At 38.6% G+C, this 57,671-nt stretch carries 51 protein-coding genes, 1 pseudogene and 1 riboswitch (2 of these 53 only partly in view); of the genes and pseudogenes, 27 read left to right on the top strand and 25 right to left on the bottom strand.

Translation table 11 applies throughout. The features are described from left to right. A protein-coding gene (gene radC / locus H4J62_RS02535; RefSeq protein ID WP_070375420.1) for a DNA repair protein RadC crosses the window boundary here: on the bottom strand, positions 1 to 17 show its 5' portion. Its footprint begins 658 nt before the window's first position; the window shows 17 of its 675 coding nt (coding positions 1-17); its start codon is at positions 15 to 17; the stop codon falls past the left edge of the window. 81 nt (positions 18 to 98) lie between these two features. Here radC and coaBC point away from each other — a divergent pair, with 81 nt between their 5' ends. From coaBC to H4J62_RS02515, 4 genes are all read left to right on the top strand, one after another. Next, positions 99 to 1,319 (top strand): bifunctional phosphopantothenoylcysteine decarboxylase/phosphopantothenate--cysteine ligase CoaBC, encoded by a 1,221-nt coding sequence (gene coaBC, locus H4J62_RS02530; RefSeq protein ID WP_182214546.1) that lies wholly within the window; start codon positions 99 to 101, stop codon positions 1,317 to 1,319. 11 nt (positions 1,320 to 1,330) lie between these two features. Beyond that, on the top strand, positions 1,331 to 1,915 hold the full coding sequence (slmA, locus tag H4J62_RS02525) for a nucleoid occlusion factor SlmA (protein ID WP_070375422.1): 585 nt from the start codon (positions 1,331 to 1,333) through the stop codon (positions 1,913 to 1,915). Positions 1,916 to 2,010: 95 nt separating this feature from the next. After that, entirely contained in the window at positions 2,011 to 3,483 is a 1,473-nt protein-coding gene (locus tag H4J62_RS02520; RefSeq protein ID WP_182214544.1) for an aminoacyl-histidine dipeptidase, read from the top strand. A gap of 163 nt (positions 3,484 to 3,646) precedes the next feature. Continuing rightward, positions 3,647 to 4,306: a response regulator gene (locus H4J62_RS02515; RefSeq protein WP_404842394.1), complete on the top strand. Its 660-nt coding sequence runs from the start codon at positions 3,647 to 3,649 to the stop codon at positions 4,304 to 4,306. Positions 4,307 to 4,452: 146 nt separating this feature from the next. Here H4J62_RS02515 and H4J62_RS02510 read toward each other — a convergent pair whose 3' ends face one another. Beyond that, on the bottom strand, positions 4,453 to 7,890 hold the full coding sequence (locus H4J62_RS02510) for a PAS-domain containing protein (protein ID WP_182214542.1): 3,438 nt from the start codon (positions 7,888 to 7,890) through the stop codon (positions 4,453 to 4,455). A 184-nt stretch (positions 7,891 to 8,074) separates the two neighbouring features. On the opposite strand from H4J62_RS02510, the gene H4J62_RS02505 reads away from it, so the two are divergent. Genes H4J62_RS02505 through H4J62_RS02495 form a run of 3 tightly spaced genes read left to right on the top strand, consistent with a single transcriptional unit; the run spans position 8,075 to position 13,037 of the window. Next, on the top strand, positions 8,075 to 8,797 hold the full coding sequence (locus H4J62_RS02505; protein ID WP_182214540.1) for a TetR/AcrR family transcriptional regulator: 723 nt from the start codon (positions 8,075 to 8,077) through the stop codon (positions 8,795 to 8,797). 28 nt (positions 8,798 to 8,825) lie between these two features. Then, positions 8,826 to 9,923 (top strand): efflux RND transporter periplasmic adaptor subunit, encoded by a 1,098-nt coding sequence (locus H4J62_RS02500; RefSeq protein ID WP_182214539.1) that lies wholly within the window; start codon positions 8,826 to 8,828, stop codon positions 9,921 to 9,923. Positions 9,924 to 9,932: 9 nt separating this feature from the next. Further along, the gene (locus tag H4J62_RS02495; RefSeq protein ID WP_182214537.1) at positions 9,933 to 13,037 is read left to right on the top strand and encodes an efflux RND transporter permease subunit; all 3,105 of its coding nucleotides are present in this window, start codon (positions 9,933 to 9,935) and stop codon (positions 13,035 to 13,037) included. A 94-nt stretch (positions 13,038 to 13,131) separates the two neighbouring features. Here H4J62_RS02495 and H4J62_RS02490 read toward each other — a convergent pair whose 3' ends face one another. The 4 genes from H4J62_RS02490 to H4J62_RS02475 all read right to left on the bottom strand — a co-directional run bounded on the left by H4J62_RS02490 (position 13,132) and on the right by H4J62_RS02475 (position 16,618). Further along, positions 13,132 to 13,554 carry a VOC family protein gene (locus tag H4J62_RS02490; protein WP_182214535.1) on the bottom strand — a complete coding sequence of 141 codons (423 nt, stop codon included), beginning with the start codon at positions 13,552 to 13,554 and terminating at the stop codon, positions 13,132 to 13,134. A gap of 333 nt (positions 13,555 to 13,887) precedes the next feature. Next, positions 13,888 to 14,328, bottom strand: coding sequence for a hypothetical protein (locus H4J62_RS02485; RefSeq protein WP_182214533.1), 441 nt, complete (start codon positions 14,326 to 14,328; stop codon positions 13,888 to 13,890). A gap of 299 nt (positions 14,329 to 14,627) precedes the next feature. Beyond that, positions 14,628 to 16,367: a sodium:solute symporter family protein gene (locus H4J62_RS02480; protein WP_070375431.1), complete on the bottom strand. Its 1,740-nt coding sequence runs from the start codon at positions 16,365 to 16,367 to the stop codon at positions 14,628 to 14,630. Further along, on the bottom strand, positions 16,367 to 16,618 hold the full coding sequence (locus H4J62_RS02475; protein WP_070375432.1) for a DUF4212 domain-containing protein: 252 nt from the start codon (positions 16,616 to 16,618) through the stop codon (positions 16,367 to 16,369). Before H4J62_RS02475 ends, H4J62_RS02480 begins: the two co-directional genes overlap by 1 nt. 314 nt (positions 16,619 to 16,932) lie before the next feature. Between H4J62_RS02475 and H4J62_RS02470 the strand changes: the two genes are divergently transcribed. Both H4J62_RS02470 and H4J62_RS02465 read left to right on the top strand, forming a co-directional pair. Then, complete coding sequence (locus H4J62_RS02470) at positions 16,933 to 18,810, top strand: putative nucleotidyltransferase substrate binding domain-containing protein (protein ID WP_182214531.1); 1,878 nt, start codon at positions 16,933 to 16,935, stop codon at positions 18,808 to 18,810. An 8-nt stretch (positions 18,811 to 18,818) separates the two neighbouring features. Next, positions 18,819 to 19,523, top strand: coding sequence for an exonuclease domain-containing protein (locus H4J62_RS02465; protein WP_182214529.1), 705 nt, complete (start codon positions 18,819 to 18,821; stop codon positions 19,521 to 19,523). A 143-nt stretch (positions 19,524 to 19,666) separates the two neighbouring features. On the opposite strand, the gene H4J62_RS02460 is transcribed toward H4J62_RS02465, so the two are convergent. The 4 genes from H4J62_RS02460 to H4J62_RS02445 form a co-directional block, all read right to left on the bottom strand. Beyond that, positions 19,667 to 19,966, bottom strand: coding sequence for a hypothetical protein (locus H4J62_RS02460; protein ID WP_070375435.1), 300 nt, complete (start codon positions 19,964 to 19,966; stop codon positions 19,667 to 19,669). A 209-nt stretch (positions 19,967 to 20,175) separates the two neighbouring features. Further along, the gene (locus H4J62_RS02455) at positions 20,176 to 20,427 is read right to left on the bottom strand and encodes a YdcH family protein (RefSeq protein WP_070375436.1); all 252 of its coding nucleotides are present in this window, start codon (positions 20,425 to 20,427) and stop codon (positions 20,176 to 20,178) included. Between the two features lie 10 nt (positions 20,428 to 20,437). Next, positions 20,438 to 20,752, bottom strand: a complete 315-nt coding sequence (locus tag H4J62_RS02450; RefSeq protein WP_182214528.1) for a TraR/DksA C4-type zinc finger protein — start codon at positions 20,750 to 20,752, stop codon at positions 20,438 to 20,440. 175 nt (positions 20,753 to 20,927) lie between these two features. After that, positions 20,928 to 23,216 carry a DPP IV N-terminal domain-containing protein gene (locus H4J62_RS02445; protein ID WP_182214526.1) on the bottom strand — a complete coding sequence of 763 codons (2,289 nt, stop codon included), beginning with the start codon at positions 23,214 to 23,216 and terminating at the stop codon, positions 20,928 to 20,930. A 306-nt stretch (positions 23,217 to 23,522) separates the two neighbouring features. Between H4J62_RS02445 and H4J62_RS02440 the strand changes: the two genes are divergently transcribed. After that, positions 23,523 to 24,569: a DcaP family trimeric outer membrane transporter gene (locus H4J62_RS02440; protein WP_070375439.1), complete on the top strand. Its 1,047-nt coding sequence runs from the start codon at positions 23,523 to 23,525 to the stop codon at positions 24,567 to 24,569. Positions 24,570 to 25,577: 1,008 nt separating this feature from the next. Here H4J62_RS02440 and H4J62_RS02435 read toward each other — a convergent pair. Next, the gene (locus H4J62_RS02435) at positions 25,578 to 27,926 is read right to left on the bottom strand and encodes a Tex family protein (protein ID WP_182214524.1); all 2,349 of its coding nucleotides are present in this window, start codon (positions 27,924 to 27,926) and stop codon (positions 25,578 to 25,580) included. A gap of 198 nt (positions 27,927 to 28,124) precedes the next feature. Next, positions 28,125 to 28,766, bottom strand: coding sequence for a ribosome biogenesis GTP-binding protein YihA/YsxC (gene yihA / locus H4J62_RS02430; RefSeq protein WP_220465222.1), 642 nt, complete (start codon positions 28,764 to 28,766; stop codon positions 28,125 to 28,127). Positions 28,767 to 28,969: 203 nt separating this feature from the next. Between yihA and H4J62_RS20725 the strand changes: the two are divergent. From H4J62_RS20725 to H4J62_RS02400, 7 genes and pseudogenes are all read left to right on the top strand, one after another. Next, positions 28,970 to 29,596: pseudogene (locus H4J62_RS20725) on the top strand (c-type cytochrome); the annotation flags it as partial. Next, entirely contained in the window at positions 29,591 to 30,202 is a 612-nt protein-coding gene (locus H4J62_RS20720) for a c-type cytochrome (protein WP_197517696.1), read from the top strand. The pseudogene H4J62_RS20725 and the gene H4J62_RS20720, both read left to right, overlap by 6 nt. A gap of 197 nt (positions 30,203 to 30,399) precedes the next feature. Next, the gene (locus H4J62_RS02420) at positions 30,400 to 31,023 is read left to right on the top strand and encodes a cytochrome c (RefSeq protein ID WP_070375442.1); all 624 of its coding nucleotides are present in this window, start codon (positions 30,400 to 30,402) and stop codon (positions 31,021 to 31,023) included. A gap of 161 nt (positions 31,024 to 31,184) precedes the next feature. Then, positions 31,185 to 31,811 carry a paraquat-inducible protein A gene (locus H4J62_RS02415; RefSeq protein ID WP_182214521.1) on the top strand — a complete coding sequence of 209 codons (627 nt, stop codon included), beginning with the start codon at positions 31,185 to 31,187 and terminating at the stop codon, positions 31,809 to 31,811. Next, on the top strand, positions 31,801 to 32,472 hold the full coding sequence (locus H4J62_RS02410; protein ID WP_182214519.1) for a paraquat-inducible protein A: 672 nt from the start codon (positions 31,801 to 31,803) through the stop codon (positions 32,470 to 32,472). The genes H4J62_RS02415 and H4J62_RS02410 overlap by 11 nt, the downstream gene beginning before the upstream one ends. After that, entirely contained in the window at positions 32,462 to 35,482 is a 3,021-nt protein-coding gene (locus H4J62_RS02405; protein ID WP_182214517.1) for a PqiB family protein, read from the top strand. Before H4J62_RS02410 ends, H4J62_RS02405 begins: the two co-directional genes overlap by 11 nt. A gap of 226 nt (positions 35,483 to 35,708) precedes the next feature. Further along, positions 35,709 to 37,256 (top strand): DUF418 domain-containing protein, encoded by a 1,548-nt coding sequence (locus H4J62_RS02400; RefSeq protein ID WP_182214516.1) that lies wholly within the window; start codon positions 35,709 to 35,711, stop codon positions 37,254 to 37,256. A 16-nt stretch (positions 37,257 to 37,272) separates the two neighbouring features. Here H4J62_RS02400 and thiE read toward each other — a convergent pair whose 3' ends face one another. The 5 genes from thiE to thiC form a co-directional block, all read right to left on the bottom strand. Next, entirely contained in the window at positions 37,273 to 38,796 is a 1,524-nt protein-coding gene (gene thiE / locus H4J62_RS02395) for a thiamine phosphate synthase (RefSeq protein ID WP_182214514.1), read from the bottom strand. A 153-nt stretch (positions 38,797 to 38,949) separates the two neighbouring features. After that, positions 38,950 to 39,753: a thiazole synthase gene (locus H4J62_RS02390; RefSeq protein WP_182214620.1), complete on the bottom strand. Its 804-nt coding sequence runs from the start codon at positions 39,751 to 39,753 to the stop codon at positions 38,950 to 38,952. 2 nt (positions 39,754 to 39,755) lie between these two features. After that, positions 39,756 to 39,989, bottom strand: coding sequence for a sulfur carrier protein ThiS (thiS, locus tag H4J62_RS02385; protein WP_182214512.1), 234 nt, complete (start codon positions 39,987 to 39,989; stop codon positions 39,756 to 39,758). Beyond that, on the bottom strand, positions 39,979 to 41,190 hold the full coding sequence (locus tag H4J62_RS02380) for an FAD-dependent oxidoreductase (protein WP_220470066.1): 1,212 nt from the start codon (positions 41,188 to 41,190) through the stop codon (positions 39,979 to 39,981). The genes thiS and H4J62_RS02380 overlap by 11 nt, the downstream gene beginning before the upstream one ends. A gap of 7 nt (positions 41,191 to 41,197) precedes the next feature. After that, on the bottom strand, positions 41,198 to 43,159 hold the full coding sequence (thiC, locus tag H4J62_RS02375; protein WP_182214510.1) for a phosphomethylpyrimidine synthase ThiC: 1,962 nt from the start codon (positions 43,157 to 43,159) through the stop codon (positions 41,198 to 41,200). Positions 43,160 to 43,263: 104 nt separating this feature from the next. Continuing rightward, positions 43,264 to 43,385, bottom strand: a riboswitch (TPP riboswitch). A gap of 174 nt (positions 43,386 to 43,559) precedes the next feature. Here thiC and H4J62_RS02370 point away from each other — a divergent pair. Further along, a complete protein-coding gene (locus H4J62_RS02370; protein WP_220470065.1) occupies positions 43,560 to 45,236 on the top strand; it encodes a M1 family metallopeptidase in 1,677 nt (558 codons plus the stop codon). 95 nt (positions 45,237 to 45,331) lie between these two features. On the opposite strand, the gene H4J62_RS02365 is transcribed toward H4J62_RS02370, so the two are convergent. Beyond that, entirely contained in the window at positions 45,332 to 45,841 is a 510-nt protein-coding gene (locus tag H4J62_RS02365) for an outer membrane beta-barrel protein (protein WP_182214509.1), read from the bottom strand. Between the two features lie 154 nt (positions 45,842 to 45,995). Here H4J62_RS02365 and H4J62_RS02360 point away from each other — a divergent pair, with 154 nt between their 5' ends. The 5 genes from H4J62_RS02360 to H4J62_RS02340 all read left to right on the top strand — a co-directional run bounded on the left by H4J62_RS02360 (position 45,996) and on the right by H4J62_RS02340 (position 51,388). Then, positions 45,996 to 46,937 carry a tetratricopeptide repeat protein gene (locus tag H4J62_RS02360; RefSeq protein WP_182214507.1) on the top strand — a complete coding sequence of 314 codons (942 nt, stop codon included), beginning with the start codon at positions 45,996 to 45,998 and terminating at the stop codon, positions 46,935 to 46,937. Between the two features lie 194 nt (positions 46,938 to 47,131). Beyond that, a complete protein-coding gene (locus tag H4J62_RS02355; RefSeq protein ID WP_220465219.1) occupies positions 47,132 to 48,280 on the top strand; it encodes an S-(hydroxymethyl)glutathione dehydrogenase/class III alcohol dehydrogenase in 1,149 nt (382 codons plus the stop codon). A 21-nt stretch (positions 48,281 to 48,301) separates the two neighbouring features. Then, positions 48,302 to 49,147, top strand: a complete 846-nt coding sequence (fghA, locus tag H4J62_RS02350) for an S-formylglutathione hydrolase (RefSeq protein WP_182214506.1) — start codon at positions 48,302 to 48,304, stop codon at positions 49,145 to 49,147. Next, entirely contained in the window at positions 49,147 to 49,719 is a 573-nt protein-coding gene (locus H4J62_RS02345; RefSeq protein WP_182214504.1) for a HutD family protein, read from the top strand. Before fghA ends, H4J62_RS02345 begins: the two co-directional genes overlap by 1 nt. Positions 49,720 to 49,846: 127 nt before the next feature. Continuing rightward, on the top strand, positions 49,847 to 51,388 hold the full coding sequence (locus H4J62_RS02340) for a S10 family peptidase (RefSeq protein WP_182214503.1): 1,542 nt from the start codon (positions 49,847 to 49,849) through the stop codon (positions 51,386 to 51,388). Positions 51,389 to 51,451: 63 nt separating this feature from the next. On the opposite strand, the gene H4J62_RS02335 is transcribed toward H4J62_RS02340, so the two are convergent. The 4 genes from H4J62_RS02335 to H4J62_RS02320 are packed head-to-tail and all read right to left on the bottom strand — an operon-like array spanning position 51,452 to position 53,630. After that, positions 51,452 to 52,039 (bottom strand): DUF4252 domain-containing protein, encoded by a 588-nt coding sequence (locus H4J62_RS02335; protein WP_182214501.1) that lies wholly within the window; start codon positions 52,037 to 52,039, stop codon positions 51,452 to 51,454. Between the two features lie 10 nt (positions 52,040 to 52,049). Then, a complete protein-coding gene (locus H4J62_RS02330; RefSeq protein ID WP_182214499.1) occupies positions 52,050 to 52,592 on the bottom strand; it encodes a DUF4252 domain-containing protein in 543 nt (180 codons plus the stop codon). Beyond that, entirely contained in the window at positions 52,589 to 53,140 is a 552-nt protein-coding gene (locus H4J62_RS02325) for a hypothetical protein (RefSeq protein WP_182214497.1), read from the bottom strand. Before H4J62_RS02325 ends, H4J62_RS02330 begins: the two co-directional genes overlap by 4 nt. Continuing rightward, the gene (locus H4J62_RS02320; protein ID WP_182214496.1) at positions 53,133 to 53,630 is read right to left on the bottom strand and encodes an RNA polymerase sigma factor; all 498 of its coding nucleotides are present in this window, start codon (positions 53,628 to 53,630) and stop codon (positions 53,133 to 53,135) included. The genes H4J62_RS02325 and H4J62_RS02320 overlap by 8 nt, the downstream gene beginning before the upstream one ends. Before the next feature lie 979 nt (positions 53,631 to 54,609). Between H4J62_RS02320 and H4J62_RS02315 the strand changes: the two genes are divergently transcribed. The 4 genes from H4J62_RS02315 (at position 54,610) to H4J62_RS02300 (ending at position 56,364) form a co-directional block, all read left to right on the top strand. Next, entirely contained in the window at positions 54,610 to 54,840 is a 231-nt protein-coding gene (locus H4J62_RS02315) for a hypothetical protein (protein WP_182214494.1), read from the top strand. 160 nt (positions 54,841 to 55,000) lie between these two features. Beyond that, on the top strand, positions 55,001 to 55,405 hold the full coding sequence (locus tag H4J62_RS02310; RefSeq protein WP_310733507.1) for a helix-turn-helix domain-containing protein: 405 nt from the start codon (positions 55,001 to 55,003) through the stop codon (positions 55,403 to 55,405). Beyond that, positions 55,389 to 56,096 carry an EAL domain-containing protein gene (locus H4J62_RS02305; protein WP_182214493.1) on the top strand — a complete coding sequence of 236 codons (708 nt, stop codon included), beginning with the start codon at positions 55,389 to 55,391 and terminating at the stop codon, positions 56,094 to 56,096. Before H4J62_RS02310 ends, H4J62_RS02305 begins: the two co-directional genes overlap by 17 nt. Continuing rightward, the gene (locus H4J62_RS02300) at positions 56,089 to 56,364 is read left to right on the top strand and encodes a hypothetical protein (RefSeq protein ID WP_182214491.1); all 276 of its coding nucleotides are present in this window, start codon (positions 56,089 to 56,091) and stop codon (positions 56,362 to 56,364) included. Before H4J62_RS02305 ends, H4J62_RS02300 begins: the two co-directional genes overlap by 8 nt. A 23-nt stretch (positions 56,365 to 56,387) precedes the next feature. On the opposite strand, the gene H4J62_RS02295 is transcribed toward H4J62_RS02300, so the two are convergent. The 3 genes from H4J62_RS02295 to H4J62_RS02285 form a co-directional block, all read right to left on the bottom strand. Continuing rightward, entirely contained in the window at positions 56,388 to 57,038 is a 651-nt protein-coding gene (locus H4J62_RS02295; protein WP_182214489.1) for a hypothetical protein, read from the bottom strand. An 80-nt stretch (positions 57,039 to 57,118) separates the two neighbouring features. Further along, a complete protein-coding gene (locus H4J62_RS20610) occupies positions 57,119 to 57,529 on the bottom strand; it encodes a winged helix-turn-helix domain-containing protein (RefSeq protein WP_182214488.1) in 411 nt (136 codons plus the stop codon). Beyond that, positions 57,522 to 57,671 carry the 3' portion of an HD domain-containing phosphohydrolase gene (locus H4J62_RS02285; protein WP_182214486.1) on the bottom strand. It continues 900 nt past the right edge of the window, so only the last 150 of its 1,050 coding nucleotides appear in the window; its start codon lies off the right edge, out of view — the gene reads right to left on this strand; the stop codon is at positions 57,522 to 57,524. Before H4J62_RS02285 ends, H4J62_RS20610 begins: the two co-directional genes overlap by 8 nt.

Below are 57,671 nucleotides of genomic sequence, written 5' to 3'. Positions count from 1 at the left end.
CAATCTTTTAACATCACCGCATCCTTGCAAAGCAAATTTGTAAATGGGCAAATTAATGGTATCTTATCGCCACTTATCGTTATTAAGACTAGCAGTTTATGCAAATTTTACAGGGTAAAAAAATAGTTCTGGGTATTACTGGCGGTATCGCTGCCTATAAAACGCCAGAATTAGTGCGTCGTTTAAAAGATAATGGCGCAGATGTTCGTGTAGTGATGACAACAGCGGCAAAAGCTTTTATCACTCCACTAACATTACAGGCCGTTTCTGCCAATGGCGTTTCAGACAGTTTGCTTGATAGCCAAGCAGAATTAGCTATGGGGCATATAGAATTAGCAAAATGGGCAGACTTTATCCTAATTGCACCAGCGACTGCCGACGCAATTGCTCGTATTACCTGCGGTATGGCGAATGATTTATTAACTACATTATGTTTGGCAACAAGTGCGCCAATTGCTATCGCTCCAGCGATGAATCAACAAATGTGGCATGCGGCAATTACTCAAGAAAATATTGCTAAACTTATTTCACGAAAAGTTGCCGTATTTGGTCCTGGCTCAGGAGCACAAGCTTGTGGTGATGTTGGTTTAGGGCGAATGTTAGATGTTGACCTTTTAGTCAGCCATGTCTGTCAATTTTTTCAACCAGCGTCGAAGATTGCTCAGGTAGATTTATCGGGCCAACGTTGGGTGATCACAGCAGGGCCAACGCGTGAAGCTATAGACCCAGTGCGCTATATTTCGAATCATAGCTCAGGAAAAATGGGTTATGCCATAGCACAAGCAGCACAATTAGCGGGCGCAGAAGTCCAAATAATATCGGGACCCGTCAGTATTGCTGTTCCCCATGGTTGTAAAAAAATAGCGGTGGAAAGTGCATTGCAAATGCACCAGCAAGCGCTTGAACTTGCCAAAAAAGCCGATGTTTTTGTTGCCTGTGCCGCGGTTGCTGATTATCGAGTCAGTGAGGTAGCAACGCAAAAAATTAAAAAATCAGCCGATGAAATGCAACTTATTTTAGTGAAAAACCCTGATATTGTTGCCGATGTTGCTGCTTTATCCGTAAAACCTTTTACCATCGGTTTTGCGGCTGAAACACAAGATGTCGCACATTATGCGCTTGATAAATTAAAAAGAAAAAATCTTGATATGATTGCTGCCAACAATGTTGCGCTGTCAGGGCAAGGCTTTAATAGTGATGATAATGCCTTAACGGTTTTCTCCAATAAAAATAAAACGGAACTACCGTTAGCATCAAAAAAAATACTTGCCGAGCAATTAGTACAACTAATTTCGCAACATTATGTTGAAAAAAAATAAGAGAACGATTTATGACCGTAGCGCAAAAACCTAATCGCAAACAACAAATTTTAGAGTGTTTAGCAAAAATGCTAGAAACTTGTCCTGGCCAGAGAATAACGACCGCCAAACTTGCTGCTGAAGTGGGTGTATCAGAAGCTGCGCTTTATCGCCACTTTCCTTCTAAAGCCCGTATGTTCGAAGGTTTAATTGATTTTATTGAAGAATCAACGTTTTCACGGGTGAATTTAATCCTCAGTGATCACAAAGAAGCCTTGGTGCGTTGTCATCATATTTTGCATGTTTTGTTGGTTTTTTCAGAACGTAATCCTGGCATGTGTCGTATCTTGGCTGGTGATGCGTTAATGGGCGAAAACGAAAGATTACGGACACGTGTCAATCAGTATTTTGAAAAATTAGAAACGCAATTTAAACAAGTCTTACGTGAACGAAAATTGCGTGAAGGTAAGAGCTTTAGCATTTCAGAGCAAGCATTAGCAAATATCTTAGGCGCTTATGTTGAAGGAAAAATTAGCCAGTATGTTCGTTCAGGTTTTACCAAGAAGCCTAGCGAAGATTTTAACGATCAATGGCAATTTTTAATGGCGGGTAAGTAAGTTTTGGGTAAAAATGCGACGACATAACCCTGAGCAATACCGATTTCAGTAAGTTGATAAACTAATAAGTATTAAAATAAAATTAAGGAAAAAATGTGAGTAATTTATCACAGCTTCATCCCATGCATTTATGGCAGTTATTTGAAAAAATATGCAGTATCCCACACCCTTCAAAGCATGAGCAAAAAATATCAGCTTGGATCCAAGCTTGGGCAAAAGAGCAAGGTTTATCGGTAAAAGAAGACGCCGTTGGTAATATCTTTATTAAGAAGCCAGCTACAGCGGGTATGGAAAACTGCCAAGGCGTCATTCTACAAGCGCATATGGACATGGTTCCACAAAAAAATGCTGATACCGTTCATGATTTTTTAACCGATGCTATCAAACCTTACACGGTTGAAGAAGCTGATGGACAATGGGTTACAGCAGAAGGTACCACCTTAGGCGCTGATAATGGTATTGGCTTATGCTCAGCTTTAGCCGTTTTGGCAAGCGATGATATCGCTCATGGTCCTTTAGAAGTTTTAGTAACCATAGATGAAGAAGCTGGTATGACCGGCGCTTTTGGCTTGGAGGCAGGCTGGTTAGAGGGTGATATTCTAATTAATACCGATTCTGAACAAGAAGGTGAAATCTATATGGGGTGCGCCGGTGGTATTGACGCCGAAGCTACCTTTAAATTGATTTTTGAAGATGTTACCCAAGATTTCACTTCATTTACCTTATCTCTTTCAGGTTTAAAAGGTGGACATTCTGGGGTAGACATTGATACGGGTCGTGCCAATGCAAATAAACTTTTAGTGCGATTTTTACTCGACGCAAGCCAAAATTTTGATTTGCGTTTAGTGGATTTAAATGGCGGGAGCTTGCGTAACGCTATTCCTCGTGAAGCTGATGCCAGTTTTGTTATTGCAGCAAAAGATGTGAGCGCTTTTAAACTTAGCCTAGACGATTATTTGGACAGGTTACGCGCAACATTAGGCAGTATTGAAACCGATATTGATATGTTACTTATTTCACCAGAGGTTTTCGACCAGTGTTGGAGTCTTAAAACACAGTCGTTAATTTTAAACGCCCTTAACGCTTGCCCCAATGGTGTTATTCGCATGAGTGACGATATTGAAGGTATTGTAGAAACATCGCTTAACTTAGGGGTTGTTCGCTGTAAAGGGCGTAATTTTGTAGCTATGTCTCTTATTCGTAGTTTACATGACGATGGCCGATTACTGGCCGAGTCTATGGTGAAATCAGTCTTTACATTAGCAGGAGCAAAGGTTGAATTTTCTGGTGCTTATCCCGGCTGGAAGCCTAATACAGATTCAAAAATTATGAAAACTGTCCGTGATACTTACCAGTCACTTTTTAATAAAGTGCCTGAGATTATGGTTATCCATGCCGGTTTAGAATGTGGTTTATTTAAAAACGCTTATCCAAACTGGGATATGGTTTCGTTTGGCCCCACCATTAAATTTCCTCATTCACCTGATGAAAAAGTGAATGTCGAAGCCGTTGGGCTTTATTGGCAGTTACTGGTTGAAGTATTGAAGAATATTCCAGCAAAAGCTTAGTTTTTCTGTTGTTATGCTGAAGATGTTGCCTTACTTTTAATCAAGTAAGGTGCATAATTTCAACATAATGTGATTTAAATCAAAACAAGCGTTGTTAGGCTAAGGTCTAATAAACTTTTTCTGGTAAAACCGTATACTTGAAGAAGAAAGTTTTAAGGATTAAATTATGTTCCAGCCAGAAAAAATAATAGTTGCTGACGATCACCCTTTATTTAGACAAGCGTTATTAGCTGCGCTCGATGTTAAGTTTAATAAAACTCAGTGGTTAGAAGCACAGACAATCGAGCAACTTGAACAACAACTCGCTAATAATACCGACAGTGATTTAGTTTTGTTAGACTTAAATATTCCTGGCGCTCATGGTTTTAACACTTTAATTCATGTGCGTAATCATTTTCCGCAAATACCGGTAGTGATGATCTCGGCTCATGAAGATAACGATACTATTCGTAAAGCGATGGAATATGGCGCAGCGGGTTTTGTACCTAAATCGACGCCCGTTGAAACTATTATTTACGCGATTCAACAAATCTTAGCGGGAGAAGTATGGGTGCCAGAAAGCTTTGCTCAAGCGAGTAAAGGTGATGGAGAAAGTAATATTGCCGAACGTGTGGCGAGTTTAACTCAGCAGCAATACCGCATTTTAATGATGTTTGCCCAAGGCTTATTAAACAAACAAATTGCTTACGACCTTAATGTCTCAGAAGCGACTATTAAGGCGCATGCTACTGCTATCTTTCGTAAACTCAATGTTCGTAACAGAACGCAAGCCGTTATTGCTATTGCGCCACTGAATGTTGCTGAGCCAAATATTAATCACTAACCGCAACTATTAACTATTAACTATTAACAATTACCAGTAATAGCAATGGGCTATTGCTTGCCAATTGCTTGTTAGCGCCCAACCCTCTAATTAATCACTCACAGCGGTTTGTAAAATCAATCATCAACAACCGTTGGTGATAACGATTACTCAGAATAATTATCTTGTAACTTCTTCGCTAGCAGTGCACTCATCATTGCGCGCAGCGCTGCTGGCTTAACCAGTTTTCTCATAAAGCCAACATCGGCTTTATGGGTTTTTTCTTCAATGTCACTATCGGTAGTCGCTGTAATTAATATTGCCGGAATATAATGATTACTGCTTGCACGTAGCGCTTTGATAAGGGTTAAGCCGTCTTGATTGTTATTAAGCTGGTAGTCGACTAATAAAATTTCAACTTCATTTTGATGCTGTGCAAATATTGCCATTGCCTGCTCAAAAGACTCAGCCGATAACACGTTACACTGCCAAGCACTGAGCAGTTCTGTCATGCCATTAAGTACATCAGGGTCGTTATCAATACACATTACCGTGACGTCTTTTAGACCTATTTTAGTGACTGGCTGCTCAATTTTAATATTAAATTGTCGATGTGCTTTGGTGATAGCGAGTGAGAACTTACACCCTTGCTGCTCTTTTGATGTTAACGACAGCGGGTGTCCTAATAATTGTGCAAAGCTTTGGGTAATATTCAGACCCAATCCTAAACCTCTGCTGGCATGACTTGGATTGTTTTCTAGTTGAGTAAATTGCTCGAAAACAATTTTTTGTTTTTCAAGCGGAATGCCTGGACCGTTGTCCAATACTTGCAGAATAACTTGCTGACCAACAGTTCGCGATCCTAATAAAATTTTCCCCGGACTGGCGTAGCGAAAGGCATTGCCAATTAAGTTCTGTAAAATACGGCGTAATAAATTACGGTCTGAAGTAATCCAAGCTTTACAAGAGACCACTTTAAATTCAACTTGATATTCAGCCGCCGTCGCTGAGAATTCTTGCGCCAAATCTTTAAATAAATCATTCACTGAAAATGTGGTGAGGTGGGTGGTGATATTACCGCTTTCAATACGTGCTATTTCAGCTAAGTCGGCCAGTAAGTCGTTAGCAACTTTTAAAGAATGATCGATGTTTTTGACTTGTCTTAATTGGCTTTCGCTTAAACTGCCTTGGCTACTCAAGGCTGAGGTAAATAATCTTGCAGCTTCCAATGGCTGCATTAAATCATGGCTGCAGGCTTTCAGATAGAGGCTTTTTTTAATATGTGCTTGTTCAGCCTTCTCACGAGCAGCATCTAAATCTTCATTGGTTTTTTCTAATTTTTTAGTACGTTCGGTAATAATGGCTTCTAAATCAACATTGGTATCTTTTAATACTCTTTCAGCATTTTTATAGGCGGTAACGTCAGAAAACAACATGACAAAGCCACCACCGGGTAAAGGGTTACCTTGAATTCTGATCACTTGGCCGTCAGGGTTTTCACGTTCAGAGCTGTGAGGGCTTCCGTTTCGTAAATACTCTAAACGTTTTTCAACTTGCCGACTAATTTCACCTTCGCCGCAAAGACCTCGCGTGGCGTTGTAACGAATAAGGTGCTTTATCGGGCAGCCTTTGTAAATTAACTCTTTAGGGTAAGAAAATAAATCAATATATTTATTGTTCCAAGCGACTAGTTTTAGCTCATTATCGACAATAGAAATACCATCACTGGCGTTTTCTATAGCGCTTTGTAATAAATTTTGACTGAATTTACGCTGCTGGCTCGAAGCATCTTCAACTAATACTGCAATTTCGTCTAGGGCAATATCGCGTCCATCTAAAGCCGAAGATAAGACTAAACGTGCTGAAGATGCCCCCATAACACTTGCCAGTGTGTTTTCAGTATGCAGTAATAACTGTTGATTATAATCTTGATGACTGACCTCTTTTTTCACGACACCTTGCTTAAAGTGTTTAAAACTAATTTTTGCTTTTCCCTCGCCAACAAAGCGCGAGACAAGCACTTCTAAATCACGTTCATCAATATGACGTTTTTTCTGTGAATTGAGTAGTTTAGGTGCTTGCCACTCTAAAAATAGCGATGCCTGTACCCGCTCTTGCACACTTTGGCGACTGACTTGTGATAATGCCCACATTACAAACATATTAACCGTTAAGCTAAGTAGGCTAACGGTGGTATTAGCCGATAATAAACCGCCGGTAAAAGGCTGCTCGTATAAGCCAAATTGTGGAATAAAATTAAGTAATAACCACATTGAAAAACCAATTAAAATACCCGCATATACTCCAGTTAAGCTTGCTCTTCGCCAGTAAAATGCCGCAACAAGTGCTGGGGTCAATTGCGCAAAAGCTCCAAAAGCAATTTCACCTAACGAGCTTAGCGTATCGGGTGAAGTCATCAAAAACACCCCGTAGCCCAGTAAAATAACTAAAAAAACGAGTGCTTTACGAATGTTAAGCAAGCGAATTCTAAATTCATCAAAATCGGTGTTTTTAGCTTTGCTAGCACGAAAAATATAAGGGAAAACTATTTCATTGCTCAACATCGTACTCAGTGCAATCGAAGAAATAATCACCATAGAGCTGGCAGCAGAAATAGCACCTAGAAAAGCAAACAGTGTTAACCAGGTTTGTTGTTGATGCCAAGGTAAAAATAAAACATAAGCATCTGAAGGGACACTATCACCCAAGAGCATTTGGCCCGCGATACCCAGTGGCGCAGCGAAAACCGCAAAAACTAATAAATAAAGCGGAAATATTTTTCGACTGAGTTTAGTATCTTTTGGGTCTTTAAGTTCAACGACCATGACTTGAAATTGTCGAGGTAACGATAAAAATGCCGCCATAACAATAACTAACATCGCTAACATCGACATCATATTAGGAAAGTTAAGTTGCTGCTCTAACTGTAAACTTGCTCCTGACTTGTACCAAATGTCCATGGGCGAGTCGAAGACAAAAAAAGTCACAAAAATACCGACAGCAAGAAAGGCAAAAAGTTTGACTAACGATTCAAAAGCAATGGCAAGCATTACACCTGGGTGGCGCTCGGTAACATCGATGTGACGAATACCAAATATTACGGTGAAGCCAGCAAGTACTACGCTTGAAATAAGTCCAAAGCGCCAAGTCACTAACGTTTGTTCAGCTTGAAGTTGTTGAAAAGAATAGACAATAGCTTTTAATTGTAGAGCGATATAGGGCATGGTGCCGATTAAAGCGACGATGGTCACCATAATCGCTAGCTTGTGTGACTTGCCATAACGTGAGGCGAGTAAATCAGCGAGAGAAGTTAAGTTTAACTTTAAGCTAACACGCACAATACGTTGGATAAAAGGCCAAGCAAAAACAAATAATAAAATGGGTCCTAGATAGATAGGAATATGAGAAAGAAAGTTCGTTGAGGCCTGGCCCGTAGTGCCTAAAAAGCTCCACGACGTACAGTAAACGCCTAGTGTTAGCGCATAAATAATCCCCTGACTCTTACGAACAATTTTATGGCGGTATTTGTTTCCTAAATAGGCAATAAGAAAAAGCAGGCCAATATAACCAATACTCAATACCGACAATTGCCAATTAGGAAACATAATAAATCTCAATTTTTATTTTTATACTTCTACAATACCAAGCCTTTAAGCTAATTTATACAAAACTTGGTGGGTAATTAAGCGAAGTTTTTTAAGCCATTAACTTCAGGACATTGCATTTCAACAATATTGCGATATAATCGCGTTCGAATATCATTCGAACGAATAAGTTAAAGAGGTTGCTATGGCACCCGCACCAAAATTTAGCCTTGAAGAACAAGAGAAGTTAATTCTGTTTGCCGCGGTTACCGCAATAGAAAAAAGTAACTTATTAGATTTTTCAATGTCATCAATCGCCAAGTCTGCTGGCCTATCTATGGGGTCGGTCTATAAATTTGTGCAATGTAAAGAAGACTTGCTGATTGTCTTAGCAACAAAAATGTATCAAGAAAGGTATCGGGTTGTAAGTCACGTGCTTGCACTGCCACTAACTACGCCAGAACGAATTATTGCTTTAAGCTTACTCGATTTCTCTAAAGTACAAATGTTTAGTTTTGATGATCAACTAGAAAGTATTGTTAATACACGCTCTATTATAAAGCGATGCTCACAACGCTGGCTTGATTATATGATTAATTGTAGTCGTGTCTGCGAGGATTCATTTAAAGTATTGTTGCAAACGGCAGTCGATACTAATGAACTACAGTCAGGCGTTAATGACATGGAGCAGATAAGTATTGGCGCATGGTCTTTAAATGTCGGTTATTTTCAAACGGTAAGATTACATCACAATAGAAACAGCAAACAAGATAGTGAAGCTCAAGAGGGTATCACTTCTTTATCAACAGACAATGTGCACATTCTTAATTTACAACGCTTTATCAATACCTTTGATTGGCGACAAAAAGTCAGTAAAGACGATATTGAAAAAGTAGCTATACAGCTAACTACGTCAGAGCTTAGATAACAACATGAGAAATAATAAAGGAAATACTATGAAAATCCGTCAATGGATTCTGATTATTCTAATTTTAGTTGCAGTGGTCAGTAGCTTGTATTTTTATAAGTCATCATTACAAGCCCAAGCATCGCAGGGAGTCAATATGCCTGAGCCTTCAGCAACGGTTAATGCGACTGAAGCGGTTCGTGTCGATTATCAAGAAATGCTGAAAGTCAGTGGTGAAGTACAAGCCTTTAAATCATTATCATTAAATAATGAATTCGCTGGGCAAATTACCTTGTTAAATGCACAGTCAGGACGCCTGGTGAAAAAAGATCAGGTACTTATTGAAATTGACCATCGAGATGAAGACTCGAAGTTAATTGCCGCTCAAGCACAGCTTACCTTAGCGAAAAAGACCTACAGTCGCTATCTTGTCTTAAAGAAAAACAATGAAATTAGTGCAGAACTTGTTGATCAAGCTGAAGCTGAAGTTGCATTGGCTAAGTCTGATGTAGCCTTATTAGAAACGATGATCGCCAAGAAAAAACTGAGCGCACCTTTTGATGCAAAAGTGGCCATTCACAATCTTGAAATAGGACAATATTTAGATAAAAACAGTCAAGTATTGACCTTGATTGGTATTAACGAATTTACCTGGATTGATTTCTACTTACCACAAGTTTATCAAGAGCTCGGGGTGGGATCTGTTGTTAACGTTCAACCGATGAATCAGCTTAAGTCATATCAAGCGATGATTATTGCCATTGATCCACAATTAAAACGGACTTCACGTAGCTTGAAGTATCGCGCACAAATAAAGTCTTCATTATTAGCATTGAAGCCTAATACCTTAGTCAGTGTTTATTCACCCATTGCCGCCGAGGCTTCGCTAATATCAGTACCTGATATCGCCATAACACGAGATCCACTAGGAAGTTATGTTTTTATACTTGAAGCTGAGGGTGAAGGTGCTTATCGGGCTAAAAAAGTTAAAGTGACTTTGGGTGATCGCAATGATGACCGGGTAATGGTGTTGTCAGGCCTCAATGAAGGACAATTAATTGCTACAAAAGGTGCATTTAAATTGTTCCCACAAATGAAAGTTTACCTCGCTGAGTCTTTGTCAGCGAGCACTGCTGATAAGAAATAGCGAGTTATGATGAAAAAAACTTCAAATCCAATTTCACACAGTAAAGCATCGGTAATGGATATTTTTGTTCGCCGTCCTGTTGTCGCGTTAGTTTTGTCTATTATTATTTGTTTAGCGGGACTTTGGTCAATCAGTAAGATCCCCGTGTTGCAGTTTCCAAAGATAGAGAGTGCTTCGTTAGTTATTGATACCTATTACATTGGCGCTTCAGCTGAAGTGGTGCAAGGTTTTGTTACTGAACCGATAGAGCGAGCTGCCGCAACGGTGCCTGGTGTTGAGTATGTTGAGTCTAAAACGACTTCAGGCAGCAGTAAAGTTACCGCGTGGCTCAACTTAAATGAAAATAGTACCTTAGCATTAGCGGAGTTAACCGCACGTTTAAGCCAAATTCGCTATGAATTACCCACAGGTGCGCAAGACCCCATAGTCTCGGTGAGTCGTGCAGATCGTCCTTTTGCTGTCTTCTATCTGAATGTTAATGCTAATGGTAATGACTTATCAAAAGTCACTGATTACTTAACCCGACAAGTTAATCCAGTTTTAAACGCCATAGAAGGTGTGCAACGTGTTGGTATTGAAGGGGCAAGAACGCCAGCAATGCGCATCTGGTTGAATACCGAAGCGCTTGCAGTGTTTAACTTAAGTTCGACAGAGGTTTACCAAGCATTAGCAACCAATAACAGTATTGCAACTATGGGCTATGCTGAAAATAGCCGACAGCGCATTGATATTGTTGCTAACAGTCAATTAACGTCAGTGACTGAGTTTGAGCAATTAGTGGTGGCAAATATCGACGGTGCTACCATTCATTTAATTGATATTGCTCGTGTTGAAATAGCGGCAGAAGATGCCAGCGTTACGGCAAGGCTAAATGATAGTGACACGGTTTATATCTCAATTTGGCCCTTACCTGGCGCTAATGAAATTGATATTGGCGATAGTCTTTATAGTAAAATTGCCGAATTAAATAAAACATTACCTTTAGGTATGTCGATAGATTTTGCCTTCGACGGTACACTTTATATGCGTGATGCGTTAAGTGAAATTTTCATTACTTTAATGGAAACTGTTATTTTAGTCGGCTTGGTCGTTGTCTTACTAATGGGGTCATTTAGAAGTGCGATGGTGCCACTTATTACTATTCCTATATCTATACTTGGCGCGGTAGCCGCGATGTCATTTATGGGTTTTTCGCTTAACTTATTAACCGTGTTAGCGATTGTATTATCGGTAGGTTTGGTGGTTGATGATGCGATTGTGGTGGTGGAAAACGTTGCCCGTTTAATGCGCAAAGGTTATTCAAAATTTGACGCTGCTTTAGAAAGTTCACGTCAACTACTTGTTCCCATTATTTCGATGACCTTAACGTTAGCTGCGGTCTATGCTCCTATTGGATTTTTATCAGGGTTAACTGGGGTTTTATTTAAAGAATTTGCTTTTACCTTGGCTATTGCGGTCATTATTTCAGGGATTGTCGCGATTACTTTATCATCGGTGATGAGCGCACATATCTTGCCTAAAGGGGGTGAAGAGGGGTGGTTAACACGAAAAGTGAATAAACTCTTTGATAATATTCAACAGGCTTATGGCAAATTACTGCAACGTATTTTTAAGTGGCAAGGGCAGGTTTTTTTAATTGCGGCTGTGGTTTCTTTGCTTTCAGTGCCTTTTTATTTGCAATCAAAGAAAGAGCTAGCGCCTGTTGAAGATCAAGCGAGTGTTATGTTTGTCGTTATGTCACCACCTGACTCTTCATTAGCGTACAACGTTGCTCAAATGGGACCTGTGGTGGAGACCTTACAAGAGATTGAAGGTGGCTTGAAAGTTTGGCAATTACTCTTTACTTCTGGTGGATTTGGCGGCTTAGAGTTGGTCGGTGCTGACGATCGTAATTACTCTACACAAGAACTTATTCCAGAAATGTATGGCAAATTGGCGCAAATACCCGGTTTGAATATGTTACCTATATTACCCGGTTCATTGCCAACCGCGGGACAATTTGAAATTGAAATGGTGGTTAAATCTTCGGCATCCTACGCTGAAATGAAAAACTATGCTGATCAATTAGTGGGAGCAGCGTTTGCCAGCGGTGATTTTCTTTTTGCAGACAGTGATTTAAAAATAGATTTACCCCAAGTTGAATTACAACTAGATCGCGAAAAAATTGCTGATTTGGGGCTTAATGTTGCTGATATTAGTCAACAGATGGGCATTCTATTGTCGAGTAACTTCGTTAACCGTTTCGATGCTAACGGTAAGGCATATCGTGTTATTCCAATGGTTGATAATAATATTCGGGGTAAAACTGAAGAGATCTTAGCGTTAAATATTAAGATACCTTCGGGAGAATTAATACCCGTTTCGGCTGTTGCTGATTTAACATGGAAAACCGTACCGCGTGAATTATCAACTTTTGCTCAGCAGGCTTCATTTAAAGTTTATGGTGGCGTTGCGCCAGGCGTTAATAAAGAACAAGCGCTGTCAACACTAGAAAATGCGGCGAGAAATATGCTACCTACAGGTTACAGTATTGACTATGCCGGAGAATCACGTCAGCTTCGCAAAGAAGGCAGTACCCTAGTGATGGTATTAGGTGTTTCATTATTGATTGTGTTTTTAGTTTTAGCGGTACAATTTAATAGCTTTAGAGACCCGCTTGTGGTGCTTTTAGGTTGTGTACCCTTAGCGTTGTCGGGAGCATTACTTTTACCTTATATTGAGTTAACCACCATTAATATTTATTCACAAATTGGTTTGATCACCTTAATTGGTTTAATCGCTAAAAATGGTATTCTTATTGTCGAATTTGCGAATCATGCTCAAATAGCTGGCGCCGATAAATTAGCGGCGGTTACAGAGGCGGCAACGACACGTTTGCGACCAATATTAATGACGACCGCGGCAACTATTTTAGGACATTTTCCTTTAGTATTGGTGACGGGAGCTGGAGCAGAAGCGCGAAACAGTATCGGTATTGTTTTAGTGGCGGGTATGTTTATTGGCACACTATTCACGCTGTTTGTTTTACCGAGTTTCTATTTGTTATTCGCCGAGCGTCGACAGGCTTCAGTCGAAAATAGACCCGAGATGGCTATCGCTAAAAGCGAAGCTTAGTCACGGCTGTTGTTGTTTAGTAAGAAAGGGCGTTACTTTATCAAGTAACGCCCTTTTTTTTACGCAACAAACGCAGTTAATACTTTAAGGGGGATCACTCGTCGCCACTGTTTCGTTGTTGAGGAATATCACTAAAGTATTGGACAAACTCTACTTCAAAGCCATTGGGGTCAAGAAAATATAAATTAGCTCGGTGTGTATGCTCAACGCCTTCTTTATGTACGCCAAAGCCTGCCTTTACTAGTCTATTTTTTATTGCTGTTAAATTATCAGTCACAAAAGCAAAATGCGCTAAACCTACTTGATGTCCCAATAAATCTCGATTTTTTCCAATACCGTTATCGTTGAAAGTAAGGTATTGATAGTCGTCACCAAAGTGTACCCAATTGCGATCTACGCCAGACCATTGTGAAATGCCCTCAGCTCTTATTTTCCAATGAGGAAAGGCTGCTTGGTAAAATGTCAGTGTTTGTGGAATGTCGTTAACGACTAAATTTAAGTGTTCAATGTGCAGCATAAGTATCCTTGTTTACTAACAGTGAAGAAACGATGAAAACTCAGCTTAAGCTGAAGTAAAAGGTTATTTCTAATAAGCTTGAAATTATATTATGCCAATTAAGTCCTAATGGACAGGGTGAACACTGAAGAAGTGAATTTAATCATAGACAACGTTGCTTAGCGTGATTAATTTGGGGGTGTAATAAGATGTCGTGGCGAATGATTGTTCAGATAATGAGTTGGCTTGGTGTTAGTCATGTTATCAGTGGTTGTTTTTATCAATGAATCGTTGTCATAAATACCATGACAACGATAAATTAACGACCTGCTACTTGTGGGGTTATCGGTGGTCTTAGTTAAGTGTTTGCGTATAAAACTCAGAAAAATATTTACCGCCCTTAATTTCAAGGATTAAACGTAATTTGTAGCTTTGGCCTTTATCTGCAACCAAACGACCAAGTGGTGTTTCGCGCTTCCAGTAATAAGGCGAGTCTTTCATGCCGAGTCGAAAGGACGTTGCTTGGTTTTCTTTATCGACGAGAAATAAAGTCGCGGTGTCGATAGGAAAAGTAGAATTAACGGTCGTTACACCCTTATCATCCATAACATTTACTTCAAATTCTCCTGATTTTAAAATACATTTTTGCTGACTAACGTCACAATGTCCAAAGGGAACTAATTCAAAAGCGCGCGCTTGACTAGCACTATTCTCTTCCCATAAATCAGCTAAGGCAAAGCCTAAAATGGTCAGGATAGGGGCAACGATAATAGCTGTTTTAGTGTGTTTGTTCATAAAGCTTCCTATGAGTATATGTTACTTCGTCATGCTGAATTTATTTCAGTTGTTTAACTTGAGATCTTGAAATGAATTTAGGATGACGCCGACTTAGCTAGTTAGGTTTTAGTTCTGCAGCCCACTGAGTCAGTTTAGTTTTAATCATAACGGCCATTTAGCCCGTTCGGTGTTAAGTATTATGTCTGCTTAAGCAGAAGAATTTACTCATTATATCGTAATAAGTAAATATAAAGCCCTATTTATACAAGTTAAATAGGGCTTTAGTATTATTAATCAAAAAGTTGTCGTAAGACTAATTAGTGATCATGTGCTGCTGAAACACCACCGTGCGGTGTACGGAAGTTTTCAACCATTTGTTGGATATGAGCGGGTGCTGGACCTGTTACTCTTAATACAGCGAAAGCAACTGCAAAGTTAACAGCAGCGCCGACTGCACCAAAGGCATTAGGAGAAATACCAAAGAACCAGTTAGGACCCATGTCACCTAGGAAAGAAGTGCCTGGGATAAACATAAAACCTTTGTGTTGGAACACGTATAACATAGTTACACCGATACCCGAACACATGCCCCAAACTGCTGCTGGACCACTCATCTTCTTAGCAAATATACCCATCATTAGTGCAGGGAATATTGACGATGCGGCTAAACCAAAGGCTAGCGCCACCGTTCCTGCGGCAAAGCCAGGCGGATTTAAACCAAGCCAACCAGCAACCATCACTGATATTGTCATCACAATTCGACCTGCGAGTAACTCATCTTTCTCTGACATGTCAGGTGTTAAAATACCTTTCAATAAATCGTGGGAGATAGAGGAGGATATCGCTAATAACAAACCAGCGGCAGTAGATAACGCAGCAGCTAAACCACCGGCGGCAACTAAAGCAATAACCCAGTTTGGTAAGTTTGCGATTGCTGGGTTAGCAAGTACCATAATGTCACGGTCAACTTTAACCATTTCATTGGTCGCTTTATCAGCAGTATATTGTATTTTGCCATCGCCATTCTTGTCTTCGTATTGTAAAAGACCAGTTTTTTCCCAATCTTTAAACCATTGTGGACGTTCAGCATACTCAAGGTTCTGACCGGCTACGGGTTCAATAGTGTTCATTAGGTTTAAACGAGCCATTGCGCCAACTGCCGGAGCAACTGTGTATAACAAGGCGATAAAGACTAATGCGTAACCTGCAGATTGACGTGCAGCTTTAACTGAAGGAACGGTAAAGAAGCGCATAATAACGTGAGGTAAACCGGCAGTACCTATCATCAGAGATAGAGTATATGCGAACATATTTACTGAGCCGCCCATGTTGTCAGTGGTGTACTCTTTAAAGCCTAATTCAGTAACAACTAAGTCTAATTTATCAAGTAAATAAACACCGCTACCGTCAGCCAACGTTGAGCCTAAGCCTAACTGTGGAATAGGGTTACCCGTTAACTGTAGTGAAATAAAGACTGCAGGAATGGTATAAGCAAAAATCAATACTATGTACTGAGCAATTTGCGTGTAAGTAATACCTTTCATACCACCCAATACGGCATAAACCCAAACAACGAACATACCGATGTAAAGACCTAAATCGTAATCAACTTCTAGGAAGCGAGAGAAAGCAACACCCACACCTTTCATTTGACCAATGATGTAAGTTAATGACGCTATGATTAAACAAACAACGGCAACAACACGTGCTGTTTTTGAGTAATAACGGTCAAAAATAAATTCAGGTACAGTGAACTTGCCGTGCTTACGTAAGTAAGGAGCAAGTAGCATGGCCAGTAGTACATAACCACCAGTCCAACCCATTAAGAAAACTGAGCCACCATAGCCAAGGAAAGAAATCATCCCTGCCATTGAAATAAATGACGCGGCACTCATCCAATCGGCACCAATTGCCATACCATTTTGTAATGGGGTAACACCACCACCAGCAACGTAAAAGTCACTAGTTGAACCGGCACGAGCCCACCAAGCAATACCAAAGTAAACGGCGAAAGAACCGAACACAGCAATGTATGTATAGAGTTTTAACTCATCCATTATGATTCCTCGACGTTATATTTTTTATCAAGATCGTTCATTTTTTTGGTGTACCAAAAAACTAAACCGACAAAAGTGTAAATTGAACCTTGCTGTGCAAACCAGAAACCTAGTTTGTAGCCACCGATACGTATTTCATTTAAAGGTTCTACTAATAGCAAACCGAACCCAAATGAAACGACGAACCAGATAACAAGACTTATAAATATTAGGCGCAGATTTTCTGACCAATATGTCTGTTTCTCTTCCATTATCCTCTCCTAGCAACTTAACTTATCTGGGTTTTAGCCCAGTTATTATGTGAAGCGTTTATTATTTTTTTACGCTTGATTTATCACCTGTTTTACCAATTAAGGCAGTAGTTACGTTTACTATTAATTCGGATCGCGATAAAACCAAAATCAAAATTCATAGTGAAATTTAACTATTATTGACACTAACAAGGTTTTTCGAATTGAGGTATTACACTTTAGTCTAGATTTTATACTTTAGGGTTGACGTAAGCGGGCTAAATACACTAAAAATAGCTATCTACTAAGTATGTTTTGTTAAAGGCTGAAAGAATATGGATCATGAACTCGCCGAGATTAGTGCTTTCCTTCAAGCGATTCCGCCATTCGACACCCTACCCGAATCGGTGACGTTACAATTAGTCAAAGAAATAAATATTTGCTACGTAAGGGCCAAGCAACCGTTACCACCTAATGGTATCGAGGAGGCGCGTCTTTATATCTTACGCAAAGGTGCTTTGGTTTATACCGACCATAATGGCCAGTTAGTGGGAAAATATACCGAAGGTGAAATTTGCAGTGTTTTTTGTCGACCCGCACAACGCAATGAAGTGGAGGTAAATACTGAGGAAGACACTTTACTGTACAGTCTTGATTATCAAACTTTGCTGTCTTTAGTTGCAGACTACCCACAAATAGACGCTTTTTTCATGCAAACAGCTGCAGAGCGTTTAAAAGGGAAAATGAGCAAGGTTAATGAAGACGCGATTATTAATTCTTCACTGATTAATAACCCCATTAGTCAATTTTATCATCAACCAGTATTAACCATTAACAGTCATCAAAGCATACAAGAAGCGGCGCTAAAAATGACTGAAAAAGATATTTCTTGCCTAGTCGTAATCGATGATAAAGAAAGTGGTGTCGGTGCACCCGTTGGTATAGTCACCGATAAAGATATTCGTCGACGTTGTGTCGCTGAAGGGTTAAGTTTTACCCTGCCAGTCAGCGAAATTATGACCACAGATATGGCAACGTTACCCGAGCAAAGTAGCGCTTATGATGCGCTTATGTTGATGACTAGCAAGCGTATTCACCACCTTCCTATTACTGGCTTTAGTGATTCTGGAGAGTATGGCGAACTAGTGGCGATGGTAACTATCACGGACTTAATGAATAATGAAGGCCACAATGCCGTCAATATCACCAGTATTATTCGTAAAGCGGCGACCATTAACGATTTGATCCGTATCAGTAAATTAATACCAAAATTACAAATTCGTATGGCTAAACTCGGCACCAGCGCTGATCATATTGGTAAAAGTATTAGCGCGATAACGATGGCATTTACGATTCGAATTATTGAAATGTCAGAAAAAATCAATGGTAAAGCGCCAGTTCCCTATGCATGGGTAGCTTGTGGTTCTCAAGCAAGACAAGAGCAGCTTGCCCATTCTGACCAAGACAATGCTTTAATTATTTCTGATCAGGTACAACCTGAGCATGAAGCTTGGTTTGAAAACCTCGCCTCGTTTGTTTGTGATGGTCTTGCTGCCTGCGGTTTTATCTTGTGTCCTGGCGATATCATGGCTTCAAACCCTAAATGGCGACAACCACAAAAAATGTGGCATCAATATTTTGAGCAATGGGTGAATACTCCAAGCCCACAGGCATTACTCAATGGTAGTGTCTTCTTTGATTTTGCTACAGTACATGGCGATGATTCTTTACTTAACGAAGTACGTAGCAAGCTGCTGGCAAAAACCAAAGGTAATAGTTTATTTCTCGCACACTTGTCTAGAAATGCTTTGATGCTGAGGCCACCACTGGGGTTTTTTCGGGATTTTGTGTTAATTTCTGATGGCGAGCATAAATCGAGTCTAGATATTAAGCACAATGGTATAGCGCCGATTGTTGATCTGGCAAGAATTTATGCGCTAGCCGAAGGGATCGCATCAGTGAACACTATAGAGCGCCTTAGAAAAGCAGCCGGAAGCCCTTCTATTTCTAAAGAGTCGGCGGCTAACTTAATTGATGCTTATGAATTTTTAGGCATATTGCGTTTAGAGCACCAAGCCAATTTACTTCAAGCAGGTAAAGAGCCAAATAATTACTTGTCACCGAAAAAATTGTCTAAGCTCGAACGTGAACATTTAAAGGATGCTTTTAAAGTCATTAAAGCATTACAAGACAGCAGACAGTCAACGTACTAAGGTTAAATATGCTCAGCAATCAACCCTTGTTTTATTGGTTACTCGGTTATGAAGCTCAACGAAAACGTGCTTGGGCGCGAGCGCCAGAAGGAGCCTTAAAAGACTTTCTTGCTGTTAGTTTTCCTGAACCTGATACGCCATTAAATGATATTGAAATTTTGTCGGTTGATTTTGAAACCACTGGCCTTCATGCCATTAACGATAAGTTACTAAGTGTTGGCTTTATTGGCATAAAACAGCAGCAAATATCATTAAAAGACAGCTACCATCAAATCATCAAAACGAAGGATGATCTTAGCGCAGATAACGTTATTATTCATCAAATAACTGATCAGCAAAAAGAACAAGGCGCGCCATTAAAAGAGGTGGTTGAAGCCTTACTCAAAGCTTTGGCTGGAAAAGTAATGTTGGTACATTTTGCTCGTATTGAAAGACAATTCTTGCAACAAGCTTGTTTGGAACTTTATGGCGTAGCGCCACCTTTTCCGATGATAGATACCCTAATGATAGCAAAGCGTCAACTTGATAAAAAGGATGTCGCTTACGACCCCTCAGAATTAAGATTGTCAACTTTGCGCCACGCTCATGGCTTGCCAAATCATTTTGCCCATAACGCTTTAAATGACGCTATAGCTACGGCAGAACTGTTGATGGTACAAGTCAGTGAAATGTCTGATAACAACTCACTTAAATTGCACGATTTATTATTGTAATTTCGGCTCAATGAACCCATAAAAACTAATGGCAAGTAAATCTGTTGAAGGCAAGCGTAATATTTTCAAGTTGAATATTACTTTTGAACAATACCCCTGACAACTTACTACCGCTCTTATTTGAAATGGCTTATGGTGACCGTTTAGGCTTTATCAACGGAGGTTGATGTAGACTTAGCATTGGCCTTGATTATTTCAATATCTACTTTATCAATTAGTAATAAAACGTCTGCTAATTTTTTTCTTAAATCAGCAGAGAGCTTGTTAGGGAAGCTACATTTTTTGGCGACAGAAAGTGATTCTCTGCGGATAACGATGTTAAGTAAATTCTGAATAGAGTCGGTATTTGATAGTGCTAATGCGGGGAGTGGTTTTTCAACTGCTTGATTAAAGGTATCGTACGCTTCTTGTAATGCTACTTTTGCTTGTTTTAGTCTAGCCATGTAACCACCTATTTTATTGTTATTAAGGGCCTATTGGTGTTTATCACGATTAATCAAAACACCTATGGCCCCTTCTACAATAAATAGATTTGAAACTTTGTCTAGTGTTATTCGTTAGTAATTAAACGATTGCAGTAGTGTTAACGTTATCATCTTGCCTTGAACCTATAGCTAACCTTAGTTTCATGCTCTTACTTGACGATAAAATTTTAGGTGGTTAATTTCGCTTTTTTGATGATGGTAAATAATTCATCTTTTAAATGTAAACGCTGCTTTTTTTGTTGATCGAGATATTCATCCGAAGTATTTTCAGCCCCTTGTTCAATGTGATGTACTTCTTGATCGAGCTCGTGATATTTTTTGAATAAGCGAGCAAAATGAGCATCATTCATTTTTAGGCTGCGTATTTCATCAGCAAATTCTGGAAACTCGTGGTGTAAATCATGTTTTTCTATTATCATTTTTTATCCCTTATGTTGCGCAATTAATACAAGTTGTTGTGTAAGGTAAAGCGTGTAATCTTTCGATGTTTATTAGGGTGTTACAGCTTGAACAAAAGCCATATTTTTTATTTTTTAGACGATTTAATGCGGCAATAACATACTTTAGTTCAGCTTTTGCTTGGTGATGAATTTCATCTAGCACTTCATCATTTTCGGTTTCGGTCGCTTGTTCAGCAAAGTCCTGTGAGCGACCTTGATGTAAATCAGCTTCAATAGCACTTATGCGATGCTCTAGCTGAGCTTTTTTCTCTGTTAAGGAGGTTAATATTTCTTGATGAGTCATGTCATTTTCCTTTAAATGATAAGGGCTATGACTTTATTTTATGGCAACGTTGGCTAATTGTTTTGATCTAGCGCAAGTGTAAGCGAATAATTGGCAAGCTAGGGCTGATAAAAATAATGTAATGCCAATAAAAAAGACGCAGTAAGCGTCTTTTTTATTGGGTTATAAAGCTGTTTTATTTAGAAAACTGAAACTCTTTGGGTGACGTTGCTCCCATTAAATGTTCAACAAAATAATCCCAACGTTTGCGCATCATGTAAGGTTCACGCGCAAAACCGTGGCCGCGATTAGGTAACATCAACATATCAAAATCTTTGTTAGCCTTAATCAAAGCTTCAACGACAATCAAAGTATTGTAAGGTGGTACATTGGTATCGGTTGTACCGTGAGCGATCAATAATTTACCTTGCAAACTGTCAACCGATAACTGGTTTGCTTGGCTGTCGTAATTGCTAATGCCTTCTTCATCTATAACTTCAAGACCATGGTATTTTTCGCCCCATTCATCAGCATAGTTACGGTTATCATGATTACCTGCCTGTGATACAGCTACTTTGTAGAAATTTGGAAAAGTTAATAACGCGCGAGTTGATGCGAAACCACCGCCAGAATGACCCCAAATACCAACGCGTGTTACATCAATCCAATTATGACGCTTAGCTAACTGTTCAATGGCAGAAACTTGATCAGGAATACCACTGTCGCCCATGTTGCCATAATAAAATTCATGGAAAGCTTTTGAGCGACCCGGTGTACCCAAAGCATCAATTTCTATAACAATAAAACCTAACTCAGCAATTGCTTGGTTATCGCCACGAGAGCTACGAAAATGACGGCCACGAATACTACCTACTTGTGGACCTGGATATAAATAATTAACTACAGGGTAAGATTGGCTGGCGTCAAAATTTGTTGGCTTGTACATTAAACCATAAATATCATTTTCACCGTTTCTGTCTTTAACAATAAATTCAACCGGTGCTTGCCAGCCAGACGCTTTTAATTGGCTAATATCCATGGTTTCTATGGTCAATTCTTTGTTATTACTAACGGCACGTACTCGGCTTATTTCAGCGGTTGTTGGTGTTGCCGCGCGGTCTAAAAAGTGTGTGCCGGCTTTGTTTAACGTAATGCGATGGTGCTTTTTCTCAGGTGTTAATAAGGTTAACTCAGAGCCATCTTTGTTAACGCTGTAAAGATAATGGTAATAAGGGTCACTGCCTTCTTTGCCTGCGCCAGTGAAAATAAGCTTACCCGTTTGTTGATCAACATGGAGTAATTCGATAACCGTCCAGTCACCTTGGGTAATTTGTTGTTTAACTTTCCCCGTTGCTAAATCTATTAGGTATAAATGTCCCCAGTTACTGCGCTGAGAAAACCAAATAGCCTCATTACTTTTTTCTAAATACTGCCAACTAATGCCATCGACACCTGATTCAAAAAAGCTTTTTTGTGTTTCTGACATAACAAGCTTAACTTTACCGGTTTTAGCATCAGCAATTTTCAACGTGGCAGTTTTGTGATCGCGCGTAGAAGAAACAAAGGCAAATGTTTTACTATCGTCAGCCCAATCTATGTCTAATAGTTCGCCTTTACGTCCAGCGACATGGTCAGTGATTGTTGAACGGTGAGCATCGGGTGCCATATCAAGTGGCGTGACCTTTTTACTTTCAACGTCGATAACGACACGATGAATAGCAAATATATGTTCATCACCCGGTAAAGGATACTTCCAAACGTCAATTGTTGGATGGCCAACTGCGGTTGACACTATGCCCATGTCACCTACGTTGCGGCCATCATGCTTAAAGGTGGTTAATTTTTTTGAGTCAGGCGCCCAAGTCACTACGGGAGAATCACGACGAACCCAGCCAGCATTATTGGTTGCATAGCCAAAGTCTTTAATACCGTCAGTGGTGAGTTGGCTTTCTTTATCTGTTATTAAATCACGTAACCATAGATTATGATCGCGAATAAAGACGGCACGTTTACCATCAGGTGATAAGTTTTCCGCACTTTTTTGGCTTAGTTCATCAAGCTGGCATAAATAATGAGTTAAATCACATTGGTAACTCTTTGCCTTTACTGAAAATTTGATGTTGTTTGCAGATATAAACTCTACTTGAGTGAAAGGGAACTTATCGTGATTTACTTCGCTATCAGTAATGCGAGCAAGTGATTCTGCTAATTTTTTATGATCGAATGCGAGAGATTTTTTCTGGCTATTAATATCAACTTTAAAAAATTTATCGCCGTCTTCAGTATGGCTGCGGTATACCAAAGTGTCATTGCTTGACCATAACGGGTAGTCAACAGTACCTGTTACTAACTTACTGGTATAGCTTGATAATTGTTGTTCAGCTTTTTTATAGTCGTCAACGCTTAGTTGTTTTGCCGACAACAGGGTTGGTGTCAGTGCAGAAATAATTGCAACGCCACTGGCAAGAATAAGAGATTTTCTCATCTAAATTTACCTTTTTTCATTATTAGTTATTCACTCGAGGATAATACAAGCAAAGCTATGATCAGCCTAACATTTCCTAACCGCTTCAAGTGTAATTATCGTTAAATATACAATTTTATAAGATGAAAGAATCGTTATTAACAGGCAAAAAACATCCCCTTTAGACTTATGTCTAATTTCTAAATAGCGATTAACGTTTTAAGTTATATCCATAAAATAAAAATAAAAATAAAACGATAAAAAGTAGCCAAAAGATCGTATCTGCAGTTTTTCTGAGGCTAATACACAACAAACGGGGATAGCAAAATGTTTAACAAGAAAAAGCTTCTATTAGCAACAGGATTATTCGCACTGGCTGGCACAGCAAATGCGGCTTACGAAATTAAATTAGACAACGACGATAGTATTACTTTCGGTGGTTACATCAAAGCCGACGCACGTTACATCGATGGTACTGTTGCAGCAACTGATTATTGGTATGGTAGTGGCACGGCACTAGACAATAGTATTTCTAATTTTGGTATTGCGGTAAATGAATCACGCATTAATACTAAATATAAGCATGGTGATTTAACCGGTTTTATTGAAATGGATTTCTATGGAGACGCTGTTAGAGGAGGGGGTAATGAAATTATCTCAAATTCGTCAAACCCACGTATTCGTCATGCATTTATTAAATATAAAGATCTATTAATTGGTGACACTTGGTCAACTTTTGTTAACACCAGTGCACTTGCAGAAGCCGCTGATTTTGGTGGTCCATTGTTATCAGCAGCTTTTATTCGTCAAGGACAAGTTCGTTACACTATGGGTAACTTTCAGGTCTCTGTTGAAAATCCAGAATCATATGGTGGTGTCAGTGGCAATGATTCTATGCCTGATGTTATTGCTCGTTATAATTTTAAAGGCGATTGGGGTAATGTCGCTATTGCCGCGGTAGCCAAACGATTACAAACCGTTGGTGGTAATGAAGAATCAGCACTAGGTTATGGTATTTCAGGTCGCATTAATACTTTTGGCAAAGATGACTTTCGTTTTCAATTTCATGGTGGTGAAGTAGGTCGCTATATTGGCGTAACCGCATCAAAAGATTTAATTGGCGAAGAAGTTGAAGAAACAACCTCAATCAGCGTTGCATACCGCCATTTCTGGACCGAAGATTTACGAAGCACGGCCTTTTATGGTAACACCACTACAGAAGTTGCAGATTATGACCGTACACATTGGGGTGTAAATTTATTTAAAAATGTTACTCAGCAATTATCCTTTGGTGTTGAAGTGGGTAATTTTGAAATGGCAGATAAAAATGTTGATTCTGACTACTTACAATTTTCAGCAAAATACGTTTTATAAGTATACCGTTACATAAAAGCAAAGAATTCACACGTTTTGCGTTAGTTGACCTCCTATTCTGAGGTTTTTTGGGGAAGCTTTTGCTTCCCCTTTTTTATGTACAGTATAGCGAGGTGGCATGGATGCCAAAGAACGCATATGTCATCCTAATACAAAAACAACCGTCCCAAAAACCGTCATCCTGAATTTATTTCAGGATCTAGTGTTATGAATATAGCAAGAAGCACAGATACTGAAACAAGTTCAGCATGACGGAGTCTTTAGCATAAACTCAACATGAAGCAGTATTTAGAATAAATTCAGTATGACGAGGTCTTTAGCATAAATTGAACATAACCAAGTCTTTAGCATAAATTGAACATAACCAAGTCTTTAAAATAAAAAACCGTCATCCTGAATTTATTTCAGGATCTAGTGTTATGAATATAGCAAGAAGCACAGATACTGAAGCAAGTTCAGCATGACGGGGTATTTAGCATAAACTCAACATGAAGCAGTCTTTAGAATAAATTCAGTATGACGAGGTCTTTAGCATAAATTCAACACAACCAATTATTTAGAATAAAAGACCGTCATCCTGAATTTATTTCAGGATCTAGTGTTATGAATATGGAAAGAAGCACAGATACTGAAACAAGTTCAGCATGACGGAGTCTTTAGCATAAACTCAACATGAAGCAGTCTTTAGAATAAATTCAGCATGACGAGGTCTTTAGCATAAATTGAACATAACCAAGCCTTTAGAATAAAAGACCGTCATCCTGAATTTATTTCAGGATCTAGTGTTATGAATATGGCAAGAAGCACAGATACTGAAACAAGTTCAGCATGACGAAGTCTTTAGCATAAACTCAACATGAAGCAGTCTTTAGCATAAATTCAGCATGACGAGGTCTTTAGCATAAATTGAACATAACCAAGTCTTTAAAATAAAAAACCGTCATCCTGAATTTATTTCAGGATCTAGTAGTTGATACTGATAACTTCAGTACCAACATCACCCCTCTACTACTTTTTAAACTTAGCAAAGGCATCAGCAAAAGCGTTACCCATAGCGGCATTTTCACTCTTTTTAGCGGGTGGCTTTGTATTACGTTGCGGGTTTGGCTTAGCCGTTTTGGGTGTGGTATTTTGTGAACGAGGCTGAGGCTTATTCGTCTGTTGGTTTTGTTCTGGCTTGGTGGTCACTGTTTCATCTAAACGCATAGATAAGCTAATGCGTTTTCTAGCCGCATCAACTTCCATTACTTTTACTTTAACAATATCACCTGCTTTCACAATTTCACGTGGGTCGCTAACAAATTTGTCAGTAAGTGATGAAATATGTACTAAGCCATCTTGATGAACACCTAAATCGACAAAGGCACCAAAATTGGCAACGTTTGAAATAACACCTTCAAGTACCATGCCGACAGTTAAGTCATTAATGGTATTTACACCTTCTTTAAACTGTGCGGCTTTAAAAACAGGTCGAGGATCTCGGCCGGGCTTTTCTAGCTCACTAATAATATCTTTAAGCGTTAATTCGCCAATATTAATATCGTTGAGATCTGTGATATTAATTTTACTTAATTGTTCACTATTACCGATTAAATCACTAATGTTGCTATTAAGATGGGCAATGATCTTTTCAATAACTGGGTAGCTTTCTGGATGAACACCTGAATTGTCTAGTGGATTTTTACCACCTGAAATACGTAAAAATCCCGCTGCCTGTTCAAAGGCTTTAGGACCCAAACGCGCTACTTTCTTGAGTTCTTTTCTGTCATCAAAACGACCATGTTCGTCGCGATAAGCAACGACGTTATCAGCCATCGTTTTATTTAATCCTGAAACTCGTGTTAATAACGCAGCCGAAGCACTATTTAAATCAACACCGACATTATTTACACAATCTTCTATAACATTGTCGAGGGTTTTACTTAGCTGGCTCTGACTTACGTCATGTTGATATTGACCAACGCCAATCGCTTTAGGGTCAATTTTCACTAGTTCAGCTAATGGGTCTTGTAAACGCCGTGCAATAGAAACCGCGCCGCGAATGGAGACGTCTAAATCTGGAAATTCTTTTGCGGCAAATTCTGAAGCAGAATAAACAGAAGCACCGGCCTCACTGACCATCACTTTTTGTGGTTTATTTGCTTCTAATGCCTGAATAACCTCTGCCGCGAGTTTGTCACTTTCACGTGAGCCAGTACCATTACCTATCGCGAGTAATTCAACTTTGTGTTGTTGGCATAAATTGACTAAGGTTCGTACTGATTTTTCCCAATGATTCTGTGGTGCGTGTGGGAAAATTGTCGCGGTTTGTAATAATTTACCGGTAGCATCAACAATCGCTAATTTACAACCCGTTCGCATACCTGGATCTAAGCCTAGTGTCGTTTTTGCACCAGCGGGCGCAGCCATTAATAAATCACTTAAATTGGTGGCAAAAACTTTTATCGCCCCATTTTCTGCTTGTTCACGTAAATTACCCAATAGTTCAGTTTCTAAGCTTAGGCTTAATTTTATTTTCCATGCCCAGCGTACCACTTTAGTGATAAATTCTGCACCAGCTTGTCCGGTTAAACGCAGATTGTAGTGCTCACAAATAATTTGTTCGGCACTTGAGTACTGACTATCTTCTTGGTTTGGGTCTACGTTAATACTGAGTTGTAATATTTTTTCATTGCGACCACGCAACATCGCTAAAGCACGATGTGAGGGAACATTTTTTAATAATTCTGAGTGCTCGAAATAGTCGCGATATTTAGCGCCTTCTTGCTGTTTGCCTTTAGCGACAATACTGGTTAAATGTGCTTGCTTTAATAAATGCTTACGCAGCTTTTGTAATAAATTGGCGTCTTGAGCAAAACGTTCAATAAGGATATAAATAGCGCCCTCAAGGACTGATTTTTCATCGCTAAAACCGGCATCATTATTGATAAAAGCTTTTGCTTCAACTTCTGGCGTTAACGCCCAGTTATTATAAAGGTTATTGGCAAGTGGTTCTAAACCCGACTCTATGGCTATTTGGCCTTTAGTGCGACGCTTAGGTTTAAACGGTAAATATAAATCTTCTAAACGGGTTTTGTTGTCTGCTGCTTGTAATTCTTTTTCTAATGCTGGCGTTAATTTATCTTGTTGGGTGATGCTGGTAATAATGACTTTTCGACGATCTTCAAGCTCACGTAAATAACTTAAACGTTGATCAATGTGGCGCAGATGATTATCGTCTAACCCTTGAGTAACCTCTTTACGGTAACGCGCAATAAAAGGTACGGTTGCACCGTCATCAAGCAAGTTAATTGCTGAAGTTATCTGAGCGGTTTTAACGTTAAGTTCTGTTGCGATGAGTTCAGCAATGGTAGCCATTAATTGACGAGCCTTTTTGAAAGAATAAGTTTTAAAGCACTATGTTGCCATGGTTTGATAGCAGCATCAATTTGCTTGTTAGGTTTGTGGATGAAGATTAATGATTGAAAAACGAATGTTTTGTTTATCGCGTTTTTCGTATGAAAAACATTAGCCAAGTTAGACCTTAGTAAGGTCACTTGGCATTAAATGGCGATGCTAAAACTCTTCACTTTCGGGAAGGTCTGTTGGTAAATCGGCAGACAACCACTTACAAATTAGGTCATTTGCTGTTTCTAACCCCGTATATTTTAATGATGAAAAAGCTTGTACGGTAATATCTGCATTTAACGATGCTAAGGCTTTTTTAACCTGAAGCACTTCAGCACTTCTTTTACCTTGTGAAAGCTTGTCGCATTTTGTTAATAACGCCAATATCGGTAAATCACTGTCCGCGGCCCATTGGATCAAGTCCATATCAAGATCTTTTAACGGATGACGAATATCCATTAAAATAACTAGGCCTTTTAAACAATCACGTTTTTCTAAATATTCGCCAAGTGCTTTTTGCCATTTTTTCTTCATTTCAATCGGCACTTTGGCAAAGCCGTAACCGGGTAAGTCAACCAAACGTCTGTTAGGTGCGACTTCAAAAATGTTAATAAGCTGCGTTCGACCCGGTGTTTTACTGACACGAGCTAAACCACGTTGGTTAGTTAAGGTATTTAGTGCGCTTGATTTACCCGCATTTGAACGTCCCGCAAAGGCCACTTCTATACCGTTGTCTTCAGGCAAGCGACGAATATCCGGCGCACTTAAAGTGAAAGTGGCTTTACTTAAATGAATAACAGGTGATGACAAAATGGTGTCCAATAACAAATAAAAAAAGCATTATATCTTTTTTTTCTCGTGAAACAGTAAAAAGTGTCATTTTTTAAGCTTAATTTTTACTATGCTTATTACACCGTGATGATATTAGTGTAAAATATGACTAGTTTTTTATATTCATCCGTTTATTTTTTAGTGAATACTTAATCAATAGTAATAGAGCAGAGAGCCATTCAATGAATAAAATTATTTTTTCGTTAATTCTTGCCGTAACGAGTATTAATGTCGCGTTCGCAGCAACCGGAAGTGTTGATGCAGGTAAAAGTAAAGCAGCTATGTGTAGTGCTTGTCATGGTGCTAATGGGATTGGCGCAAGTGATGCGTTTCCTAACTTAGCGGGTCAGCATGCTGCCTATATTGTTAAACAACTACAAGCCTTTAAAAGTGGTACACGTGTCAACGCTATGATGGGACCAATGGCTGCTGGCTTATCCGATCAAGATATGGCTGATATCGGTGCTTATTTCTCAAGTTTAGATAGAAGTGGCGCAACCGTTTCAGTTGAACTTGCTAGCATGCATTCAGCTCCGGCTGCTGTAGTAGAAACTGTTGCTTATGTTGGCAATGCTAGTGCAGGTAAGAGCCTTTACGAATTAGGTGATGCTTCACGTAATATTGCTAGCTGTATCGGCTGCCATGGTAAAGAGGGCAATAGTCAGGTACTAATCAACCCTAATTTAGCCAACCAACATGCCCAGTATATCGAAAAGCAATTATATGCTTTTAAAGATAAAACGCGCATTAACTATGCAATGAATCAATTTGCTGGTGCGATGACCGATGAAGATATTGCCGATATGGGCGCCTATTTTGCTGATACCAAGGCCGTTGCTCATGTAAAACCTAAGCGTGTTACTAAGGTTGCGATTATTACCGAAGAAGCGATTGCCGGAAAAGCAAAGTCAGCAATGTGTAGTGCTTGTCACGGTGCGGACGGTAATAGTTTAGTGCCTATGTATCCAAAATTAGCAGGACAACATGCGGAATATACAGCTAAACAACTAAAAGAGTTTAAATCTGGTGTGCGTGAAAATGCGGTAATGGCAGGTATGGCTGCAGCCTTGTCTGAACAAGACATGGCTGAATTAGGCGCATATTTTGCTAGTCAAAAACCGACGCCAGGTAATGGCAAGGGCTCTGAACTAGGGCGCAAATTATACTTTGGTGGAGACCCAGCTCGTGGTATTACCGCTTGTATCGCTTGTCATGGCGCAACGGGTAAAGGTGTTGCAAAAGCTGGTTTCCCTGTTGTTGCTAATCAAAGTGTTGAATACTTAACTGCACAGTTAATGAGTTTTAAAACCGGTGAACGCAATAATGATCGTAATGGCATGATGGGAAATATAGCTAAACGTTTGAAGAAAAATGACATTGATGCATTAGCGCAATACATGTCTTCAATGAAATAAAGCACGGTTAAAAGAATATTTTTAAAAAAGCAGCTTAATAAGCTGCTTTTTTATGCCTGCTAAGTGATCAATAAATTAGTCCGATGGGTATAACTTGTGTAAACTGTTTGATATTGAAGACTGCAGTGCCTAAGGTAATAACCTTACCAATCATTGCTAGCCACATTTAATTATCTACATATATAGAGAGCTCATTGATGAAAAGAATACTACTAAGCTTGGTTTTATTAGGAACAAGTGCACTAAATATCAGCTATGCTGCCCAAGGTAATGTTGATGCCGGTAAAACAAAATCTGCAATGTGTGGAGCATGTCATGGTGTTGATGGTAATAGCTTAGTACCTATGTATCCTAGTCTGGCTGGACAAGGTAGTAGCTATATCGCGAAACAATTAGCTGACTTTAAAACGGGGCTAACTTCGGGCGGAAAAGAAGGTCGTGTTAATGCAATTATGGGTGGTATGGCCATGGCATTGAGCGAACAAGATATGCTTGATTTAGGCGCTTATTATAGTGCACAACCTGCAAAATATGCGGGTGGAGCAACCAGTGATGTTGGTAAAAAGCTATATTTTGGTGGTGATATAGAGCGTGGAATTACCGCTTGTATTGCTTGCCATGGCGCTGATGCAAAAGGCATGTCACAAGCTGGTTTCCCAGCTCTGGGCGGACAAAATGCAATGTACTTAACTGCTCAGTTGGAAAGTTTTCGTTCGGGAGCTCGCAACAATGACAAAAATGGCATGATGCGAAATATTGCTATGAAGCTAGAAGATGCAGATATTGCCGCCTTAGTGCAATACATGTCGACGATAAAATAGTCGCTTATAGCTACATGTAGTTCTGAACATAAAGCAGCTTAATAAGCTGCTTTTTTATTGGCTAAGATAGGTTAATGTCGTACACTAAAATAGATATTATTAGTTGGTAATTTGTTGATTTTAAAGGTAAGGGTAATTATCTTGATGGAACTGGGTCTTTAGTGAAAAATCATTCAGTTGTTAATAATATGATTGCTTGTCATCAATGCGATTCGTTATTACCTATGCCGTATTTATTAGAAGGACAAAATGCTTTATGTGGTTGTTGTGGCGCGATGTTGTTTTCAAAGAAGAGGGATGCGATTAATCGAACCCTTGCTGTCGCCATTGCGGGGTTATTGTTTTTTTTACCCGCAGCATTATTACCTATTATTGGCATCGGCGCCGCAGGTCTTTACAACGATGCCTCTCTGGTTGACTGTATTACGCTTTTAATTGATAGTCGCAATTACGTACTCGCCTTTGCTGTTTTTATGTTTACCATTGCTATCCCTGTAGTGAGGCTGATCACGGCCTTATATATTTCATGGTGCATAAAGTTTCAAAAAATTAAACCTTCGTTGTTAGTGTTTTTTCGCTCTTATCATGTTTTAGATACTTGGACGATGCTCCACGTTTTTTTACTTGGTGTTGTTGTTTCTATGTATAAACTTTCTTCACTGGCTGATATGACGATTGATGGTGGGTTAATTAGTCTAATATTCCTGTTGTTATGTTCAACATTGGTGTCGGTGACAATAGATCAGCACAATATATGGCATGAGCTGGAGAAATCTCTTGAGCAATAAAGCCCTTGCCGCAGGTTTAGGCAGTTGCCCAAAGTGTCATAAGCTCAATGTTATGCATAGCGAGCGACAAGTCTGTTCACGCTGTTTAACGCTATTTTCTGCTCGAAAACCTAAAAGTATTGAATACACGTTAGCTTGGACCATTGCCGCGTTAGTGATGTTTATTCCGGCTAATATTTATCCTATGATGGTGTTTTACACTTTCGGCAACCCCGAAGCATCAACCATTTTGGAGGGGATCGCCATTTTTATTCAAATGGGGATGTTGCCGGTAGCGATCATCATTTTTATTGCTAGCTTTGTTATACCCTTAGGGAAAATTATTGGGCTATTTACCTTGATGTACAACACCAAAAGAAAAACACAATTGTCGTTAAAACAACAAGGAAAGTTATATCATATTGTCGAATTTTTAGGACCATGGTCAATGCTCGATGTATTCGTGGTGACGGTCATGGCTGCGGTCGTTAATTTAGGCTTTTTATCTAGTATTGAACCAGCAGTTGGTATTACCTACTTTACTTTAATGGTAATTTTTACCATTTTTGCCGCGGAAAGCTTTGATCCGCGACTATTATGGGATAACTATCAGAAGCATAATCATCAGTCACTTTCTGAAAAAACATATAACAAAACGGATGTCCCTCATCATGACAAATAAAACTATTCTTGCCGAATCAAAAGCTATTATTAAAAGTCGAGAAGGTATTTCTGCAGTCTGGTTAGTGCCTATTATTGCGTTGTTGTTTGGTGCTTGGCTAATTATAAAAGCTGTTTCTGACCGAGGCACGTTTATCACCGTTCAGTTTGAAAGTGCAAGTGGTATTGTGGTTGGTAAAACCCAAGTTCGCTATAAAGGACTTACCACAGGTATTGTTCGTCACGTTGAAGTATCTGAAGACTTACAGAGTGTTATTGTCGAAATTGAAATGATTTCAAGCTCGAAAAAAATGTTGACCGATAAAACACGTTTTTGGTACGTGACTGCCGACGTTTCATTTCAAGGTATTACCGGATTAGACACTTTGTTATCAGGGAGTTACATAAATGTGATGCCTGATATAGAAGAAGAAGGTAAAGCACAGAGTCACTTTATTGCCTTAAGTGAAGAACCGGTATTAGATCAAGCAACGCCAGGTTTACATGTATCATTAACAACAAAAACTTTGGGTTCATTAGGCAAGAAATCGCCGGTTTTATTTAAACAAATTACCGTCGGTTATGTCGCTGGATTTAACTATGAGGCAACTTCTGATCTGATCAATATTAACCTTTTTATTGAACCTGAGTACGCTAACTTAGTAAAAGAAAACTCGCGTTTCTGGAATACCAGTGGCGTAACAGTATCAGGCTCATTAACTAGTGGTGTTACTGTTCATACCGATTCACTGGCTTCTGTTGTTGCTGGAGGTGTGGCTTTTGGAAACTCTGATTATGAAGCAGTTATGGGACCAGCGATCAACGGCCAAAATTTCACCTTATATTCTGATTATGAAACCGCCAATATGGGCCATGAAATTCAGTTAATGTTAAACTGGAATTCAGGTATAGATCGCGATGCAGCGATTATGTATCAAGGGTTAACATTAGGAAAAATTACCGATTTTACTCGTATTGATCCCGAAGAAAGGATCATCGAAGCCAGTGCTATTATCAATCCTCGTATCATTCCCTATTTAACCAGTGGTTCGCAGTTTTTTGTTATAGCGCCAAATCTGGACTTAGGCGGCGTTACAAATTTACATACATTAATGCTAGGCGCTCACATTGGTATTCGTCCATCAGTTGATGGTAAACCGTTAAATAAATTTAACGTATATAATCAAGAGCCTGCCTACCAATATAGTGAGCCTGGGTTACATTTAGTGTTAAAAGCACAAGATGTTGGCTCTTTAACCACAAGCTCTAATATTTATTATAAACAGCAGAAAGTAGGTACTATTCAGGCAATTGAAAATATTGGCCCTAATGAATTTTTAGTACACATTTTCATTGAACCTAAATACAAAAGCTTTGTTTCTAGTGATAGTCACTTTTGGAACGCCAGTGGTTTGCATATTTCAGGTGGCTTACAAAATTTTGATATACAAGCACAATCTATTCAGTCGATGTTAGCGGGCGGTATTGCTTTTGACTTAGGTGATAATAATGAAAAATCAGCACCTAAGAATGGTGATAGCTTTCAGCTGTTTATTGATAAAAACGTGGCTAAACAACGTTCAACATTTAATCTTTATACGAATAGTGCCCATGGTTTAAGTAACAAAACCCGTATCATGCTAAGAGGTGAAGAAATTGGTTCTGTTCATAAAGTCATTCGCCAGCAAGACCAAGTTACCCTTCAGGTTGGGGTCTTAACTGATTACGAATATATTCTCCGAGAAAACAGTCAGTTTTGGCTCGTTAATGCCGACTTATCCTTGTCAGGAATGACAAATACCGATGCTTTATTTGGCGGGGCGTATATCAGCGTTAACGTTGGAGAAGGTGAAAAAGCCCATGATTTTATTGTCACTGACTTACCACCGGCAAAACACTTATCATCACAAGGACTACAACTTTCGCTAAAATCAGAGCAAGGGAATGTCGTTAATCCAGGCAGTCCGATTAGCTTTAGAGGCATAGCTGTAGGACAAGTGGATAATGTTTCTCTCGATACTACAGGTAATAACGTTGAAATAAATATTACCGTTGATGAAGAATACCGACATTTAATTTCTAATTTTACCCGTTTCTACAACGCCAGTGGTGTAACTATAAGCGGTGGTCTAGGGAATTTTATTGTTAAAACAGAATCTGCTGATGCGATATTAAAGGGGGGGATCAGTTTTATAAACCCAGAAATAAAGCCTGAGCAAGACACCGTTGAAGAGGGAGAGAAATTTACCTTATTTGATAATGTTGAGTATGCAAAATTAGCGGGCGTTGCCATAGAAATTCATTTTAGTGATGTAGAGGGCTTGAAAAATAATTTAAAAATAAAATATCAAGATCAACAAGTTGGCTTAGTTTCTCGGATCAAATTTGATCAGCAAGGATTTGGCGCAACCGTTTATGCTTTTCTAAATGACAGTGGCCGAAAGTTCGCGGTTGCAGACTCAAAATTTTGGTTTGCTAAACCAGAGCTTGCTCTTGTGGGCTCAGTAAATGTTGGCGCTATTCTAGAGGGGGGCTTTATTGGATTAATGCCAGGTAAGGGAGAAATAAGTCATCGCTTTGAGGCCAAAGCCATTATGCCTGTAACAACGACGCTTCCTTCAGGGTTAAATCTTTCATTAAGTGCAAAAAACTTAGGTTCAGTAAGAACTGGCAATCCTGTGCTCTATCGACAAGTTAAAGTTGGTCGGGTAATTGGTGTCGACTTATCACCTACTGCCGACACCGTTAATATCTATATTAATATTTATCCGCGTTATGCGCCTTTAGTAAGTCAAAGCAGTCGGTTTTGGAATACCAGCGGTATTCGTATTGATGCGGGGCTTTTTTCAGGGATCAATATAGACTCAGAATCTATAGAAACACTGCTTGCCGGTGGTATAGCTTTTGCGACACCTGAAGTTGACGTTAATGAAACTTTTCAGCCAGCAGAGCAAGGACAACTATTTAAGTTAGCACGAGATGTTGATGACGATTGGCATAAGTGGCAACCTAAAATTGAATTGTCGCAATAAGAACAAGAGATACCCCCTTAACTTTGTTCAATACACTGTTGGCGATAGCGTTAAGGAAAAGCCGTAAATTTGGTCTAAAGTTACAATTTGTTGTCTATTTATTAATAACTATAATAATAAAGTTCATACAACTCGTTAAAAACCAATAGGTAACGAATTGGCATGACTCATGCTATTAAGCATGCAAACAATATTAACTCATTATAATAATACAGTGGAAAAACCTATGGAAAATGAATTCCCCGGCACTAATAAAGAGCTAACACCGCTCACAAACTCTAATCGTATTCAAGTAATGGACTTACTTCGTGGTTTTGCCTTAATTGGCATTATTATGATGAATATCGAATGGTTTAATCGCCCTGTTAGCGCATTACTGAGCTTTGATTATAGTCTTACTGGCTTCGATTGGGCATCAAGTTGGTTAGTTAAAGTGTTTGTAGAAGGCAAATTTTATAAGTTGTTTTCAATACTTTTTGGTATGGGTTTTGCCATCATGCTCGTTAGGGCGCAAGAGGCAGATCGTAAATTTGGCGCATGGTTTACCCGACGTATGTTGGCATTATTTGTTTTTGGTATGGCGCATTTAATTTTTCTTTGGGGTGGAGATATTATTCACGACTATGCGGTAGGAGGTTTGCTTTTACTGGGGTTTGTTTTACTTTTACGCATTAAAAAATTAGCGCGATTTAATACCCCCGCTACGTTTGCAAAAGTGGGTTTCTCACTATTATTGATGCCGTTATTGGTTTCAATGTTTGCCGCTCTTTATTTTGGTGTTACCCGTGACAACACCGTAATAACCAACGATTGGCAACAGGAAGTCAGCATTAATCAGCAGCTTAATGTTTTACTGCAACAAGAAAAAGATAATCCAAAAGAAATATGGGTTAGTAAAGATACCGAGATTGAAGACGAAAGTACCTTAATAGCAGCGAGTGCGGCAGTCATCGATAGTGATGTTGAAGCATTAGAAGAAAAAGAAGAAGCTGTAGAAGTCGATGAAGATAGCATGACCGACGAAGAGCTTATTATTTATAAAGCTCAACAACGTTTTGAACGAAAACAAAGCCGTGCGCAAGATGAAGCAAAAGAAACAGCAGCTTTTACGCAAACTAGCTATATTGAAGCGACTAAGTACCGAGCTAAAAGCGCCGTTGAAGCTTTAGGTAACACGCCAACCTTTGCCTTCTTTGTTTGTTTACCTCTTTTCATGGTGGGCTATTGGTTAGTCGCTAGTGGCAGAATGAAAAACCCACAACAACACCAAAGTTTCTTCAGTGTTATGTGCTGGGGCGGATTGAGCATTGGCCTACTGTTAAGTATTGCTGGAACTTTTATTAGTCTACACCCAGTGACAAAAAGTGCTATCGAAGTGAGAGCGGGCGGACAAACTATTTTTTATTATGGGCAGTTTGTTCTCTGTGCCGGTTATATTGGCTTGTTTGTAAAATTAGCCAGCAAAGCTTGGTTTATCAAAGGTTTTTCATGGTTGGCACCGTTAGGAAAAATGGCGCTTACTAATTACATCGGTCATTCTATAATCTTAACGACAATATTTTATGGCTATGCTGGTGGTATGTTTGGCCAAATAGCCCGCGGACAACAAATGCTTATTGTCGTCGCGGTGATTTTTGCCCAAGTTGTTTTTTGTACACTATGGTTGAAATTCTTTAGATTTGGCCCGTTAGAATGGTTATGGCGCTCAATTACGTACCTGAAATGGCAACCACTACGCTTAGAAAAAAAACTTGATACAAGTATAGCTTCTTAGGTTTTACTGGGAAAAATTACTGCATAATATGCTGGAATTGTTTAACTGCGATTTCAGCATTTTCACTTTCAGTGATCGCGGTAACAACCGCTATACTGTCAACACCCGTCTGCCAAACACGTTCTGCTCGTTGATGATTAATACCGCCAATGGCTACAACCGGAATATTGCTGGCTAATTTCAATAGCTGTTGTAAGTTATCTACCCCTTGAATTTGTCCGCTCATATTTTTAGTTTTAGTGGGAAATATAGCGCCAATCGCTAAATAAGAGGGTTGTAATTGTTGTGCTAATAAAAATTCATAACAACCATGAGTACTAATACCTAAGTGTAAACCTGACTGATGAATCTTAGTTAAATTAGCGTTTTGTAAATCTTCTTGGCCGATATGCACACCGTAAGCGCGATGCTTTATTGCTAATTGCCAATAATCATTAATAAACAAGCGCGTTTTATACGGCTGACTAATGGCTATGGCTGCAATGATTAGTTTTTCAAGCTCGATGTCCGTCTTATTTTTCAACCGCAGTTGAATAATGTTTAAGCCTAATGGCAATAAACGTTTTAACCAATAAAGTGAGTCAACCACAGGGTAAAGCCCAAGCTTATTATCTGATAGTGCCAACGATGGAAAAGGCGGTAACTGCTGATATTTCTTGACTAGGTTGGATGATATTCTGGGGAAAAAGTCAGCACTATTAGGCCAATGGGTTTGTTCAAATGCACCATAATAATCGGTTTTTTTCATGCTAGCAGTTACCGATTTAGCTAAACCCTGATTAATAAATGCTTTGGTTAAGGTAAAGGCATCACGTAATAAATAGCCGCGTGCTAAAAAAGCCGCTAATGCGCTAGCAAAGGAGCATCCACCACCATGACTGTAAGAAGTATTTATTCGTGGTGAAGAGAGTTGATAACTTATCGATGATTGCTCAACGTGATGTAAACAATAGTCATCACTGACTTGTAAACCATCATTGTCTAACACGGCACTGTGCCCACCTTTTACAATGACGCTGGCGACGCCTAATTCGGCAATTTTTATTGCCAGCTCAACGGGGTTAAGTATCAATAAGTTTGATAATTGTTGCGCTTCCATCAGGTTGGGGGTAATAACATCAATATAGCTGAACAATAGGGTTAAATCTTCTCGCTGTAGTGTCGAAAAACGACCACCGACGCTCGCTTGGCCAACGGGGTCAAAAACGACACTTATTTTTGAGTAGTTAGCTTTAAAGCCCGCTAATAATTCGGTTAACCATGTGACTTGTTCAAGATTGGCTATTAAGCCAATCTTAATGACACTGGGTGGTTTATCACTAATTAATACCTTAGCTTGTTGTTGTAATGTCTCGCTAGCGACCGGATTTATCGAGACAAGGCGGTTAGCGTTTTGTACGGTATTCGCGGTGATCAAATGACAAACTTCAACACCCAAGGCATGACCTGTTTTTATATCGGCGGCAATGCCCGCACCACCAGAGCAATCGCTGCCAGAAATCGTCCATACAATCGGTTTTTCTTTAACACTTTCTGTCATAGCTTTATCCTTGTTGCCTTATTGATGCCAAAAAGGTGTATCTAGGGTTGGCGTTGATCGTCCAGATAGTCGGTTTCTCTTTAACACTTTCTGTCATAGTTTAACCCTTATTGCCTTATTGCCTTATTGCCTTATTGACGCCAAAAAGCTGCCTTATTGATGCCAAAAAGGTGTATCTAGGGTTGGGGTTGATGGGTGAGCGGTTTGTCGTTGCTGCATTACACCCGCCATGTATCCTTGCTCGCCAGCGACAATGGCTTGTGCGAAGGCTTTTGCCATCAGTACCGGACTATCTGCCAAGGCAATTGCTGAATTTAATAATACGGCGTCGTAACCCATTTCCATAGCTAGACAAGCATCTGAGGGTTTACCAATACCCGCATCTAAAATGAGAGTTGCATCTGGAAGCCGCGAACGAATTGTTGCTAAATTATAAGGGTTCATTAGACCCTTACCTGTGCCTATTGGCGATGCCCAAGGCATGATCACCTGACAACCTAAGTCATATAAACGCTGACACACCACTAGATCGTCGGTGCAATAAGGTAGCACTTTAAAACCCTCATTTACCAACTGTTCACTGGCCTTTAATAGCTCGATAGGGTCTGGTTGTAAATTATAGTCATCACCGATAACTTCCAATTTTATCCAATCCGTTTGAAAAATTTCGCGGCTCATTTTTGCTAGGGTTACCGCTTCTTTAGCTGTTTTACAGCCCGCCGTATTGGGTAATAAAAATCCCTGAGTCTCTTTAACAACCTCTTGAATATACTGCCAAATTTTTGCGCCTGACTGTTGCGCAGGGTTTTGGCGTTTTAACGACAAGGTGACAATTTTTGAGCCACTGGCTAATATCGCTTTTTTCATGATCTGTGGCGAAGGATAAAGTGCGCTACCAATTAATAAACGACTATTAACCGCTTGTCCGTATATCATTAGTTCGGTTGAAAATGTCATCATTAACCTCCCTGAATAGGAAACAGTACATCTATACTATCCTCTTGATTAATTGTGGTTTTTTGATAGTCAGCTTTACCAATAAAGTCACCATTAAGGGCTACGGCAAAACTTTGTTTTTGCTGCTCTGGCGTTAAATAATGCAGTAATGCCATTGATATATTGGGGGTTATACTGGCAATGGTGATTACTTGTCCATTGATAAAATAGGTTGTTATAGCTGCTTTAGTATTCATTGATGGCTAACCACTTATGATAAGGAGATTCTGTTAATGAGCGACACTCGAAAAAATGCGCAACGGTAAACTCTAACTGCTTTAACACAACCGGCGCAATAAGGTAGCCGTGGCGAAACAGTCCATTGACCTGGATAAGCCGATTTTGCAGTGATATTTTAGCTTGGTTATCACTAAAAGCAGGTCTTAACTGGCTAATATGTTGATGAATATTGGCTTCAGCAAATCCAGCATGGACACTATAAGCCGCGCTGAGTAATTCCATTGAAGAACGTACCGTCATTGGCGCGCAGTCTTCACTTTCGATTTCAGTTGCTCCCACGACATAAAAGCCGTTAGTTTTAGGGGCTATATATAATTGATAGCGAGGGTGCATTAAACGAATAGGCCGGGTAATATTGACTTCAGGGGAAAATAACTGAAATATCTCACCTCGTACTCCTCGTAAATCTTTTAAGGGGGCTGCGGTGTTTTCGCCTGCACTGTTGCGTGCGCCTGCACCGCGACAGTCAATTGCTAAATCAGCAGCAATAATATGCTTTGACGTGTTAGTTTGCTTACTGCCTTTGTTGCCTAGTGGGTTATCCTCATGGTAAGTGACTAAACAGCTCGATTTTTGCTGTTCAATGTTAACGACAGGTGAACTTTCTAACCAAGTAACGCTACTTTTTTCTAGCTGCTTTTGCAGGGCTTTTAGTAATTTACGATTACCTATTTGCCCTTCTTCAGGTAAAAACAACCCATGATTAAAGCGATGAGCTAATTCAGGCTCAAGGGCAAGTATTTGTTGGCGATTCAGTTGCTGTATCTGATGTTGCGGATAATGATTTTTGATATAAGCCATGAAACGCTGATAATCGCCTTGGTCTTGTTCATGGCTAACCATTAAGGTGCCTGCTTGTTGAAAATAAGTGTAACTGTCTAATTTAGCAAGAATCTCAGGCCAAAGCGCTAATGACTCAAAGCCCATTTCAACAATATTACGATCGCTATGCATAGCTTCACCTAGCGGCGTTAATAAACCGGCAGCAGCATAAGCGGCACTTTGGTGGCCCTGTTTATTATCTTTATCAATCAAGGTTACTTGATGACCTTGATTAACCAGAGACAATGCCATTAAACGACCCACTAATCCTGCGCCAATAACAACGATGTTGGCACAGATTTGAGTAGGTTTAGGGAACTGTTGAGAAATAGTCATCGGCTGACTATTTCACCTGATGGTAAATTTCACTACCGGTCGCTTTAAATTCCGCCGACTTTTCAGCCATGCCTTGTGCAATATCGGTTGGCGTTGCATCTAAAACAATGACTTCGTCAAGTAACTGTATTTCTATTTTATTGCTGGCTTCAAGACCCGCGGCATAGTCACGTACTTCCTGAGATATTTTCATCGAACAAAATTTTGGACCACACATAGAGCAGAAGTGGGCAACTTTACCTGATTCTTGTGGCAAGGTTTCATCGTGATAAGCCTTGGCTCTTTCAGGGTCTAAACCGATATTAAATTGATCGTACCAACGAAATTCAAAGCGCGCTTTGCTCATCGCATTATCACGAATTTGTGCCCCCGGATGACCTTTTGCTAAATCGCCGGCATGGGCAGCAATTTTATAGGTCATTAAACCTTCTTTAACATCTTCTTTATTGGGTAAGCCTAAATGTTCTTTAGGAGTGACATAACAAAGCATGGCACAACCGTACCAACCAATATTAGCGGCGCCAATACCCGAAGTAATATGGTCATAACCCGGTGCAATATCAGTCGTTAACGGACCTAACGTATAAAAAGGTGCTTCACCACAATGTTTAAGTTGCTCGTCCATATTTGCTTTGATCATATGCAGTGGCACATGCCCGGGGCCTTCAATAATCGTTTGTACATCATGCTGCCAAGCAATTTTAGTTAATTCGCCTAAGGTATGTAATTCGGCAAATTGTGCTTCATCGTTGGCATCAGCAACCGAGCCCGGGCGTAAACCGTCGCCGAGTGAAAACGAGACATCGTATTGCTTTAATATTTCACAAATATCTTCAAAGTGGGTGTATAAAAAATTTTCTTTATGATGCGCTAAGCACCACTTCGCCATAATTGAACCACCACGTGAGACAATACCGGTGACACGCTTAGCGGTCATTGGAACATAGCGTAATAATACACCGGCATGAATGGTAAAATAATCAACACCTTGCTCGGCTTGTTCGATAAGGGTATCGCGGAAAATTTCCCAGGTTAAGTCTTCTGCCACGCCATTTACTTTTTCTAGCGCTTGATAGATAGGCACCGTACCAATGGGCACTGGCGAGTTGCGCATGATCCATTCGCGGGTTTCATGAATATTACGACCCGTTGATAAATCCATTACCGTGTCTGCGCCCCACTTGGTCGACCAAACCAGTTTTTCTACTTCTTCTTCAATGGAAGAGGTCACCGCCGAATTACCAATATTGGCATTTACTTTAATTAAAAAGTTACGACCAATAATCATCGGCTCACATTCTGGGTGGTTAATGTTTACCGGAATAATTGCTCGGCCACGCGCGACTTCATCACGGACAAACTCTGCGGTAATTTGCGCTGGAATACTGGCGCCAAATGACTGACCTTTATGTTGTAGTAGTAAGGTTTTATCTTTGACCTCTTCACGTTTTAAATTTTCACGAATGGCAATATATTCCATTTCAGGGGTAATGATCCCTTGGCGAGCATAGTGCATTTGGGTAACGTTTTGACCTTTTTTAGCAACACGCATTTTAGGTAAGTGTTCAAAGCGTATCGCGTCAACACCATCGTCAGCTAAACGTTGTTGAGCATAAGTAGAGCTATTTGATGTTAAGAGCTCAACATCACCACGACTATCAATCCAACTTTCACGCAGGCGAGGAATACCTTTGTGTACGTCTATCTCGACACTTTCATCGGTATAAAAACCTGAGGTATCGTAGACGCAAAGAGGTTCATTTTTTTCGTAGGTTGGCTTATCTTTATTACCCGCTAATAAAGTATCAGACAAGGTGATTTCGCGCATACCTACCTTGATATCGTGAATTTTACCTTGCACATAAACTTTTTTAGAATTTGGGAATGATTGATCAGAAACGTTTTTTAAGAATGTTTCAGCTTGTTCGCGACGTTCTCTGCGAGTGAGTTTGTTAGCTTTTTTGGTCATTATGCTGCCTTTTAATAAGTTGCATTTTGTTATAAATGCAGTAAAAAAAGACGAAGTGTAGAGTGAGGAAAAAATAAAACGGATTAAATATTAATGCTTTAACCGCTATATTTTACCTTGTTCCCTTACGCAGATATTAATCTGATCAGGTTCTACGGATCCCGCTTTCGCGATCTCAGCTTTGAATATTTCTTTAGAAATAATCTCAGCACTCCGACAAGTAATTGTGGTGATTCTATCGTATTAGTTTCAAAATACGCAATCATAATGTTGTATTTGGTTATAATTAATTTTTAGATAACGATGTGAGTCGTTGACAGATCTTACCCTTTTTAGGGTTCACAATTTATATTACACAATGCTAGTATATTGTATACGAGAGAGTGTTAGGACAATAACAATGATAAAAAAACGGATAACGACTTCACTTGCTGGCTTAGTTTGCGCTATGGTTTTTGCTGGGCATGTTAGCGCGAGTAATTGGCAACAAGAAAGTGGCAAGGTAACGCACCAAGAAAAATTACGGGGTACTATTACACCAGAAAGAAAGTGGTGGGATTTAATTCATTATCATCTTAATGTAAAAGTTGACCCTGAAACTAAGCTTTTTTCAGGTAAAAACACCATGACTTATAAGGTGTTAGCTAAAGGTGAACGTTTACAAATAGAACTACAGGCGCCAATGAAGCTTGAGAAAGTACACCAAAATGGTAAAGCGCTTGAAGTAGGGCAAGATGGCTATTCTTATTTTATTACCCCAGCCAGTAAGCAAGAAATAGGCTCGGAGCAGAAGATAACTATGTACTTCTCTGGACAGCCCGTTACCGCAAAAAACGCCCCATGGGATGGCGGTATTACTTGGAAGAAAGACAGTAATGGCCTCGACTTTATTGCCACTTCAAATCAAGGCATTGGCTCTAGTATTTGGTGGCCAAATAAAGATCATCCTGCCGACGAACCCAACAATGGCGTGTTAATCAGCGTTGAAGTGCCAGAACATTTAATGGATGTGTCTAATGGTCGATTAATTAAAGTTGAACACAATAAAATTGATAAAACAAAAATTTATCATTGGCAAGTTGTGAATCCTATTAATAATTATGGGGTCAATATTAACATTGGTGACTATGTTCATTTTGGTGAAAAGTATCAAGGTGAAAAAGGTCAGCTTGATATGGACTACTATGTTTTACGGGAAAACTTAGCGAAAGCAAGAAAACAGTTTAAAGAAGCGAAACGAACCATTGAAGCGTTCGAGCATTGGTTTGGTCCTTATCCGTTTTATGAAGACAGTTATAAACTGGTGGAAGCACCATATTTAGGGATGGAGCATCAAAGTTCGGTGACTTATGGTAATGGTTATCAAAATGGTTATTTAGGGCGTGATAGAAGTAGTACTGGCCCAGGATTATTATTTGATTTTATTATTGTTCATGAATCAGGTCACGAGTGGTTTGCCAATAACATCACCAATAAAGATGTTGCCGATATGTGGATCCATGAGAGCTTTACTAACTACTCAGAAAGTCTATTTTTAGAGTATCATTTCACTAAAGAGCAAGCCTTTGAATACGTTCGTGGTCAACGGATGAATATTGGTAATCAATCCCCTATTATTGGCGAATATAATGCTAATCGCGGTGGTTCTGGTGATATGTACGATAAAGGTGGCAATATGCTGCATACCATTCGCCAAGTGATTAATAATGATAGAAAATGGCGAGAAATACTCCGAGGACTAGGTAAGGTTTTTTATCATCAAACAGTGACTACCCAAGATATTGAAAACTACATTAGCACACAATCAGGTATCGACTTAAGTAAGGTCTTTGATCAATATTTACGTGATATACGTATTCCCACTTTCGAATATTTTATTAAAGATAAAGTGATGAAAATTCGTTGGGGTAACGTGGTTAAGGGTTTTGATATGCCGTTACGCGTCACTATTGCTGGTAAAACACAGTGGCTGGCACCAACAGCAACTTGGACTACTGTTGAACTTGAGCAGGAAAATCCAAATATAGCCGTTGATGCTAACTTTTATATTTCGACGCTCAGTGTTTTAGGTCATTAGTTTTAAAAATTAAAGTTTTAAAAATTAACGGTATAAAATTAAAAAGGAGAGCTTATTGCTCTCCTTATACGTCAACGGTCAGTTAAATATTGCGCTTAAAAAGCGTATTTAAAACCAACAGAAAGTAATTTAGTACCGTCATACGTTTCATAAGAGGCTTCAACGCTCACTTTTTTATTGAGGCTATAACCAACACCAGCGCCGAAACCAAACTCCCATGAATCATCAGACGCTGATTCGCCACGGTAGCTTGCTTTGAGGTCTAAGTTTGCATAAGACGGCATTACATAAACATATGCGCGATTGTTGAAGTCGTATTGACCACGCAAAGACAAAGCGAGTAAGCTTTCTACTTCAATTTTAGCACCGTAAAGTGAGTCGTCACCAACACCAGAACCGAGACGAAGTTCAGGCATCAAGTAAAAATTTTTCGCTGAATTTTCAATTTTATATGCCACTGAGCCATAGATAAAGTTCAAAGAAATATCGTCGCCATCAGAGCTATCAGATAACTGACCGAATCCACCGCCCACTTGCCAATCAGCAGCTACGGCTGTTAGGGAAAGACTGAAAAGAGTGAGTGCAATAGCGGTTTTCTTAAACATAATAAATCCTTTATTTTATTTGGGTTAACTTTAGGTTAAATTAAGGTGAAGATTTCGCGCAGAGCTTAACACCAAGATATTTTTTGTTCAATAATCTTTAATAAATTATAGTCCGGCACTTGGCAATTAATAACATCAGTGGCAATATTTAACGATGAATAAACATTTTTTTATCTCTTCAAAACTTTATTTACTTGGACTTATAGCACTATTATTGTGGGTTTTTTGCTTACCGGTTGCAAAAAGTTATGCAATGAAAAGTGAGAGCACAGCAAAGCTATGTCAGCGCTCGCCATCATCATGCCTAGAAAAAGTTAATATTGAATTAACCCAAGTACAGCCGAAAAGCCGCATCTGGTTTAGCTTAATGCAATTCAAATTATCCTCGCTATTTATTTTGCAACACAGTGATGAGCTTTACCAAGAAACAAAGCGTTGGATAAACGATGAAGACCTACCGATCCCTTTTCAAGTCACTCTTTATATGTATTATGCTAAGTGTTTACTTAGTCATGGCGACTTAGTAGAAGGGAAGCGTTATATTTATAAAGCAAAAGCACAATTAGCAATAATGAATGAAGTTTATCCATCTCCAATTAAACTTATTGAAATTGCTAACTTACAAATGTTTATTGGTGAGTTACCTGAAGCCTATGAGTCACTTAATGCTTTAAAAGAAAAATATAAAAACAGTCATAATCCGCAGTTTATGATGGATCTTTTTGGTCATTTAGGGCACGTCGCTAGGCAACTTGAATTGTATGATGAAGCACTTGCTCACTGGTATGCAACCGTTCCTTGGAGTTATAAATATGGCAATGAACAACAAATAGCGACAGTACATTTTAATTTAGCGCAAGCACAACAACACGCTGAACAATTCTCATTGGCTGAAAAAAGTTATTTAGCCGCAATTAAGCATGCTGACATTGCTTTAGATGTTGTGAAAGCCTCTCATGCAAAATTGTACTTAGCCGAAATAAAGTTGCTGGGCGGTGATAAAGAACAAGCCGAGGAGCTATTACTGGCCATTAACGAAGAACTCTTAGCGCCAAACCTGCTATTAAAGCTTAATGACCTTAAGGGTGAATTATAAAACCTTTAAGAGGGAGTCGATAACAAAGCATACTGCAAAAAGGTTTGATAAATCCTTATGGTTAATATCTCGCCATCATAGTAAAGCCCAATTTATTAATCGGGCTAAAATAATTTTATCCATTTCAATAGGCTGTTATTCCTGATATTTATCCACTATCATTGTCTTTAAAGAATGTAATCAGGTCAATTCATATGTCAGCAGTTACGCAAAAACTAAACACCATCAAATCTAAAGCTGCAATTGCTTGGGGGCCAAATAAACCCTTAACAATTGAAGAAATTGATGTAGAACTTCCCAAAAAAGGCGAGGTTCTCGTTAAAATCATCGCTTCAGGCGTTTGTCATACCGATGCTTTCACGCTTTCAGGCGAAGACCCTGAAGGAATATTTCCAGTCATTTTAGGGCATGAAGGTGGCGGAATTGTTGAACAAATAGGTGAGGGTGTCACCAGTGTTGCGGTTGGCGATCATGTCATTCCTTTATACACACCTGAATGTGGTGAGTGTAAATTCTGTAAATCGGGTAAAACCAACCTGTGTCAAAAAATTCGCGAAACCCAAGGTAAAGGTTTAATGCCTGATGGCACCTCGAGATTTTCATTAAACGGCAAAGCTATATTTCATTATATGGGCTGTTCTACTTTCTCTGAATATACTGTTTTACCTGAAATATCTTTAGCGAAAGTTAACCCTAAAGCACCGCTTGAAGAAGTGTGTTTATTGGGTTGCGGAGTAACTACCGGGATGGGCGCAGTCATGAATACGGCGAAAGTTGAAGTAGGTGATACCGTGGCTATTTTTGGTTTAGGTGGTATTGGTTTGTCGGCTATTATTGGCGCTGCTATGGCGAAAGCAAGCCGTATTATTGCGATTGATATCAACGAAAGTAAATTTGAGTTAGCCAAAAAGCTGGGTGCAACAGACTGTATTAATCCAAAAGATTACGATAAACCTATTCAAGACGTTATTGTTGAATTAACCGATGGTGGTGTTGACTACTCTTTTGAATGTATCGGTAATGTTAATGTGATGCGTTCGGCCTTAGAGTGTTGTCATAAAGGCTGGGGTGAGTCTATTATTATTGGTGTTGCTGGCGCAGGACAAGAGATTTCAACTCGCCCATTTCAACTGGTTACTGGTCGAGTATGGCGTGGTACTGCCTTTGGTGGGGTGAAAGGTCGTAGTGAGTTACCTGAGTATGTTGAACGCTATCTTGCCGGTGAATTTGCTTTAAACGACTTTATTACCCATACCATGTCGTTAGAAAAAATTAATGAGGCCTTTGAATTAATGCACGAAGGTAAGAGTATTCGTAGTGTTATTCATTTTAACCATTCATAAGTACCTAAAAGGTTGAAGATCATGTTAGAAAAAATTAGCAGTAATAAAATGTTTGGTGGCGTTCAAGAGCATTTTCAACATCATGCTGAAAGTCTAAAATGTCCGATGCGTTTCGCTATTTATTTACCTGAGGGTGCCAGCAAGCATTCACCAGTGCCGGTTTTATATTGGCTTTCAGGACTGACCTGTACCGATGAAAACTTTGTACAGAAATCAGGAGGACAGCGCATGGCATCGGCACTCGGTATAGCCATTGTTTGTCCTGATACCAGCCCGCGCGGGGATGATGTTGCCGATGATGAAAACCAGTCTTACGATCTAGGGTTAGGTGCGGGTTTCTATATAAATGCCACCGAGAAACCTTGGTCTACTCATTATAAAATGTATGATTATATTGTTAATGAATTGCCAGCGTTAATTGCAGAAAACTTTCCTGTATCGAGTAAAAAATCAATCAGTGGTCATTCAATGGGTGGGCATGGCGCGTTAACGATAGCGCTAAAAAATCCTGATAAATATTGTTCGGTATCTGCTTTTAGCCCCATCGCTAATCCAATTAATAGCCCTTGGGGACAAAAAGCGTTTAGCGCTTATTTAGGTGATGATAAAGCTTTATGGCAGCAACATGATGCAAGCGTGTTGATGAAAGCAAGTACACAGCATATACCGGCATTGGTTGATCAAGGTTTAGCCGATGACTTTTTGCACGAGCAACTTCAGCCAGAATCATTGATTTCAGCGGCGCTGAGTAATAACTATCCACTAATACTTAACCAACATCAGGGATATGATCACAGTTACTTTTTCATCGCCAGTTTTATTGAAAGTCACTTATGTTTCCATGCGAAACATTTGGGGCAATCTTAATGTTTACAGTTATTTCACCTGAACATTTTAAGACTATCCCATGGAAAAATGGCCAAGGTGAAACTATTGAATTGGCGATTAATGACGGCGGTACTTTAGCTGACTTTATTTGGCGCTTGAGTATGGCGAATGTTGTTGAAGATGGGGTCTTTTCTGATTTTTCAGGTTATCAGCGTAATCTCATTCTCATTGCCGGTAAGGGCATTAATTTACAACACGATAACCGTAAAACTGATCAGTTGAATAATATCCTCGATGTCGCCAATTTTGATGGGGGTTGTCGAACCGTTGGACATTTACCTGCAGGCGAAATTACCGATTTTAATATTATTACCGATAAAGAAAAGTGCTCGGCCGTTGTGGAAACCTTGCTAGCTCAACAAACAGTTGAACTTAAAGCTGCAGACTTATGCTTTGTTTACAGTTTATCGGGTGCATTCCAGTTAACGTCATACCAAAATCACCAAATAATAAAGGCAGGGCATTTATTGAAATTGAATACCCTTAAAGCAGGGGAGATGACGATTACAGGACAAAAGCTGATCGTGGTTTACTTAACGCAAAATACCTAGGCAAAATTTAGTGACAGCAGGTGTTTATCGCTGAAAAGAGTCATTTAAACTTTTATTTCAGCGATAATATTTTTTCTGTTTTAGAGTATGGAGATATTAATAAAAATTCAATGCACAGGACGTTAAAATGAAAGCACACCATTTAGTCAAAGTATTCGCCTTGTTGCTGATATTCTCACCGTTTGCTAATGCTGAGAATACTGCTGACAATAGCCGCAAGTTACCTATCGACGAAAGCTCAACCACAAAACATAGTACTAAGGTTAATGGTAAAAAATTCGACTACACTGCCACTACAGGTACTCAACCCGTATGGGACAGTGAGGGTAACCCAACCGCGAGTTTGTTTTATACCTATTACCAACGCAGCAATGTTAAGAATAAAAGCGCACGACCTTTATTAATTTCTTTTAACGGCGGCCCAGGTTCAGCATCTGTTTGGATGCATGTTGCCTACACCGGCCCACGTGTTTTAAATGTTGATGACGAAGGATATCCATTGCAGCCTTACGGTGTTAAGACCAATGACTATTCAATTTTAGATGTTGCCGATATCGTTTTTGTTAACCCAGTAAATACGGGTTATTCACGAGTTTTACCCGACAAAGAGGGCAAGATGCCTTCGAAAGAACAACAAAAATCGATGTTTTTTGGTGTCAATGCCGACATCAAATATCTAGCAGACTGGGTTAATACTTTTGTGACCCGGAATGAGCGCTGGCGTTCACCAAAATATTTAATCGGTGAAAGTTATGGTACTACCCGTGTTTCAGGTTTAGCTTTAGAACTACAATCACGTCAGTGGATGTATTTAAATGGCGTGATTCTCGTGTCGCCAACCGATATTGGTATTAAGCGTGACGGACCAGTAAAGGCCGCAAATCGCCTACCTTATTTTGCAGCTGCTGCCTGGTATCACCAAGCACTAAAGAGCGATTTACAGCAAAAAGACTTATTGGATATTTTGCCTGAAGTTGAAAAGTTTACTATTGAGCAATACATACCTGCACTCGCTAAAGGTGGCTTTATTAGCCCAGCAGAAAAACAGGCGATAGCTGAAAAGGTCTCTTATTATTCAGGACTTTCGGTCACTGAAGTATTACGCAGTAATTTAGATATTAGCGCTTCCTATTTTTGGAAAGAACTATTACGTGACCGTGAGCAAACAATTGGTCGTTTAGATTCACGTTACTTAGGTATTGACGAGAAAACAACCGGTTCACGTCCTGACTACAATGCGGAATTAACGTCATGGCTGCACAGTTTCACGCCCGCCATTAATTACTATTTACGCGAAGAGTTAAACTATAAAACAGACATTAAATATAATATGTTCGGTGATGTACATCCGTGGGATCGCACTAACAATAATACCGGTAAAAACTTACGTTTAGCGATGGCACAAAACCCTTATTTAAATGTCATGTTCCAAGCCGGTTACTACGATGGTGCGACTAACTATTTTGATGCTAAGTACACTATGTGGCAGTTAGATCAAAGTGGTAAAATGCAAGACCGCTTGTCTTTTAAAGGCTACCGCAGTGGTCATATGATGTACCTTCGCTATGAAGATTTAAAAGCGGCGAATGATGATATTCGTCAATTTATTAAAGCGTCTTTACCTGATAATAAACAAGCCGCTAAATACAAAGCTGCTTCGCCACGATAAATTTTCTTAGCACTTAAAAGCAAGCCGATTAAGTTATCATTTATAACTTAATCGGCTAATATGTTATTCCTCTTCATCTACTTCTTTAAATCTTTTTGCCACATCATTTTTCTTATAAACCTGCTCCATAATAGGTTCAAAAGAGTTAGGGTGGATATTACCAATAATATTGACAAATACCGCCTCATTATCTGAAAGTGACAGTACAACTAAACCATCAATTACTTCACCGTTTGACTTGATGAACATCAGTGAGTAATCAGTTGATTCATCATCATTCATTCTTACTACATGTTGCCAACCATCGGCACGTAAATTAGCTTGAGTTTCAATGAAATTATCTTTAAACAACTCACTGTTTTTTTCAACGTTATAAACACTTATACGAACACCATCTACGTCATCCAATAAAGCATCAATTTCAGGGTCTTCATCGGCATCAATAACCCAACGTGCTGTGCCAATGGCTAATGGACCTAAAGACAAGTTTATTTCGCTGTCAGCTTGCCACCAATAAGGTGATTCAATATCGGCATAGCCAGCATGACTGTGAAGTCCCCCTGCGGTAATGCCGCACCCGGTTAAGAAAAAGCTTGCTGCAATTGCTAATAGTAAGGTCACTTTCTTTAAAAAATAGTGAGATAGTTTCATGGTTTACTCGTTATTTTAAGTCAATATCAATGTTAAGTGATTTGGTTACTTTATTAATTTGTGCCGGGTCTATTTCACCAACAATGTTAATAAATACCGCTTCACGACCGTCTTTATCACTTTTATTGTTAATAACCATAACCACTAAACCATCCATAAGGTCATCAGTGATTTTGGTGAATACTCGTACCTTTTCATCTTCTTCATTGACCGATACAATAGGTAACCAGTTTTTAGATTGAATATCTTTGCTGACTTTTGCAATTAAATCTATTGCCGGTTGATCGCTACCTTTCATATTATAGATTTGTACACGAACAGCTTTTAATTTGCTGATTAACTCTGATGCTTCTGGATCAGACAGATTAATTTTGCTAATAAAACCTAACATGGTTTTATTTAAATTAACCATCACTTTAGGTTCACCATAAACTGAGTTAAGGCTGGCAAAGTCTACATAACCTCGCTCTTTTGTAATGTCATCGGCAAAAGCTGAACTGCTCATTAATAATGATGAACTAAATAAAATAAGTGCTAATAATAATTTTTTCATGATGTTTCCTTAAAATGATTAAGTGGTTTAAATAAACCTTGGTTCAATGGTTGTTGTATATTTTCGTCAAATGTTTGCTTTATTTGCTCTGTTGATATTTTTTTAGCGAATGATATATATTGCAAAGCGATTGCTAACTCTTGCTCAGCATGTTGTATCTCTGCCAGTGATGGCTGTTTATTTATAGGATCACTTAGTATATTGGTGTTGAGTAAAGCGATAGCGGTAACGGTTGCGGCTAGCGCACTAAGTTTTTTCCAGCTAGGCGTAAAGTAGCCAAAAATCACATGACTGCTTTTTTCAGTTTTGCTAATGCCCTGTAACTTGTTTTTCAAATCGGCTGATAAAGGCTGCAAACCTATGTCATTTAAATGTTGTTCAATATGTAACGCTGTTTCCAACTCAGCAATTTGTTGGTTACTAAGTTGTTCATTAGTTAATTCACTGCTCTCGGACAATACTCTTGCTAGCACGCGGGTGTCAGCTGAAAGGTCATTGTTCGCTAAAAAATCATCTAATGGTTTCTGCCATGATTCTTTATTATTCATGGGTATACCCCTTTAAATTATTTCGCAATTCACGTCGTGCACGATGTAAATAGACTTTTACTTGGCTGGTGGTTAAGTTAAGTGATTTCGCCGCAATACTTTGGCTGTTTTGTTGTACATCACATAACATAATCAACGAACTATAGGGTTCTTTTAAACAAGCAATCGCCTCGCTTAACCAACGACTTAATTGTTGGTGCTGTAAATTCCCTGCCGGTTCTTCATGTTTTTGTGTCAATTGATGCTCTTCTTCAACTTGGCTGAATTCCTTACGCTTACGCAATTTATCAATACAAGCATTACGGGTTACCGTAGATAGCCAAGCCGATACTTTTTCAATATCTACCTGTTGGATGTTATTCCATAAACGCGTAAAAACATCTTGTGTAATATCTTCCGCTTCATGTTTATCACGTAAAATATACAAGGCTAACGAATAGATTCGTTGCTGATGTTGTTCGAGTATTTTATTAAATTTATTTCCTTTCATAGTTATAATTACGCACTACTTTGCGAAAGGTTACAAATTAAGTATTTTATTTTTAATTTATTATTAAAAGAGTCGCTAAAGTAATGGGTATGATAAATAGGTCAATATAACTAATAGGGCGAAATGACCGGTGATACAGAGGTTAATCACCGTGTTATAGCTAAGTATGAGTCTATGGATAAAATGAGATTAAGTAGAAAACTTTTATGAATAAGATTAATCGAGTCGATTAAAGCCAACTTTTAGTGATGGCTATTATAATTGCGACAGGTGTTTTTTATATTTCATTGAATTTTAGACATAAAAAAACCGATGAAAACAAGTTCATCGGCTGGATAGCTTTGGGGAAGCTAAAATATAAAATTATTACAACAGGTGCTCACTAAAAGAGAACAAAAGCATTATAGAGTAACAACTCTATAAGTGTAAAGTAAAAAGTGAAGTAATTACTCAGTTTTTTGTTTTTTTCGGTTTTTGTTGCTTTAGTGGTTAATCATCACCACCGAATTTAGAATACAATTTCATGGTGCTATCGGTCACGAAGATGTGCTGAGTGATTATTGCGAGCATCAGCAATTAAAGCGACGACATAATTTAAGCCATTGCAATAAACTCTTTGCTTGAAGACATTAAAAACAGGTGTAAATTATTAACCCATGATTTTGGAGGAATAACCTTGCCAAAAAATTGTTATTTTGGGATCAAATTGACTACATCTTTCTTTAATACATGAATATATTGTCAAAATATCTCTTATAGCTGAGGACTCCATAAATGTTGAAGTATATGTGTCATATGTTTAGCTTTTTACCGTGAGTGTCTGATTAATTGCTGCAATTAATCAGCAAGAAATAATATGTAGTCCAATAGTAATCTCCCTATTCATCCCAAACGAGTTTAAATAATTATTAAATTTATAATAATTTAAACTAAAAATTATTATGTAAGAATAACCCATTAATTACATAGGTGGGTGCATATGAATCAAGCTTTCAACAATAGCAAAGAAGAAAATTTATTTTTTCTTAATTTTGCCAAAGAGCTAATTGATGAATCAATTTTGTTCATTGAACGTAATGATCTTTCTCCGCTGTGTATTCATATTGAATATTTACGAGTTCTATGTAACGACTTTGATTCTCGATTTGGAAAGTTACTTTCTGAAGACAAAATATGTGACGGTAATGAATCACTATTCCACAAATTCTGAAACGTAGCTAGCTCATCGTAGAACAAATTATACATTATTACTGGGGGCAGTAATACAGTCGGCTAATACTCAAAATCATAAAAGAGTTAACCTTCTGAGTTCAAGGATGAACTACTTTAATTTAATCCAGTAATAGATGTAAAAAAGGGAGAAAAACAACATGGATATAACAAATAACATCATATCAGAACCTTGTGAAATGTATTGTAGTAAATGTCCTTTAAGCTTCATTCGCAACGTGAAGTATGACGTATCAATTTCTACTACTGATCAATCAATTAATATCGAGAAACAAAATATAAAGTTTTCCAGCAGATCTTTTAGAGTGTTGTGTGCATTATTAAGGCAAAAAGAAAAAACATTGAGTTTCCATTATTTACAGCAATATGGCTGGCCAGATTCTAATGTTGTTAGAAATAACTTAACTGTTGCTATATCTGAAATAAGAACTCTCTTGAGGCATACGAATCTACGAATTGAAAATGTTAGAGGCCATGGTTACGTATTAACTACTGCAGATAGTGAGTCAATCTATAATGGGATCCAGTATGCATATATTAGATGAGTTTACTATTAATACACATGTATGGGGGGAAGTTAACATTGCCCCGAGGTTAGAGGCGATCATGACGACTATTGATGATTGCGAAAACGCTGAGCTGCTTTGTACTATAACACGTATAAATAGCGTCATACCACCCGCTATATTTTTTAAATGCTTAACCGAATACGAGCATGTTAAATTATTTAGGCTAATTCTAAGTAATATTGCAAAAGAGCCTAAAAATAGAAAATACCGAATTAGTCTTAATACTCCTATAGAAGTCATTCGAAATTTTAGCGAATTTTTCCCATTATTTAATAGTTTTGAGTATCAGAAATATGCCCTAGAAATATTAGAAAATGATGTCAATAAATTTGATTATTTTGAATTGGGGGTATTAGAAATAATAAATGATTTTCCAAATGTTAATCTATGGCTAGATGACTTTGGCACTAGTCAATCAAATTTCGACATCGTCAACTCAAATAAAATCACTTTTAGTGTTATTAAAGTATCCAAAGAACTTTTTTGGTCTCTATTACCTGAGGACCTATTATTTCTTGACAGTTTATTACGTTATTTAGCAAAACACCATAACGTTATCGTTGAAGGAATAGAGTCAAATAAGCATGTGGAGTTAGTTTCAAAAATTCCAAATGTACTGATGCAAGGGTATTATTTCTCACAAGCTAAGAAGACTATAAATGTATAGGGTAACTAAAGATAAAATCATCAAAGAATTTGAATTATTAACCCAATATATGAATGATGATGAATTATTGAAAATAAACCTTCACTTGCTGAAATTAGACGAATGTGCTGATGATGTTACAAAATTAGAACCAAGTTATCAGAGTTTATGTTTATTTTTAATGGAACTCGTTGTTCAAAAAAATAAAATATCAAAAATAAAAAATTCCAATGGAATAAACTTGATAACGGATGAAGAAAAATATTTTTTAAGTTCTTTATATGATTAGAGAATATAATGAAAGGTACATATTTACTTTAAATTATTGGTCTCCAAATAAGTATTATCTGTACCAGCCAATAAGTTGTTTTCATTAGTTTTTCCATCACCATAAATAATAAGTTGTTTAAAAAAACATGGGATTATTGACGAAATACAAGAACTATAAGCAACATTGGCTAATCCTTGGTAAAACTCAATATCGTTGATCAACAAGCAATCAAAATAATCTAATTCGTCTTTTTTAAGAGACAATATATTAAACCCAGTTAACCAAAGCTCTGTATTATATTCATTAGCCAATTTTTGTAATTGGCCTCTTTGAGTAGCAGTAAGTAAAGCTAGACAATTTGCAGTTATATTGATCACTAAATTAATACCGCTAGAGCTTTTAATTATTTGTACAAGTTTTTCGAAGCTGCAAAGCATTTTAGGCACTTTAATGTATAATGGAAAGGTGGTGTCTAGTATTAATTCAACTTGTTTGAAGATTTTTTCTAATGTGAGAATTACTTGAAAAATGTTTAAGCTATCTATGTATAAATCTAAAGAGATTTGCTCTGCTATATTGGTAATATAAAAAACTTCACAATATAAACAAACCTTATTGTTTTGTGTAGAGATACCGAATTTCTTTATAATAAAATCAGCATTCTTAATGGTAAATTCGAGTGTGTCTTCCATTTGATAAGTGTTTAATAAACATAAAAAAATATTTAAGCCTATTAAACATCATCTTTGATAAAAAAAAATTATTATAAAATTTATAATTTTAATCCGTAGCCCTCTTTACGATAGTTTTCAATTTTTATTAAAGAGCTGCTAAATGATATACGTAAATCATAAATTGCAACATTTAGGTTGTTTCCAACAACATCTGATTCAGGCCAAACATACTCACTGAGGAACTCTCTTGATAATATAGTTCCTGAATAACGTGTTAGCGCACACATTAATCGAAAGCCATGCTGGGTCAACTTATGTTGTTGGCCATTAACGTCAAATATTCTTCTATCTTGAGTTTCATTGATCCCTTGAACCGATAGCTTCTCATAAGGAAATAATGGACAATATTTACATCGATTATTGCAGGTATTTATAGATGTATTTTTTGTGAGAAAGTATTTACTTTGTTTTTCGATATCAGTTAAATCAATGAAAGTTAAACTACTCACAATACACCCCCACTATTAAATCAGTTGTGATAATAAAACTTCTTTCTTTCAAGGTGTTTGTGACTTCATATCGATTGTGTGAAAGCTTCTTTATAATTTTGACATATGACCCTTGTAAGGTTTTCACTCTTGTATCTATGGG

The sequence above is a fragment of the Colwellia sp. BRX8-5 genome (assembly GCF_014077325.1).
GTDB lineage: Bacteria > Pseudomonadota > Gammaproteobacteria > Enterobacterales > Alteromonadaceae > Colwellia_A.
This window is presented reverse-complemented; position numbering and strand designations above follow the sequence as displayed.

What these genes read in the sequence shown, in the direction of transcription:
- H4J62_RS02510 (WP_182214542.1), bottom strand. Translation starts at nt 7,890, where the DNA reads ATGTTTCCTAATTGGCAATTGTCGGTATTGAGTATTGGTTATATTGGC.
- thiC (WP_182214510.1), bottom strand. Translation starts at nt 43,159, where the DNA reads ATGACCAAAAAAGCTAACAAACTCACTCGCAGAGAACGTCGCGAACAA.
- H4J62_RS02360 (WP_182214507.1), top strand. Translation starts at nt 45,996, where the DNA reads ATGAATAAACATTTTTTTATCTCTTCAAAACTTTATTTACTTGGACTT.
- H4J62_RS02455 (WP_070375436.1), bottom strand. Translation starts at nt 20,427, where the DNA reads ATGATAATAGAAAAACATGATTTACACCACGAGTTTCCAGAATTTGCT.
- H4J62_RS02340 (WP_182214503.1), top strand. Translation starts at nt 49,847, where the DNA reads ATGAAAGCACACCATTTAGTCAAAGTATTCGCCTTGTTGCTGATATTC.
- H4J62_RS02470 (WP_182214531.1), top strand. Translation starts at nt 16,933, where the DNA reads ATGGATCATGAACTCGCCGAGATTAGTGCTTTCCTTCAAGCGATTCCG.
- H4J62_RS02345 (WP_182214504.1), top strand. Translation starts at nt 49,147, where the DNA reads ATGTTTACAGTTATTTCACCTGAACATTTTAAGACTATCCCATGGAAA.
- H4J62_RS02445 (WP_182214526.1), bottom strand. Translation starts at nt 23,216, where the DNA reads ATGAGAAAATCTCTTATTCTTGCCAGTGGCGTTGCAATTATTTCTGCA.
- H4J62_RS02505 (WP_182214540.1), top strand. Translation starts at nt 8,075, where the DNA reads ATGGCACCCGCACCAAAATTTAGCCTTGAAGAACAAGAGAAGTTAATT.
- H4J62_RS02355 (WP_220465219.1), top strand. Translation starts at nt 47,132, where the DNA reads ATGTCAGCAGTTACGCAAAAACTAAACACCATCAAATCTAAAGCTGCA.
- H4J62_RS02435 (WP_182214524.1), bottom strand. Translation starts at nt 27,926, where the DNA reads ATGGCTACCATTGCTGAACTCATCGCAACAGAACTTAACGTTAAAACC.
- H4J62_RS02500 (WP_182214539.1), top strand. Translation starts at nt 8,826, where the DNA reads ATGAAAATCCGTCAATGGATTCTGATTATTCTAATTTTAGTTGCAGTG.
- H4J62_RS02335 (WP_182214501.1), bottom strand. Translation starts at nt 52,039, where the DNA reads ATGAAACTATCTCACTATTTTTTAAAGAAAGTGACCTTACTATTAGCA.
- H4J62_RS02330 (WP_182214499.1), bottom strand. Translation starts at nt 52,592, where the DNA reads ATGAAAAAATTATTATTAGCACTTATTTTATTTAGTTCATCATTATTA.
- H4J62_RS02325 (WP_182214497.1), bottom strand. Translation starts at nt 53,140, where the DNA reads ATGAATAATAAAGAATCATGGCAGAAACCATTAGATGATTTTTTAGCG.
- thiS (WP_182214512.1), bottom strand. Translation starts at nt 39,989, where the DNA reads ATGAATACTAAAGCAGCTATAACAACCTATTTTATCAATGGACAAGTA.
- H4J62_RS02405 (WP_182214517.1), top strand. Translation starts at nt 32,462, where the DNA reads ATGACAAATAAAACTATTCTTGCCGAATCAAAAGCTATTATTAAAAGT.
- H4J62_RS02485 (WP_182214533.1), bottom strand. Translation starts at nt 14,328, where the DNA reads ATGAACAAACACACTAAAACAGCTATTATCGTTGCCCCTATCCTGACC.
- thiE (WP_182214514.1), bottom strand. Translation starts at nt 38,796, where the DNA reads ATGACAGAAAGTGTTAAAGAAAAACCGATTGTATGGACGATTTCTGGC.
- H4J62_RS02370 (WP_220470065.1), top strand. Translation starts at nt 43,560, where the DNA reads ATGATAAAAAAACGGATAACGACTTCACTTGCTGGCTTAGTTTGCGCT.
- coaBC (WP_182214546.1), top strand. Translation starts at nt 99, where the DNA reads ATGCAAATTTTACAGGGTAAAAAAATAGTTCTGGGTATTACTGGCGGT.
- H4J62_RS02390 (WP_182214620.1), bottom strand. Translation starts at nt 39,753, where the DNA reads ATGACATTTTCAACCGAACTAATGATATACGGACAAGCGGTTAATAGT.
- H4J62_RS02295 (WP_182214489.1), bottom strand. Translation starts at nt 57,038, where the DNA reads ATGGAAGACACACTCGAATTTACCATTAAGAATGCTGATTTTATTATA.
- H4J62_RS02320 (WP_182214496.1), bottom strand. Translation starts at nt 53,630, where the DNA reads ATGAAAGGAAATAAATTTAATAAAATACTCGAACAACATCAGCAACGA.
- H4J62_RS02490 (WP_182214535.1), bottom strand. Translation starts at nt 13,554, where the DNA reads ATGCTGCACATTGAACACTTAAATTTAGTCGTTAACGACATTCCACAA.
- fghA (WP_182214506.1), top strand. Translation starts at nt 48,302, where the DNA reads ATGTTAGAAAAAATTAGCAGTAATAAAATGTTTGGTGGCGTTCAAGAG.
- H4J62_RS02305 (WP_182214493.1), top strand. Translation starts at nt 55,389, where the DNA reads ATGCATATATTAGATGAGTTTACTATTAATACACATGTATGGGGGGAA.
- H4J62_RS02450 (WP_182214528.1), bottom strand. Translation starts at nt 20,752, where the DNA reads ATGACTCATCAAGAAATATTAACCTCCTTAACAGAGAAAAAAGCTCAG.
- H4J62_RS02475 (WP_070375432.1), bottom strand. Translation starts at nt 16,618, where the DNA reads ATGGAAGAGAAACAGACATATTGGTCAGAAAATCTGCGCCTAATATTT.
- H4J62_RS02460 (WP_070375435.1), bottom strand. Translation starts at nt 19,966, where the DNA reads ATGGCTAGACTAAAACAAGCAAAAGTAGCATTACAAGAAGCGTACGAT.
- H4J62_RS02300 (WP_182214491.1), top strand. Translation starts at nt 56,089, where the DNA reads ATGTATAGGGTAACTAAAGATAAAATCATCAAAGAATTTGAATTATTA.
- H4J62_RS02310 (WP_310733507.1), top strand. Translation starts at nt 55,001, where the DNA reads ATGGATATAACAAATAACATCATATCAGAACCTTGTGAAATGTATTGT.
- H4J62_RS02315 (WP_182214494.1), top strand. Translation starts at nt 54,610, where the DNA reads ATGAATCAAGCTTTCAACAATAGCAAAGAAGAAAATTTATTTTTTCTT.
- H4J62_RS02400 (WP_182214516.1), top strand. Translation starts at nt 35,709, where the DNA reads ATGGAAAATGAATTCCCCGGCACTAATAAAGAGCTAACACCGCTCACA.
- H4J62_RS02420 (WP_070375442.1), top strand. Translation starts at nt 30,400, where the DNA reads ATGAAAAGAATACTACTAAGCTTGGTTTTATTAGGAACAAGTGCACTA.
- H4J62_RS02480 (WP_070375431.1), bottom strand. Translation starts at nt 16,367, where the DNA reads ATGGATGAGTTAAAACTCTATACATACATTGCTGTGTTCGGTTCTTTC.
- slmA (WP_070375422.1), top strand. Translation starts at nt 1,331, where the DNA reads ATGACCGTAGCGCAAAAACCTAATCGCAAACAACAAATTTTAGAGTGT.
- H4J62_RS20720 (WP_197517696.1), top strand. Translation starts at nt 29,591, where the DNA reads ATGGGCGCCTATTTTGCTGATACCAAGGCCGTTGCTCATGTAAAACCT.
- H4J62_RS02440 (WP_070375439.1), top strand. Translation starts at nt 23,523, where the DNA reads ATGTTTAACAAGAAAAAGCTTCTATTAGCAACAGGATTATTCGCACTG.
- H4J62_RS02380 (WP_220470066.1), bottom strand. Translation starts at nt 41,190, where the DNA reads ATGACTATTTCTCAACAGTTCCCTAAACCTACTCAAATCTGTGCCAAC.
- H4J62_RS02495 (WP_182214537.1), top strand. Translation starts at nt 9,933, where the DNA reads ATGAAAAAAACTTCAAATCCAATTTCACACAGTAAAGCATCGGTAATG.
- H4J62_RS02465 (WP_182214529.1), top strand. Translation starts at nt 18,819, where the DNA reads ATGCTCAGCAATCAACCCTTGTTTTATTGGTTACTCGGTTATGAAGCT.
- H4J62_RS02365 (WP_182214509.1), bottom strand. Translation starts at nt 45,841, where the DNA reads ATGTTTAAGAAAACCGCTATTGCACTCACTCTTTTCAGTCTTTCCCTA.